The organism is Acidithiobacillus sp. IBUN Pt1247-S3 (assembly GCF_041146875.1).
GTDB lineage: Bacteria > Pseudomonadota > Gammaproteobacteria > Acidithiobacillales > Acidithiobacillaceae > Igneacidithiobacillus.
In genome coordinates this window covers 1-54,514 of record NZ_JBFRXP010000005.1, presented here as the reverse complement: position 1 = coordinate 54,514, position 54,514 = coordinate 1, and the positions used below count along the sequence as shown (strand labels likewise).

Genomic DNA, 54,514 nt, shown 5'->3' with positions numbered 1-54,514 from the left:
GGCTGGGCGGCAGAAGACGGGGGCTGGCGCCCTGCAGGGCATCGGCCCCATGGGCATTCCCGCGGCCTGGATGCCGGTGCTCTCCGAGTACGGCTTTCAAGCAGCTGATGTCCGCAAGGACGCCTGCTGGGGCATCGCGGCTGGCACCTGGATACTTGCCGTTGAAACCATAGCGCACGGGTATCGTCACACCACCTATCCCACGCATATCGGCGTCATACCGCAACAGGACGTGCGATACGCCGACCAGGCGGCGGCGGTGACCGGAGTGTCCGCGTCGATGATTCTGGCTGTGGCCGCGCAGGAAAGTGGATTTGACCCCGATGCCGTTTCGCCTGCCGGCGCGCAAGGGATGATGCAGTTCATGCCCGCCACCTGGGCGCGGTACGGCGTCCTGGCGGACGGCAAACTCGGTTCTCCGTTCGATCCCCGTCAGGCGATGCTGGCTGGCGCGATGTATCTCCGGCATCTCGCCCTGGAGTTTCACTCCTGGAAATTGGCCCTGGCCGGTTATAACGCGGGCGGGCAAGCGGTGAAAAATTGGGGATACCGGATACCGCCGTATCGGCAGACGCAAAACTATGTGCCGGCGGTGCTCGCGCATTATCAGCAGATCGTGGGGGGAGGCGGGCGATGATTAACAAGGCAGTAAAACACAACCATGAGCGCCACGTCGATTTGATTGAGTCACGCGGAGATTATGTTTTTCGCGGGTTGCGTATCCTGGTTCCCGGTGGGGTATATCACCCACACGAGGAATCCAGCACTGGCATTCTCGCGGATGCACTGCAAGGGCGGGTGGATGTGCGGTGCCGGGATGTATTGGAGGTCGGCGCGGGATCTGGCGCGATCAGCCTGTGGCTCAAAGCTTGTGATGCAAAACAGGTTGTTGCAACGGACATCTCCCCGACCGCTTGTGCTGCCATAGAGTGTAACGCGCTATTGAACGGGTTGGACATCGACGTTCGGCAGGGATCGATATTTGCGCCGGTGTATCCGGGCGAGACATTTGATTTGGTGATTTTCAACTCTCCGTTTATGGACAAGGCTATCGACAGACCCGCTGAATTGGCGTTGTGTGATCCGGGCAGCGCGGCGTTGTGTGCTTTTCTTCAGGGCTTGCACCCTGCACCCCGTCACGGGGCTGGCACCCTGCCAAGGGCTGGCACCCTGCCAAGGGCTGGCACCCTGCCAAGGGCTGGCACCCTGCCAAGGGCTGGCACCCTGCCAAGGGCTGGCATTGTTCGGAAAGGCGGATGCGCAGTTTTTACGACTTCCAGCTTGTCGGACCCTCAATGGTTGGAGGCTTGCCCTCCAGGAAGCACGGTTTTACTGCACGAGGTTCTTCGTGGGGATACGAAGATTCAGGTTTGGCGTTGGACGCCCTGGGATAACGAACTGGAGTCCTGCGAGGTGGTTTGCACTCCGCCAGGGGTTGGCACCCTGCCAGGGGTTGGCACCCTGCCAGGGGTTGGCACCCTGCCAGAGGCATTGCTGCCTGCCAAGGCATTGCCGCCTGCCGCCAAGGCTGGAGTCCTGCTAAAGAAGAGGAAATTTCATGTTGCTTCCTGACGTTTACCAAAAGGTTTTTGCATATCTGGATGACCGCATTTATGAACAATGGGGTGGAAATTTTCGGTCGAATGGCTTCTGGCGTACGGGAATGATTCCCCCGCTAGCGCCGATGGATACCGCGCGCAAGCAGGGGTTTTGGCAAGCGCGGGGTCGGATTGCGACAAATTACACTCCGAAAACTGCTGGCATTGTCGTCGCGCAGGGGCAAGTGACGGTAGCGCTGATCGGGGGGAATACCCGAATTGGCATTTTTCTGCCGGCATCAGTGACGGAGGGGACTACGAGTTGGGGGGAATCCATTGTTGATACTCTTGCCATTTCGCAGGAAAGCATTCGGGCACCGATTATTCGTCGGGTTGGCGGCGATATGTTGTTTGACTGGGTATATACGGATGCGCCCTTTTCTGCAGGATGGTTGCGAGATTGTGCGGAAGACGCGGTAAGCAGGGAAGTGCTGGAGCAGCATTTAGTGTGGCGGGTCATCAGTCTCTGGGAGTCATCTAACCGGGTGATTTTATCGAAAATCGGTCATTCCGTAGTGGAAGTTCTGGTGCATTCGCGTGCGCCGATTCCGGCAGTAGTGACAGAAACTCTGCCGATTACGATTCGGGATTCCTGGGAGATGAAAAAGGATTCCTGGGTATCGGTTTTATCCCTGGATTTACTTTCGGTAGAGGATGCGGAAACCGCGCTGCAAAAAATGTTGCCGGACCATGGGATTCGTTGTGTGAGTCCAGACGGGGAGATGGGATGAACCGATATCGCCTGGAGCCCATCGTGGACCTGCTCACCGGCGATGTCGTCGGACAGGAGTTGCTAGCGGGTGAAGCACACTGTCCGGAATGGGATGAAGCGGAATGGCGGGATTGGTACGTTTTTCTGGCGCAAGAGATTCCGCTCCTGTTGCCGGATCTGCAAGGACTACTGTTCCTGAATCTGGACGGACATCAACTGCTGGACCAATTGATCCGTGAATACGTGGAATCCTTGCAGGATTTTTCTTCGCGGATTGTCCTCGAATGGACGGAACATCAATTCCATAACGAAGATTTCGTGGATGTCTTGATAATACTAAATGATTTCAAGAGTCTAGGATTCCATGTTGCCATTGACGACATCGGCGCGGGGTCCGGCGTGGATGGCCTGGGCCGGGCCGGGGCCGTCAAGGCGGGTTTCTGCAAGATCGACGGCCCCTATTTTCAAGCCATCCGCGACAAGGGCCCGGAGTATCTGCGGGGGCTCTGCCAGCACCTGTCCCACGACGGCGCCCGCGTGGTGGTGGAGTGGGTAGAGACGGAAGCCGACTACCGGCTGGCGCTGGCTGCCGGCGCGAATTTAGGACAGGGATGGTATTGGAGCAAAGAGCCCGCGACTAAGACCGCTGGCGCTGATCAGGGAGAAAACTGATGCACGACAATTTACAGGACAACCAGCGTTTTATTGATGATGCACGGCAGCGCGGGCTGGACACGCTCGCCTACCACGATCGGAAAGGCCAGAGCTTCCTGCTGCTGGCCGGACACCCGGAGAGCATCCGCGCATTAAGCGGCATCCTGGATGATTACGAAACGATGTGGGAGATGGCGGAAGAAATTATGATAAAGGGAGTGGTGTAACATGCGTAAGGCCATACTGAAGATCGCCATTGCGGCGGCAGTGGTACCATTGATGGCGGGTTGCGCAACGTTTCATCAGGCGCATGTGCAACAAGCGCGAGTGGAACACGCCATTACCCGCTATCAGCCGCCGAAGCCGCCCCCGGTGGTAAGCACCGTTGATACCCCATTCCTCTTGGGTACGGCGGTCGACGTGCGTCATGCCGTGCCTGCGATCCTGAAGCAATCCATCACCCTGGATTCAGCCAATCCGCTGACCATCCGCGAAATTGGCGCGCGGATTAGTCAGTTAACTGGCGTTCCTGTGCATATCGACAACCAGACGCAACAATCGTCAGGGGTTGGCACCCCGCCAGGGGCCTCGTTGCCGCCATTGCCGAGCATGTCCGGCAGCCTGTCTGTCACGGGGTCGTCCTCCGGCGGCTCCGCGAACTACGCGAGAACCGGCATCCCTCTACACTGGAATGGCAGCGTGGCAGGGCTGTTGAACTATGTCACCGCCAAAGACGGGCTATGGTGGAAATACCGCGACGGTGCGGTGCATATCTACCGTACAGAAACGGAGACGTTTTCTATCCCGGCTTTATCGTGGATCACCCAGTCCAGCGGTTCCATCATCGCCGCGGCGGGCGCGAGCGGCAGCAGCTCAGGCGCGCTGGGCGGTGGCGCGCTGGGCGGTGGCGCGCTGGGCGGTGGCGCGCTGGGCGGTGCAGCCGGCGGGGTGGGTGGCTCCTCCTCGCAGGGCAACATCTCCACGGGTACCACGGACATCATCAACACTTCCAAGGTGGATGTCTGGAAAAATCTGGAGAAAACCGCGCAAACCGTGGCGGGTGGCGCGGCACAAGTGATAGCTGATAGTTCCACGGGAACCGTAACGGTGACCGGCACTCCGCCGGAAGTCGAACAGGTGCGGGCATGGGTGCATGGGCTGGACCGGCAACTGGAGCGCCAGGTCATTATTTCCGTGCATGTCTACAACGTACAGGTCAATAACCAGCAAAATTACGGACTGAACCTGTCTGGCATCTTCAATAGTCTCGGTAAACAGTATGGTGTCAGCCTGCAGGGCGTGGCGCCTCCCGTCCCTACGGGTAACGTATCGCCCATGTCGCTAGGTGCTAATGTCCTGTCCAGCGCCACCGGTGCCTTGAGCCAGACGAGTGGCAGCCAGGTCGCCGTGCAGGCGCTGGCCACCTTGGGCCATGTAACGCAGGTATTCAGCCGGTCGGCCATGAGTCTCAACGGCGAACCGGCGCCTATCCAGGTCGCGCAGCAAACGTCTTATCTTGCGGAAAACAGCACGACGAGCACCGCCAACGTGGGGTCTACCAGCGGGTTGATTCCCGGCACGGTCACGACGGGTTTCACTGCGATGTTCCTGCCGCGCATCGACAATGGCAAAGTGCTACTGGGCATGAACATGACCATCAGCAATCTGGTTGCGCTGAATACCATTACCTCGGGTTCTGAGAGTATCCAGGTGCCAACCGTAGATAGCAGTACATTTCAACAGTCGGTTAGCCTGAAGCCAGGACAGACGTTGTTGTTGACCGGATTCTCGCAAACCGGTGGCAACACGACGCGCAATGGTGTTGGCAGCCCGTATATGCCACTGCTTGGCGGTGGTGCTGATGCGAGTACGACGAAGAATGTGATTGCCATCGTCATCACCGCGAGGATCCTCTGATGGCGTTGCTCATCCAGATTCCTGGAGAAAAACGACGTTTTCTGGCTGGCATGTATTGGCGGCACGAAGATCGCTACCCCAGCCATAAAGCCTTGCTGGATGGCGCACGGGGACGCGACTTTTGGGTGGCGGTGCGACGCACCAAGATGCGGTCCATCCAGTCCGGTTTCTGTGAACCGGCCATGGACCCCGTCACGGGGATGGATAGCCGCACGAACAAACCGATTTCCGGAAAAGTATATTCGCTCGCAGGTGCTTTGGCGGAAGTCCTGGAAGAACCCTGGCTCGGCATCTTTGATCTGGGTAATGGACTCTACTGGTATATCGCCGTGCGGGAAAACTACGAGATATTGCCTGATGGCGATGTGATTGGTGATTTTGACACGGTGGATCGGGCGCGACGTGGGCATGCGTCCTACGGTGAATGGTCGAACCTGTTAGATGGCGGAATCGACGAACTGGCCGAATTGGTTCGGAAATCTCGTAAGCCACCCCTGCTCCGCGATGTGCGCCGCAAGCCCTGGGTGACGCCTGTGCTGTTTGGCGCGGGTGCTGTTGCGATAGGCAGTGCGGTAATGGGGGGGCTGTATTTCTATAACCAGCACGAAGCGCAAATCGAAGCGCAGAAGCGTATCGCGGTGGCGCACCGTATAGCTATCGAGCGTGCCATGGATGCGAAAAAGGCGGCGGCGAACGTGCCATGGCGCCGGACGCCCGTGCCGTCCGCATTGGTTTCCCACTGCTTGCAGGCTTTATCTACGGTTCCCGTTTCAAAATCCGGGTGGGTATTACATCGAGTGCAATGCGTTGCGCAACCAAGCCCCGCAGGAGCATGGCGGGAAACGGCGGCATGGGCTATCGGGCCGGGCGCTACCACACTGCACCATCCGCAGGGAATCCTCGCGAGTAGCGGGAAAGCAATCACCGAAGGAATTGTTGGGCAAGGAAAGTTGATTGTGCCCGCCACGGCTGGGGTTGCAAGTGCATCTATTGCGCAGGCGCAGTTATATGGAATCGCCCAACTGTTGGGAATCAAGGTGAGGATATTCCCCATTGTATCTCCTGCAGGGAAAGCATTGCCTGGGCAACAGAAAGCCACAGCACAAAAGGGGCGAGCGCATCATCCGTGGAATACGTTTGGAGTGATGATGCAATGCCCGCTACCGGTTCTACAGGAAGCGGCAGGGCTGTTGGATACCGTGCCAGGGTTGCGGTTGTCTACCGTCATCGTTCAGGGCTTTGGATTTGGGAATGGTAAAAATAATGCAGGTATAGGTTTGAGCACAGCAAAAATCGCGGGGAAACTCTATGTTCAATAATCGCAAGCAGTACGCACAACGTCGGGCTCTCTTGTCCGCCATTCTGATGACGTTGCTGTGCGTCCCGGCAATGTCCTTTGCGTCCCCTGGCGGGGTGCCATCCCCTGGCGGGGTGCCAACCCCTGGCGGGGCGCCATCCTTGGCAGGCAGCAATGCCTCTGGCAGGGTGCAAACCCATAATGGCATGACAGGTCAGCCTGCAGGACAGATTACAGGCACGGTTCCCGCCGGAGTTTTGGCGCAGACGGAAGGGCAAATTGCCCTGTTACGGTTGCAACTGGAAGTCGCGAAGTTGCATGCGGGGATCGCGCAGGCTCGCGCGCAAGCAAAGCATCCTGGGCGCGGCGGATCATCGCCAGTGTCTTATGGTGACACACCGGGTGGAGGATTCCTTCCGCCAAGCGGCATTCTGAGTCCAGTGTCACCGCAACCGCATGCGGCGGCTATGCGGGCGCCAAGGGTGATATCCCTGAGCGGTGCGGGTGGGCATTACCAAGCCACCTTGGCGTTCTCCAATGGCGGCGTCATGACGGTGGTGGACGGAAGCCATCTGGGACATGGCTGGCGTGTCCGCCGGGTAAACGCTGCGGGAGTGACGGTTACACACAATGGTAAGGTGATCCCGCTCAATTTCTCTGGATCTGGCAGCCAGCAAGGCGATGGCGCCCCGCCAGGGGATGGCACCCCGCCAGGGGTTGGCACCCCGCTAGGGGTTGGCACCCCGCTAGGGGCTGTACCTTACAACCCCGGCATGGCGTCACCCGCACCATTGCCTCCGCCCACCATGACGCCGCCATCGGAATTGCCAGGCGCCAATCTCCTGCATGGGTCTGACCCCGTGCCTGCGAAAGGATAATCGTGATGGCTATCAGCACATTATTCAATAAAGGCAGCCAACCCTTGGCAGGGCGCCAACCCTTGGCAGGGCGCAAACCCCTGGCGGGGCGCAAACCCCTGCAAGATCGTGATGGACAGGATAGGCCACGTCTGGGGCAGATGCTGATGGAACAAGGTTGGATTACCCGCGATCAGCTCAATGAGGCGCTGTTGGCACAACTGCAATCGCCCGCCAAGAAGCTGGGTGTAGTGCTGGTGGAGATGGGGGCGATAGATGAATCCCAGTTGCAGAGCGTTTTAGATGGGCAGGCTAACAAGGCTACTGCAGAACAGGAGAAACCGTTGCCGTCGTTGCCGGCAGATGCTGCGGAGTACGCCGTACTGGATGGCCGGACACTGTATGTGTTGTCCGGGCGGCAAACGCAGATGTCTCTGCAATCCTGGGTGGCCGAGGCCAGACGTGCCGGAGTAGATGTTGCGGTGAAAACCTGCGACATGGTGACACTGGGGGAGTTGCGGTCTACCACGGCGATAGCCAGTCACGCGACGTTACCGGCTATTCGTGCTGCCCGACGCATCATTACCCAGGCGGTGGGCGAAAAGGCCAGTGATGTGCATCTGACCTTGCGGAAAAAAGATGATGGTAGCGGCTATCTGCGAGTGCAGTTCCGGGTAAATGGCGAAGTGGAAGACCGCTTTCAACTTCCGCAAAACGAGGGGGAAACGATGATCCGCGCCATGTTCCAGGGCATGGCGGCGGTCGCAGATGCGCAGTATCAGGAAACCGAAGATCAACATGCCGTCATCGCCAATCCCGCATTGTTGCGCGATGAGGCGGGGAATGACCTGGGATTGACCGGCATCCGTCTCGCGCGGGCGCCCCTGCATGACGGGATGAACCTCGCAGCGCGCCTGCTGTATCGAATGAGCAAGAAAGACGGCGAAGGGGATGAGGTGTTGACCGGACAACTCATCCGGCGGCTGGGGTACTCGCAACGGCAGGTGGCCGTGTTGATGCGCCTGGCACAGAACACCATGGGTATCAATCCATTCACGGGGCCGACCGGGTCCGGCAAAAGCTCCAGTCTTGCGAACATGATTCTGACCATGCTACGCATCCGACATGGTGTGCGCATTATCACCATCGAAGATCCCGTGGAGTTCGTCTTCGCGTCGGATTATGTATGGCAATACCGGATCGCCAATGCCAATACCGACGAAGAAAAAAGCCGGGCGTTTTCCGGGAAGCTGAAGACTGCCCTGCGGCAAGACCCCGACATTGTGATGCTGGGGGAAATTCGTGGGCTGGAAACGGCGAGAGAGGCTATCAATGCCGCAATTACTGGCCACCAGGTGTGGACGACGCTGCACGTCTCTGACCCGTTCATGATCGTGCAGCGTCTGGTGGCGATGGGTGTCGACGGGTTCTACCTGCAAGACCCGAAGATGCTGTCTTCGCTGATCGCGCAGCGTTTGGTGAAAACCGTCTGCCCGCACTGTGCAGTGCCCGCAACTCGTGAAGCGATGGTTGATCGGGACGGAGAGATTGCCGGAGAGCATTGGGATGCGTTGATGTCCTGGGTAACCCCTAGCGGGGCGCAACCCCCTAGCGGGGCGCAACCCCCTAGCGGGGCGCAACCCCCTAGCGGGGCGCAACACCCGAAATTCTCTGCTGATGGCATTCGCATGGCATCGCATTCCGGGTGTGAACACTGTAATCATCAGGGCACAAAGGGCCGTACCGTAGTAGCACAGGTCATTCCCACGGATGAAGAGCTTCTCGTGCAGATGGTAAATGAGGGGCCGATGCGGGCGCGCAAAGCCTATATGGCAAGACCTGACGCGGAATTGAGCATGGAAGCACACGCAATATCGAAAGTGTTGGCCGGGCTGGTGGACCCACAATCTGTGGTTAGTGCGCTGGGTCCTATTGGCCATCGTCCCGCTGATTTGCGGCCATTGACGCTGGAGGATCTCTGATGGTTTTTAGCGATTGGCTGGATGCGGGTCATCTGGATGACTGGTCTACTGCGTTTACGAAAAAGTTCTGGACCGGGAAAAAGCGCATCGCCTTTTATCGGCGTTTGGCCGTGTATGTGGAAAACGGTATTTCCACACGTGAATCGCTGATTCGTCTCCGCAAACAACTGGATTTGCGCGGCGTTGGCAAGTGGGACGCGGATCGGGTGGCGTATCAAGAACTGGAGTCTCGCATTACCAATGGCGAAACCCTGGCGCAGGCGTTGGACGGCTGGGCGCCTGCTGGCGAGCGGTCCATCATTCGCGCCGGAGAACTGGCGGGTAATTTGCCCAGCGCCTTGCGCTCGGCCATCGGCAATCAGGGCATTGTCGGGAACATCATCGGCAAGATTCTGATGGAGTCCCTGGACCCGATGATCATGTTCGGTTTGGGCGCGTTTCTGGTGTACATCACCGGCACCAAGATGATTCCGCCGATCGAGCTGGTGGCGAAACCGGATACCTGGCCTATGGTGGCTCGGATGTTGCTGCCGATGGCGGCAGTTGCGGAAAGCCCTTGGACTCCCGTTTTTCTGGCACTTTCCCTGATGGGTTCGGTGGCGGCTTTTGGCACGATGCCGTACTGGTCCCGTCATGGGCGGAAATGGGTAGAGAAACTCCCGCCGTGGAGCGTGTATCGCCTATTGAGTGGCGCGCAATGGCTCATGGGCTTTGCGCGCCTCATCGAGGCGGGCGTTGGGCAACCCGAAGCCCTCGCTATTCAGGCGGAGTATGCAAAACCCTGGCTGAAAGACCGGCTGCTGGACGCCCGGACGCGCATGCAAAACGGTCGGGATTTAGGGCGCGCCTTGATCGAGGGTGGATTTGATTTCCCGGATCGCATCCTGGCCGACGATCTTTCGGCGTTTTCTAACGCGCATGATTTTCCGAATCTGGTCATGAAACTCGGAGAAGAATGGCTGCAGGAGGGAGAAAAACGCATTTTTGCGGTGATCCGCCTGCTGTCCATGGTGGCCAACATTGTGGTGAACGTCATCATTTTGTTGGTCATTTTTGGGGTGTTCGATTTGCAGAACGTCATGATGGCGTCTGCGCATGGGTAATGGGTAAGTAATTGTTGTTTTGTGTTTTTTCATAATGGAAGGAAAGGAGTCTAGGCAATGAACCCTATCGCGTTTGTATTTATGATCATCGCCATCGTGATTCTGGTGGCGGCGGCGCTGTATTTCGGTATTGGCCTGTTGACCGGCAGTAACGTTTCCGCTGCCACGCAGGATGTTATGACCATCGTCGGCAATGCACAGCAGATTTTTGGCGTCCAGGGCGATTATGCGGGGATTTCCGGCAATGCAACATCGGTTATCCCCGCGGGCATGCAGACCTCCACCCCGCTGGGTGGGACGTTTACGGTAGCATCCGGTTCCGCCGGTCTGCCCAGCAGTGAGTTCGAGGTGGAAATGAACGGACTGACCCTGAACGCCAAAGCCTGTGAAAAGCTGATCGTGCAGGTGGACGACATCGGCACAACGGTCAATGGCACGGCGGTCGGAAACGTCAACGCCGCGCCGACAGGTGCGCAAGCGGCGGCGGCGTGCAGCGGTGGTGCCACTGCTGTGGCTTTCCAGTTCGGCAACAACCAGTAATGTCCTTGTCGGACCTGGAGTTTGCGGATCTCGCGGTGGAGCAGGACCCCGCCGCGAGCCGGTATAAGCGTTTCTCCAATGATTTGCGGCTGGAGTCTGTGCCAGCCGCTTTGTGGTCTGAAGTCGCCACGCTTCGTGAGGAAATGTTGCGCGTTCAGCATCACCGTTTCCGCCTGGAGCATGACGGCATGAAGCTGCGGGTGCAGCGCCGTGACACGCCATATGGTCCGGTATTCGTCGCCCGGCGCATTGCCGCCGTATTGCGTGAACTCGGTGACCTGGGCCTGCCGGCGAATCTGTTGCCGCGCATGTGTGACCCGGAGCTGCGGGCCGGTCTGCTGTTGTTTGCTGGTGGACCAGGTGCAGGAAAAACCACTGCGGCCTGCGCGATGCTTCTGGCTCGTTTGCAGCGCATTGGCGGGTTCACCTGGACGGCGGAAAACCCGGTGGAATACGACCTGCAGGGACCGCATGGCGCCGGGCAATGTTACCAGGAAGAGATTGGAGATGATGGCGAGGTGAAGCGAGTGCTGATGGATACGGTCAGAAGCGGGGCCGACACCTTCTATATCGGGGAAATCCGCGAGGAACAGGGCGCGCGGGCGGCGAGCCTGGCGGCGGCGAGCGGCATGCTGGTGGTGAGCACCCTGCACGCTGACAACCCGCAGCAGGCCATCATGAAGATGGGGATGCTGGCGGGCTTCGATGGTCTGGCGCAATCCCTGCGCGGCATTCTGACGCTCAAGCTCGACCGGCAGATCAGCGCCGCCGCCGGCGCGCGCAAGGTGCTTAACGTGCAATCGTTCTTCGTCGAGGGTGAACCCGCGCGGCTGAAGATCCGGGAGGGGAACATGGCAGCCATCGCGGCGGAAATGGAAACCCAGAAAAACCGGTCGCTGTCCGGATTCAGCCCCGTGACGGGGCTCATGCCGGGGCAAAGGGGGTAGTTTGATGCACTGGATGTGGCTTGGGATCGGTATCGCCGTATTATTCTGGACTTCCGCAGTTCTATCGTGGAGACCAGGCGTGAACTTTTTAAGGCGCTTTCAAGCGGTATTTTTCCCCAAGCCCATAACGATACCGGCGGATATGCCGAAGGATCTGCTGCGGATGCAAAGGATGGGCAGGCGTTACTATCTGGAAACGTATGGAGTGCATCTCATGCCGTTTGTCTGGAGGCTGCTGGCCAACATCATGAGTGGATGGGCGATTCTGTTTTTTGTGGCGATGTCCTTCCTGTTTCTGATGACCGCCTTGGGACGGCTGAATGTCGCGGCCATATTCGGCTTCATGATCGGGTTGGGCTCTGTCACTTGGCTGTCGATGATCGTGTTTCTGCATTTGTTTAACAACGCCCATAGAGCATGTGTCGCGCGACGATATTCCCTGGACCGGGCCTTTCCGATCCGGCGCATGCGCCGCGCAGTTTTGGAAATCATGACGCGCGACGATGGTCCGTGGGCGTTCCTTCAGGCGGCCCGGCGGTGCGGAGATGGTGTTTATGATGCCTGGGGCTGGTTTCGCGTTGGTAGCCTGTTCAACATCCTGGGGCTTATTCCCATTCCCGCCCTGCTCCTGTCTGTGTGGCATTATCTGTCCCTTGCAGGGCGCGAACCCGTGGATTCCCACTATCTTTTGTGGGTCATGACCGCGCTGTGCGCATCGTCAGCGGCCCTCATCGCCATGACCTATCGATTCCAGTTTTCCAAATGGCATCTGGAATGTTTTTCGCCGTGTGCCTTTTATCCCTTGCGGAAAATGTGCATGGACATCGCTGAAATGTATGACATGGATTGACATTCGCATCCGGCGCGGGAAGGGCAAGGGGGCAGATGATGTGTTGGAGATGGCGGCTGTTTGATGGGATTTGTGGCGCGCTGTGCATTCTGGCGGCACTGTATTGGGGTAATCCGTTTCATGGGCAAAATGCTTATGGGGTTAGCACCCTGCCAGGGGTTAGCACCCCGCCAGGGGTTAGCACCCCGCTAGGGGTTGTGATGCCTGATTGGGTGTGGGTTTACTCCTGGTGGGTGAGTGCCGGGTTTTGCTTGTTGTCCGCCTACCTGAACAGCACGGGGCGCATGGTGGCGATGATCCGTCGCTTGGTGCCCGCACTGTTGTTGGGCACCAGTTTGCGGGTTGGCACCCCGCCAGGGAGGTGAAACGTGTTCGCCATGATCCTGCCGTTCGTATTGCTCACTTTTCTGGGGGTGCTGATCGCCACGGGTTTTGACCGGTCGCCGCAGGGGGATTTCGCGCTGCAAGAGACTGGCAGCGTGACGACTTCCCAGGAGGAGGATTTCGTAGCGACGGCACACGCAGCGCTGGCGTTTGCGGAGGCGAACCAGGGGTTTACCGGGGCTATCTCTAGCGCACAGTTGCAGCCGTACATGGGCAATTATGCCTATCCATCGCAATGGGCGGCAGCGGAACAGGGTGGACAGCTTTACGTGTGGAGTAATGCGTTACCCAACAAAGCGCTTTCAGGCATTGCGTCGGCGACGCAGACGGATTGCGCTTATGCGAGTGTTTCGCAGGGGCAGATGACCTCCGAATGCGCCAATCTGTTTCTGGGTGCCGCGCCCGCCGGAGTGCCGGATGGCGCAGTGATTTATGTGATAGAAACTCCCACTTCTTGAGGATTGCGTCATGAACCCTATTGCCTTTCTTTTTATGGTCATCGCTGCTGCGGGATTGACGCCGTTGCTGTATTACGCGATCAGTTCTCAGGGGCAGCAGGAGATGGCGACGGCTGCCGCCATGCAGATGGCGCGTGTCGACACGGCGGCGCAGGCGTATATCACCGCCAACGCGGCGGCGGTGGCGGCCGCTTCGACGGCCACCGCTCCCGCTATTATTACGGTACCCATGCTCATCAATACGGGATATCTGCCGAACGGCTTCAACAGCAACAATCCGTATGGTCAGGTCTGGCAAGTGCAGGTGCTGCAGCCCCAGCCTAACCAGTTGCAAGCGCTGGTGGTATCGATCGGTGGGCAGAATGTCGATGCGAAACAGGCGGGGCAGGCAGCGATGGCCGCCGGCGCGTCAGGCGGCGTCATCGGCGGTGGAACGGGCAAATTCGCCGTGCCCGGTTGCAATGGGGGGACCGCCTGCGGCGTGTACGCGGGCTGGCAGGTATCCACCAGCGGTTACCAGAACGTGGCACCTGGGCATCTGGCGGCGCTGATCGAGTACAGCAACGGGCAGTTGCAGAGCGATTATCTATATCGCACAGCGGTCCCCGGCCAGCCGCAACTGAATACCATGCAGACCAATCTGGACATGGGGGCGAACGATATCAACAACGCCCAGAATGTGAACGTCAATCAGGATGTGACGCTGGGCAACCCTGGGGCGGCTACTGGAGGTTCACCAGCTTCTAATCCGGGGCAACTGGGCGTCGATGAACCGGCGGGACAGGGTTTCCCCTCTGATTGGGGCGGGGGTATCCACACCTGGGATCTCTACGCCAACGGTACGCTAGCCGCTGGCGAGAACGGTAGCCAGGGCGCCTATATGAATGATGATAGTGGCGGGTTCGGGTCAGGCGGGGAATCCGTTGTCAGCAGCCCGAACGGTGCGAACTACGCCTACATGAATGCAAACAATGGTGGATCGAGCGTCGTCACCAATGGCACGGTCCAGGGGGGATACGTCAACTCCACCGGCAACGTCAATGCGCAAAATACGCTGACCGTGAACGGTGGCAACGCCTGGTGGGCCAACAATGCCGGCGATAGTTCCCAGGCCGGGAATGCCGATGTCAACGGACAGGTCCAAGCTGGTTACGATGTGACGTTGGGAACTGCTGGCGGCGACGCAAATATTGGTTGGGGGTGCGGTCAGTATGGAGCCATCGCCGCGAACGCCAACGGGAGTGGGCAGATTCTGGCGTGCCAGGGTGGGACTTGGCAGGCTATGGGGGGTAGTAATGGACAACCTTTACAAATGTACTCTCAGGATTTATTTGCTGGGCAGACCATGCCTGGTTATTGGCAGTTTTGTGCCTCGACATCTTCTTTTCTTTCTGAAACTGCTATTATGCCAAGCAGTGGACCTTATAGTAACGGTACATATATATGGAGCACATTTGCAAACAGTGGTGGACAAGTCACCTATGCCTCGATTTATACATGTTATAACTTGCCTGGCGTGTACATACCGAGCAATCCGTGACTATCTTTCTATCCTGTATCCGGCGAAAACGCGCTCAATCATAAAAGAAATATCAGGAGAGTCGGCGTGCTCAGCAGGCCTTTTCGCGCGTCGTTGCGCGATCGGCCTTGCGCTGCCAACCAGATAATAAGCCCCAGCCGTCCCGGTCACCGGCGCACCGTCACGCCCTCGTTGGGGCGCAGACGGCGCACTCGTCTCCCAAATGGCTCGACGCCAACCATGCGGCACAGCACGCGCCTGCACTCCCAGCTTACGCGGTCGCTTCGGCGGATGCAGTACACCGCGTTGGCTTCTGGGGACTACTCGCCCCCGCTTCGCTCTCCTGACTCGCAGCGGATGAATCCAATATGATTTTGCACATTTTTTCTGCAAGATGCACAGCAATTCCGGCATTTCCCTTTGGGAAATTTTTGGATAACAGGAGAGTCGGCGTGCTCAGCAAGCCTTTTCGCGCGTCGTTGCGCGATCGGCCTTGCGCTGCCGACCAGATAATAGACCCCAGCCGCCCTGGTCATCGGCGCACCGTCACGCCCTCGTTGGGGCGCCGTCGGTGCACTCGTCTCCCAAATGGCTCGACGCCAACCATGCGGCACAGCACGCGCCTGCACTCCCAGCTTACGCGGTCGCTTCGGCGGATGCAGTACACCGCGTTGGCTTCTGGGGACTACTCGCCCCCGCTTCGCTCTCCTGGCTCGCAGCGTTCGTAGTCCGCCTTTCTGCGATGATCACGTATTTGCTGCAGTATCACGCCAATGACGGTTCTCCAGTCGTTTTTTCCATGTCCTGCCAACCAGGAGATCAGTTTCTCGTGCGCATCTTTTTTCGTGTTACGGATATTTTCTGGCGCCACTTCTCGCGCGGCATGAAATGCGCCATAGTAGGCACGGGAAGCAGAAGTGCGCCAAGCCACTTCATCGGTTTGTGCGGGAAACCCCGGCGTTCAGGCCGGGGAGGGATAGCGCGGCGGCGCAAGCCGCCCCTGATCCCGCATCTCCTTGGGTGTTGGCTATCTTGGTGAACGCATATCCATAGCCGTCTGCACGCTGAACCAACGTGCAGAAGCGGTGATGAACGCCTTGAATCAGCCCTGTCGCGGACTGGATATTAAAACTGCCGCTGGCACGAACAGCGACGCGACCCAGATAGGTCCCCGTCTTCTTGCCCGTGGTAACGAAGGCTTTGACCATATCCCCGGTCTGAAACCCAAAGTGCTGCTTCTGCCGGGTCAAATAGCCGCGCGGAAAACCGTGCTTTGAGAGGCGCGTGCGCTGGTAGCTGCCACGACCGGTAGCCTTGATGGATAGCACCGGCTGTTGCCAGCCCTGTACGGCATCCAGCCGGCCCACACAAGCCGCGTCCAGGCTGTGCGCCTTGGGGATGCTAAACCGCTTGCGATTCCACTTCGTTCGAGCGCCGGTACCGACCCCCACGTTGAGGCCGGTAGCCTTCAATCCCCGCCAGAGCGCCCAGCGGGTGCTGTTCACGGCTGCGGCATCTTTCAGCGGGGCTTTTGCCTGAGCGGTAATCCGCGCCAGGCGCTGCGGATCAAGCGCCAGAAAATCCCGCACGTCCCGGTTGCTCTTAGGAAGGGGTGGCTGACGATTAGACTTTTCCAGTTCCCTTGCCAATCCTATCAAGTCATCAGGCGTGATTGACATGCTCCACCGTGTACATGATAACTGAAAAAATATCTTCCCGAATCTCTGGTTCGGAATTGAGTTTGACAATCGTGTCACAAATTGCGTCTGCGATAGTTTCCGGCCCTCCGGCCATCGTAATGCGATACGTCAGTATCGGGAGTGAAACATCATCCGGATCATCAGACGCTTCAATACTAATCAAGTCTGGCATTAGCCGAAAATTGATCAATGTTTCCAAAAACACAACGGTAGCGCATTGCAACTGCTCATCTGTGACATGAATCTTGTCGAGTTTCTTAATAACACCGTTATCAACAAGCCTCTGAACAATTGTTATGTCACGATTGTCTAATCCGGATTTTTGGGCAAGCGCAAGGTATTGTACTGCCTCTCTGATGCGCGTAAGGCGTATGGCCAGCTGCATGGCAATGAATGCTATCCCGGCGTTTTCAGGATGCTTTTTTACCTGATTCTGAATAATGGCATGAGCCTCCGCAAACGCCCCTAAATACTGAAGAGCCCCACACCACATTCCCAAAATGCTGGCTTCTCCAGAGGATGCTGATACCGCTAACTGAAAGTGGTGATGAACCCCCGCCTCGTCTTTACGCAAAGCCGATGCAAGACCCAAGGCGACCCTCGACATAATCTGGTCGATGTCCAGCAACGTCCTCGCTTCATTCTCCATTCGCCGAAGCGAAAATTCATCAATGCCAACCCGCAAAGCCTCTTGCAGATGTTCAACGATTTCGGAAGCTTTTTCTTTGGGAATCATAGGTAATCTTATAGCAAACAGCAGAGGGCAAAGCAAGAAAGCCTCGCGCTCCCACGCGGCGAGCCTGGAGATTTCCCCAGTAGGTAGCGTGGTGTACTGCATCCGCTCGCAGTGACCCCGCAAGCTGGGAGTGCAGGCGCGCGCAGTGCCGCATGGCTGCCGTCACTCACGGTAGATGTGAGTGTGCCACAGCGCCCCGTCGAGGGCGTGACGGGACGCTCCTGACCAGGACGGCTTGTGGCCTGTGAACCGGCCAGCGGCGCTTGCGCCGGTCGCGCAAGAATTAAGGACGCGCGAATCGGCTTGGCTCCGCACGGCGATTCTCCCATGCCCCACTTAGGGTATACCAGACCTCCACCGATCTATACCCGGACGCAGTGATACCTTTGCAAAGGAGTATTCTGATGAAGCTGCGCCGTTCTCTCAAGAAGTGGGTTGTGGGTGCCACCCTGGCGGCCGCCCCAGGTCTGGTATTCGCGTCTACATCCGGCGGGGTCTTTGCCCCGATCACCGGGCAGATGAATACGGTCCTGACGGGTATGCAGGACATGGGCGGTCTGGTGGCGGCGGGTGGCGTGACCTCGATGGCGTTGGCCTGGTGGCATGGCGGTGAGCACAAGAAGGCAATGATGATCGGGCTGGGCGCTACGGTCGGTGGTATTGCGATGGCGAACGCCCAAAGCCTCGCCACCAGCATCACTGGCGGCGCCACCATGGGCCATGCCAGCGTGATGGGGTTGATGGCTTCCCACGCCCTGCACGTCGTGGGGCTGTAAGCCATGGCGGCGACTTCTCGCCGCCTGCCCATTCACCAGGCATTAGTGCGGCCCATGCTGGTCGCGGGGGGTGAACGGGAAGCGACCTTTGCTTTGTGGTTCCTGTGTTTGTCTATACCCATTCTGATTTCCCTTTGGTACATCCCGGTGGGCCTGGTGGTCGGCGCGGTCGGCCAGACCTTTCTGCGGTCGCTCGCCAAAAAGGACCCGCAATCTCTGGGGGTGGTGCGCAGGCACTGGAGCCAGCAAACCTTTTATCCCGGACGGGCAAGCGCGTATGCCCCGGTACGGTATCGCGCCCCCAAAGAGCAAACCCAGAGTGCGGCAACGGGTGGCGTAATGAAGATTCTGGCAAAACTCATGGGAGGCAAGGCCAAGTGATCAATCTCAAGGAATACCGCGACAAGGCCCAGGGCCTGCCGGACCTGTTGAATATCGCCTTTCTGGTGGATAACTGGACCACGGATGTTGGCGAGATGGCGGTGGCACTGCAGAAGGACGGGTCGGTTATGGCGGGATTCTCCTATGGAGGGCCAGACCTGGAGAGCCTTTCTGCTGATGATCTCGACGCGCTTTCCGCTGCCTGGAACAACGGACTGGCCCGTTTGGGCACCGATTGGTGTGTGCATGTGACGGCCATCCGGGAGCCGGCTGAGGGATATATCCCGGAAGCGGACAACGCTTTCCGCTCTCCCGTCGCGTCGCTGATCGACCTGGAGCGACGCGCCCAGTATGGTGGCGAATCACACCATTTCACCAGTCGCTACTACTATGTGCTGACCTGGCGCATTCCCACGGACGCCGAAGCGGCCATTGGTCAGGGCCTGGTGAAAAAGAAGGCCGGGCGCCTGGAACAGGATTCAGAAAAAGACCGTTTCTCGGATCTGATGGCCCGCTTCCGGCAGCCGATGGATGTGATCCTGGGCATCTTCCGGCGCAACTACCGGGTCCGGGCTCTGGATGCGGATGGGCTGTTGACCCATGTGCATGAATGCCTGACCGGCCAGAAGCACCGAATCAACGCGCCGCGCATCCCCGCCTATCTGGATGCCCTGGTGGGCCATCACGATTTTGTGGGCGGGCTGGAGCCTTCCATCGACGGAGAAGACATCCGGGTAGTGACGGCGGTGGGGTACCCGAACGAAACCTACCCGGAAATGCTGGAGCACCTGCATTCCATGCCCTTTCCGCTGCGCTACACCATTCGGTTCTTGCCTCTGGATCAGGCGGACGCCGTGCAGGACATGAGCAAGATTCGCAGCAAGTGGTTTGGCAGTCGCACGAGCCTCAAGGCACATATAGGCGAAAAGCTCTCCGGTGAAGCGCCAAGCGAGTTGGCGGCGGACGATCACGCCACCAACCTCGCGCTGGACGCCAGGCAGGGCGTCAACGAGGCACGGGAGGGTGCGGTGAAGTTTGGCTTTTTCACGCTGACCGTGGTCTTGCGTGGGCAGGACGAAGATCTCCTCACGGAGCGGGTCAAGATCGTCAAGAACTTCTTCGATAATGCCGGGTATGTGGCCTACCTCGAAACCGTCAACACGGTGGAAGCCCTGTTGGGTAGTCTGCCCGGGCACCTGTACGAAAACATCCGCCGGCCCATCCTGCACAGCCTGAACTTTGCCGACTTCGCGCCCAAAACGGAAATCTGGGCGGGTAGTGCGCGCTGCCCCAGTCCGTTGATGCGGACGGCCGATGGTCGGGCAGCGCCACCACTCCTGTATGCGGTAAGCGTTCTCTGTGCGGCGTTCTTCCCAATCGAGATATAATTGCCAATCATGGCCTTCTCGTTGGGGAGAAAGTAGGGTCATGGAGAGTTTGTCCCTTCGGCGCCCGTGGGAGCGGATGCTGACATCTGGACTCGGTGCCGCGTGGCCTGGCTTAGTGACGCTGCTGGCTGCGATACAGGTCAGAGCGGAGGGGATGATCCGCGAAGCGCTCTTTCCAAAGTCGCGGAGTGAGCTGCGCTACGTCTTTGGCCGGGTGCCGACTGACTCGCTGCAAGACGTCCACGAGATAGTCGTAGGGATCGATCTCCTGCAGTCGGCAGGTACTGAGCAGACTCTGGATGATGCCCAGGTGCTGGGCGCCGAGTTCGGTCCAACAGAAGAGCCAGTTTTTTCTGCCCAAAGGAATGGGCCGAATCTGGCGCTCGATGTGGTTGGTGTCGATGGGGACGTCGGGCTCTTCCAGGAAGAGCTGCAGTGGTCCCTTGCGGCTGTGGACATACCCCAGGGCCTTGGTGAAGGGATTGCTGGGCAGGAAGGCGCTGTCCGTCAACTGCCTTTCTACCCAGCGGAAGAACTGGGCCACCCGGGGGCGGCTATGGGTATAGCGATACCTGCGCTTGGCCTCGCCGCCCAATCCTTGGCTGCGGATCTCCTCTTCGACGCGGTAGAACTCTCGGATCTGCTCCAGAGCCTCGGCCACCGCTTCGGGAGCATGGGCCTCGGCGCGCACGAACTCCCGCCGGCTATGAGCCCAGCACTGGGCATGGATCAGCCCCTCCGTTTCTTTCTGGAAACGGGTATAGGCGGCATAGCCATCGCTCAGCAGTACGGTACCTGCGGACAGCGGGCCCAATAGTTCCCGGATATGGATCGTGCCGCGGCTTTCGGCATAGGGAAAGCAGATCTCCTGGGCATCGCCAAAGACGGGCCAGAAGTACCCTTGGTGCATCTTGCCCTGTTCCCGGCGGCCCGCCTTGATGGGGGTCTCGTCCATGGTCAGCACGCGAGATTGGCGAATGCTCTCGAACTGGGCCTCATAGATCGGCGACAGGAGAAAGATGGCCTCCTGCACGATGCCGGTGAGCCAGGAGCGACTGACCCGCAGTCCCTCGGCGGCCATCCGCTGGTGTTGCCGATAGAGGGGCAGATGGTAAACGAACTTGTCGAGGAGCACACCGGCGATCAGGCTGACATCTGCCCGGCTCCCCTCCAGGACGCTGATGGGTGCGGGAGCCGTGTGCAGTGTCCCCGTCTCCCGCAACTTGACCACGGGGCGCTCGTACTGGAGGACGACATAGCTCCCGGGGCGCTGGGCCAAGCGATAGCTGATCTTGGTATCGATGATCTCGTAGGCGCTGGGATCGAGACCTGCGATCTCGGGAGCCGGGAGGGCGATGACTTCGACGGGAGTCCGGCTCTTGTCGAAGAAGGACAGGGATTCGGCCCGATCTTCTGGCCGCCTGGCATGGGCTCGGCTGTGGGCAGCAACGGATCGGGCGGGAGCGGGTGTTTCTTCGGTCGTTGCAAACTCCTGGCCGAGACTGAGCTGCTCTACAGGAGGCGGGGGAACCCGCCGTTCGCTTTTCTGGCCGAAAAGCTGGCGTCGGAACCAATCGAGTTGTTGCTGCAGGGCCTGGAGTTTGGTTTGGATTTCGGCATTGATCTGCACCTGAAGCTGCCAGGCGGCGAGGGCTTCGGGATAGGTTCTCGGGACTGGGATTTCTGCCATTTCCATTGCAAAATCATAGCACTATCCGGCTATTTCTGCAAGGTTTTCTGATGCTTGCCGATGATATCGGTGACGCTGCCGACCCACTTCGATACCCTCTAGCAGGAGCTTCAGTTGTGTCCAATCCAACTCCGATGCCGGTGGCGTACGCCAGTCCCAGAATCGCCCCCGTTCCAGTCGCTTGGCCCAGAGACTGTACCCCGTTCGATCCCAATACAGCACCCGCATCTGTGTAGCCCTGCGGTTAACGAAGACGAAGCAGTGGCTGGATAGAGGATCTTGCGCGAAGGTCGGGCGCACCAAGGCAGAAAGGCCATCGAAAGACTTGCGCATATCCACCGGTACCCGGCAAATAAAGACTCGAATCCGCCCCTCGGGAAAGAACATCGTTCACCCCCGCCGGATCGAAAGTACACAGCCACCTCCCAGATCCAGGCGAATTTCCAGGGGAGCCACCGGGTCTTTGGGTGGACACAGCCCGGCCAACCCCAATTCAACGAAGGCGGAGGTCAGGTCTGCGGAATCCGTCGCACCCGGTGCAGGGGTACTCTCCCGCAGACGTCGCCGCCAATAATAGAACTGCGGCAGGGACAAACCCTGCTGCTCGCAGAATTGGCGGACAGAAAGCCCGGATTCTTCCTGCGCACGCACCCGTTGCTGCCACCCCCAGGCCCGTTCTGAAACGGCAGTTTCCCTTTGGTTATCCATGATCCCAGCATCCTTGCCTCTAAAAGATGAGAGCATGGTCGAAAATCCAGCATCAAAAGGGAAGAACGTCGTTCAGCGACCGCTTACACACGCCCGGTGGGCAGATCAGGCGCATGCCTGGCGATGTTGACACGGACCATTACTAACGCTATCTTATACTCTCTATCGTTTACATAGGGTGATCGAGTTGAACTTTTCCCGCATTTCCATCGCTGTTGCCGTGTCTTCCCTTCTGACCTTTTCCGCTTGCGTCGCAGAGGCTTCTCCCCTTCCCTTTCATGGTTTCGCCGCGGGCCTTGGCGTCGGCACCGAAGGCGTTGGCATCCAGGGCAGTACGGCCATCATTCCCAAGACGCTGAACCTCAATGTGGGCTTTGACTACCTGCATCTGCACGACAGCCTCCATACCAACAATGTTCGCTACAGTGCCGGGGTCAACCTGCAGGGTGAGCCCATCACGGTGAGTTGGTTCCCCTTCCAGGGCAACTTCAACCTTACGGCGGGCCTGTTCATCAATCAGAACCGTTTCAGCGTGACGGGCACTCCGACCGGTGGCACCTATACGCTCAATGGTCACACGTATACGGCAAGCCAGGTGGGCAGTCTGACCGGCAAGACCCACTTCAACGGCGCGGCGCCTTATGTCGGTATCGGCTGGGGTGATCCCATGGACGGTGGGCGGTTGACCCTTACCGCCAATGTCGGGGCGATCTACGAGGGCGCTCCCAACGTGAGCCTCACGGCCACGGGCGCCGCCGCCAATCCGCAGTTGGCCGGCGACGTGCAGTCCGAGCAGGCCAGCCTGAACAGCAAGATCAGCGGTTATCAGTGGTGGCCGGTCATGGGCGTGGGGTTGATGTATCGGTTTGGGTGACGACTTGCAGTCGGCATGACCTGCGGTCGGCATGACGCAAACGCCGCCCAGAATTGGACTGGGCGGCACACGGCAAAAGGAAGGTGATTTATGGTTGCTAATGGCATTAAAATTGATGAAATAAAGTGCAGGACAATACTGGTGACGCCTGAGGTGGCGGGAAACCTCTTGGAATACAATGTTGATAACAGAAAAATTCGTAACACTTCTGTTAAAAACCTTTCTCGTTCCATGAGAAACGGTGAATGGATATACACACATCAAGGGATCGCTGTTGATAAGAATGGGATACTGATAGACGGCCAACACAGGTTGAAAGCCGTTTTGAAGTCTGGTGTTAGTGTTCCGATGTTACTGTTCGAGAACGTTGATCCGAGAGCGTTCAATGTAATTGATCAAGGAGAGCGCCGCAGTCCTTATGATGTGTTGAGAACATCGCCATCCGCAGCGGCCATTGTTCGTATAGCTGTACGGATGTGCGAATCCGATTCAAAGCCGTCGTTTGCACGCATGTTGCCATATTATGAGGCGTTGCGTGAAGATATTGAGTCTCTTCTTTTGAATGCGCCATCAGCCAGCAAGTATTTTACCACTGCTCCGATTCGGCTTTGTGCGATTGTCGCAATGGATATGTATCCTGAAAGCGCAGACGTTATCGCTGATATATATAGCAAGCTGTCGAGGCATGAGGTTTTCGATCTTAAACGTGTTGCTGCTGGGTGGTTTACGCAATTTAGTAATGGCACTGTTGACACCAGTTCAGCTTCTGGTCTGGGCGATTCAATCGCTCGGGCAATGTATGTTTTCAATCCAAACAATTTCAATAAGCCTGGGCCGGTTGTTACGGAGAAGATCAAAAATGAGTCAAGCGACTTGTTAAGGGATGCGATTAGGTCTTCGGTATCTGAATTCAAGGCGATGGAATCAGAAATCGAGTCTGCAAGTTAGCTCTGAAAAGTGTTATGCAGAAGAACGAAATGGTGCATTTAGCCCATGGACAATCGACGGTGATTCCAATGGGCGGTTATCGGGTGAAAGTGGCGCGGAGTTAGTCATTTTGTAAACGCATTGCCGCTCGGCCTTTAACGGGGCGGCACACTTGAGGAGAAATATTATGATTTCATCGGTTTACACAAAGAAACAGGACGCCGAAAACCTGCAGAGAATGCTTCGTTGCGACCCAGAACGCATATTGAAGCTGGAGCATGACCCGGAGAAGCACAATCGGGTGCAATCCTGTTTGTGCCGGATGTGTTACTACGGCAGCCGCATAGGTGGGCACGCCATCACCGTAGAGCCGTGCATGTGTTGCGGGGAGGAGCAAACCTATGGCAGTACGAATACCGATGCTCTCTGTCTGAATTGTGCCAAGACAACGGGGCTGTGCAAACACTGCGGCGCTGACATCGAACTGCGTGTGCGTAGGCAAAAATGGCCGAAGCCCACAATGCCCAGGGAGAAGTAATCATGCTGTCTATCGAACCGCAAGCTGGCCCCGCGCCGATCATCCAGGTCATCCAGCAAGCCCGACGTGAGGTGTCCGTCGGCGTCTATTACCTGTCTGACCGGCCCATCCTGTCGGCCTTGCGTGCCGCCCATGCGCGGGGTGTGGACGTCCGTGTCATTATCGAGGGCAAGCCCTACGGCATGAAGCCGTGGCAAGTCCAGAAGGAAGAGCGGAAGATCGAGGCGACGGGCGCCACCCTGCATCTGGCGCCTGCCCGCTTCACCAGTCACGGCGACCGGTACGCCTTTTATCATGCGAAGTACGCCTGCAACGACTACGAGTGTGAGATCGGCACCGCCAATATGGATTGGTCGGCCTTCCACAAGAACCGGGAGTACCTCTATGTCACCCAAAATCCTGCCGTGGTTGCGGCGGCAAACGCAGTATTCAATGCCGACTGGAACAACCGGAGAGCACCCGCCTCTGCTCATCGGGTTCTCGTCCTTTCTCCTGGGAGTTCAGCCGGACAGATGCTCCAGGTCATCAACCAGCCCGGACCCGTTGGTGTCGAGTCGGAAGAGCTTGGGCCGTACCGTCCGATCCTCGATGCCCTGGCGGCGAAGGGCGCGGATCTTCGGCTGATCCTGCCGGCCAGCATCAACGCGAAGGACAAACAGGACGTGGAATTTCTGCGCAGCCACGGTTGTCAAGTTCGGTTCCTGCCAAAGAAGCCGATCTACATGCACGCCAAAATGATTGTCGGCAATCAGTTGGCTTTTGTGGGCAGCGAGAACTTCACGGAAACGAGTCTGGAGTCGAATCGGGAGATGGGCCTGGTGCTAAACGGGTCTGATATTGCCACGTTGCAGGCGCAATTTGAAAAGGACTGGGCGAGAGCAGGGCAATGACAGCCATTTCTTACCTCCTCTCTCCAGAAGTGCATCTTTTCAGTGGATGCCCGTTTACAGCGAGCGCACCCAAGAGGAAAGCCGGTGTAAGCTAACGCAAAGGAATCAGAAATGTTCAGAGCACTTAAATTTACTCTGCAATTTATAGTGGCTTTGCTCGCCGCATTTTCATGCTTTATTGCAGGAACCGTCTATGAGCTCAAAGCATTGCACAATAACTGCAAATCACAGATTCACATCAGGATAAAGAGCGACATCTCACCGCCCATAAGAGAGGAAAATTGATGAAAAATCCGCCTAACACCCATGTCTGCCCTGTCGTTCTGGAGCCAGTCGCCGGAGCGCTGGACCAGTTTTTCGTGGGCGCCCTTGCGCAAGGGGATGCGGTTGGGGGGATCGAGGCGCACCGGCTCATCCGCGACGACACCTTGTGTGCCGTTTACGGCAAGAAAGGGAAAGAACTCTGCAATCTTGTTGACCAAGGTCTCAGCATCCTGTTGCTGGTCGCCAAACAGCGCGGATCCCTCCAGAATCTTCCTGTCGGCGTTCTGGGCTTGCGACCCGGGTCCACCCGCCACATTTTCGCTTCATCGTTGGATGACGCATTCAGAACCTGCGCGCTCCTGTATTCATCAGGCAATGGTTGGCGCGAATGATCCGTATCGGACACGCCATCGATCGCCTCCGCGAAATGCCGGATCATGCCGTGCATTGCGCGGTCACCAGTCCGCCGTATTACGGGCTACGCGACTACGGATTAGAGCCGGTGATCTGGGAGCCGGTGTGGTACGCGCCCATGGCCGGGATGCCGGAGATGTCCGTTCCCGCACACGCGGACCCTTTGCAGGGTGCGAGCCCGGAAGCGTACCGGGAGTGCGAGCACGATTGGGGTGACCAGAAGCACGCGCACGGCCAGTTTTGCCGAAAGTGCGGGGCATGGCGCGGGTGCCTGGGACTGGAGCCGTCGCCGGAACTCTACATCGGGCATCTGGTGCAGGTCTTCCGGGAATTGCGCCGGGTGCTGCGCCCGGATGGCATCTTATGGTTGAACCTGGGGGACAGCTACGCCGCCGGCAACCATGGGACCAGAAGAGACATCGACAAAAAACTGCTCGCCAGGCGTAGTGTGGTTTTGCGTCCCCGCGACCAGCCCGGCATCAAACCCAAAGATCTGATGGGGATTCCGTGGCGGGTTGCATTCGCCCTGCAGGCGGACGGCTGGTGGCTGCGGTCGGATATCGTGTGGATGAAGGGGAACGCCATGCCGGAATCGGTCACCGACCGCCCGACCCGTTCCCACGAGATGGTTTTCTTGCTCACGCCGTCTGCGCGGTATTTCTACGATCACCTCGCGATCCGGGAGCCGCACGCCGCGGAGTCCGTGGCCCGGATCGGGCGTGGACGCGCCGCGAAGCACAAATGGAGCGACGGACCCGGTGGACAGACAATCGCAACCGACCTGTCGCATGCCCTGCACCCGGCGGGGCGCAACAAACGCGACGTCTGGACCATTTCCACCAAACCCTACAAGGGCGCCCACTTCGCCGTCATGCCGCCGGATTTGGTGGAACCGTGCATCCGGGCGGGCACATCGGAAGCGGGCGTCTGTCCCCATTGCGGGAAGCCCTGGGTGCGCGAGGTGGTGCGGGAGTGTTGTGCTCCGGGAGAGGTGCCGGATTCCTATTGCGGGTCCACTTTTCACAAGGGCAAGTCACGCGATGCGAGGAAACATCTGTCGGAAGTCGGAGAAACGCCCAGAACCGCTGCCTTGCGTACTGTGGGGTGGAGAGCCGGATGCGGCTGCCCGTCCCATGATCCGGTTCCGGCCACGGTGCTGGACCCGTTCGGCGGATCCGGCACCGTGGCAATGGTGGCGAAGGCCCTGGGCCGGGATTGGGAGATCATCGAAGCCAATCCGGACTATGTGCCTCTGGCGGAGGCCCGCCTGCATCAGCCGGCGAAACCCCAGCGGGGCGCGAAGCAACGCCGAGGCGCAAAGTCCGGCGATGTGCGGCTTCGTGGGTTGGAACCGGATCATTTACAACCAACTCAACAAATGGAGCTTTTTTGATGGCAGTGTCGAGCCACGATATTCATGTCGGTGATCTGTTATCCATTCTGCCGACGCTGCCTGACAACCATTTCGACGCCGCGCTCTGCGACCCGCCGTATCACTTGACGCAGAACTCGCGGGGCGGGTCTGCCAGAAAGTGCTACGGACAACCGGGAGACGGTGGTACGACACCGTATGGACGGCATCGCGTGGGCACCGACAAAGGCTTCATGGGCCAGACCTGGGACGGCGGCGACGTGGCTTTCCGCCCGGAGACCTGGGAGTCCGTCCTGCGGGTGATGAAGCCCGGCGCGTATCTCATGGCGTTCGGCGGTAGCAGGACTTTTCACCGGCTGGCGGTGGCACTGGAAGACGCGGGATTCATTCTGGTGGATACACTGATGTATCTGTATGGCAGCGGCTTTCCAAAATCCACCAATGTCGCGGCACACATCGACAAGATGAAGGGCGGTTCTGGCCTGCGATGGGAGGGCTGCGGGACAGCACTGAAACCCGCCTATGAGCCTGTCTTGCTCTGTCGCAAGCCCGGCGAAAAGACGTATGCCGCGAATGCCCTGAAGTGGGGCTGCGGGGCGCTGAATATCGACGGGTGCCGGATTCAGGGTGAACCGCCGCATCACAATTACGGGCGCACGTCGGGAAATGGAGCCTGGGCGGGCAAAAGCGAAACGCCGTTCAACACCCCGGATTCCGGTCGCTGGCCCGCCAACGTGATGCTGGACGAGGCGGCGGCACGGATGCTGGACGCGCAATCGGGTATTCGCAAGAGCGGGGCGCGGGTCGCCGGAGCGCCCAGAAATGCCGGAAACCAGCACGTCTACGGCGAAGCCTCCGGCATGGCCTTATGATTTATGCGGAGATTATCCATGCAATACAGCCTCGATTTATCGTTTGGGAAAACGTCCCAGGAGTCCTCTCCACAAAAGATAATGGGTTTGGACACCTTCTTGGGTCTCTTGCGGGACACGGAGACGCCCTCCCTGTCCCTCCCGGCCATAAACGGTGGAGTAACGCGGGTGTGGTTGCCGGACCCGCGCGGACGCTCGCGTGGCGCGTTCTCGATGCGCAATATTTGGGAATTACATACTTGACTTGTGCGGTTTTGTCCTTGCACAAGCTGGCGGGGGTCGTGGAAGGCGTGCGTATGGCAGCCAGTGATGGCATGTACGAGGTTGACGACACGGAACACTGGGCCAGTGCAACGCTACACAGCATGGCGGAGATGTCCAGGCTGCTGACCATCACGGATCAGGTCATCTGTTACGGTATGAAAGCAGAATTGGAGTACATCGAAAACGGACTCCCCCATTACGGGAACGACGATCCCCGCAGGGTACTGCTGGGACGCCCGATGTCCCTGCACCAAGGCCCTGGGGAGGTGGAAGGACTGCGGCTGTTGCCGGAGTGGATGCTGCCCAATGTCACCACCGATCCGCAAAAAATGGCGCAAGGATTCACGCCTCTCGTACAGGATACGGAAGACGGAAAGAAACGTGTAGTTCTGGTGGCGGGGGCATCGTCGATGCGGCAGGAGGGGGAGCGTGTTTACCTGACCGTTCCGGACTTCGGAAAAGATTCACCTGCCCTGCCTGCCATCCTGCGGGACAGTTGGCCTTTGCAACAGGCGCCAGGGTCTGAAAGCGATTTTGACGGGTTTCTGGACGATCTGGACCAAAAGGACAGGGTGCCGGATACGGCCAGCGGACGACTGCGCCGCTTTGCCAAACACAAGGGGTTGCCGTTGCCCGAACCCGTTGAGCCTTCATCAGACGAGATGTCCGCGGATGCCGGCAACCTGTTTCTGCACTGATCCATTGCGCGGGAAACTTTCCCGAACGGCGTAAAAAAAAGGGGAATTATATACTTGACTTGCCTTGTCATCCCCCCTACGCTTCAAGCATACAAGGCGAAAGGCGGAGGGAAATGAGTCCGATGATGCCGATATGGTAACTTCCCATGCCGGCGAGAAATACCTGTAGCGCCTGTCCAACGAACCAGCCGGCAATGTCCAGCACGAAGAACGCGAAGATAAATCCTACGGTCAGGAGCAGTGGACGCATGAGGATGCCGATCACCACGGCATAGCCATACTGCGCCTGCTGCGGGGCGAAGCCCTCTCCTTCGGCATTGTCCCGCCTTCCATGCTATCCTTGCAGAGAAGCTATAAATCCGGCAGCCATTGACAGACTGCCGGTATTTGTGGTAACATGACGTTAGTTGAGGTTTCTGCAACAGGGAGGAACGAAGCATGGACATGGTCAGTTATCTGTTGGGAGAAGATGTCGGGAACCAGCGCGCGGCGAGTGCGCGGAACGTCGCCAACATCAAGCTGCGCAGCAAGGATAGCACGATCGAGACCCTGAACAGGATCATCGACGATAAGAACATCGCCCTGAAAGCCGTTGCGGCGCAGCGGGACAAGGTGACGGAACGCTTCCTCCGTGAGCGGCAAGAGCGTGAGGTCTGGCAGAAGACGGCCACACTGCGCAAGATGATGCTGGTGGATCGCGGCATGACCGAGCAAGAAGTCTATGCCGAGCAGCATAAGCGCGAAGCAGTTCAAAGTGTTGAAAAAGAGTTGAACGATTTTCTTGATCGGAAATCTGCGGAAATCGATGCGGACATGAAGACGAAAGGTTTTGTCCTGGAAAAGTAAGGTATTCCTGGGCGTAAAAAACGGAGGCAAGCGCCTCCGTTTTTCGTTGGACGTTTCTTTATTCGTCGGTAGACTCTTTTTTCTTCCCTCCCCCATTCCCCGTATCCGTCGCACGGCCCGAGTTTATCGTTTCCGTGCTCACTGTCTTCTCCCCGCCCTCTTTCTTTTCGTCCTCAGCTTTCGCCGATTTTCCGCCTTTCACCGCACCGGATCCTTCCACCGCCCCTTTATAGGTGTCCGCCATGCGGTTGCCCGCGTACATGCCATACTCCTTGACGCCGCTGCCTGCCCGGCTTGCGGTATTCTGCGCCTCATCCATCCCCAGGCTTTGCCCGGAGTGCCCACCGATCCATTGTGGCGCGTGGTCCGCCAGATGCGTGATGAGTTTCATCACGGTCTTGATGAACAGGAACATCATCGCGATGATGACGCCGATCATGGAAATGAGCCCGATGATGCCGATGTGGTAGCTGCCCATACCGGCAAGGAACACCTGTAGCGCCATGCCGACGAACCAGCCACCAATGTCCATCACGAAGAACGCGAAGATGAAGCCCACGGTCAACAGCAATGGCCGCATGAGGATGCCGATGACCACGGAATAGCCATATTGTGCCTGCTGCGGGGCGAAGCCCTCTCCTTCGGCATAGACGTGCGCAGCGGCCCAGAGAACCGATGCCACGACCATCTCCAGCACGAGGAACAGCCAGCCGATAATCGCGGTAATCATGATGATGCCGGGCATGGCCGGAAACACATATTGCAGTATCGCGCCTTCGATGATCATCATGACGGCTGCAGGTACCGCAAAAGAGCCGACGGCTTTCAGGGCGCCCATGGCGCCACCCCCAAGGCCCATGATCGGCGCGATGATTTTCGACGTCGACAACGCGCCGCCACCTTTCCCGCCCAGTATCCCGCCCGTACCGCCGCTGACGGCGCCGCTGACAGTTTTCACCGCGGCGTCGGCAAAGGCGACATCTTCCCCTGCCTGTTTGATCATCCTGCCAAAAGCGGCAACATTCGCCAACGGATCACCGGAGGCGAACAGTGGTGGCACCTGAGCCAGCATTTTCCCTGCCCAGGTTTCCCCAGAGCTTCCGGAGTTGCCGATGACCGCAGCAGCGGTAGCGTTCTTCAATGTGTCCTTCTGCGCATTCAGGTCGTGGTTATATTGCAGGATGTATCCTTCGATTGCGGCCAGATAGGGCTTGTAATAGGCGCCAACCTGTCCCGACATCGCCCCCGCGTTGGGCAGGATGACCGTTGCGTCCACACCGGTCATCTGCGCCTGCGACTGCGCGTTGATATTTTCCAGTGTCCACCAGTAAAAGGAAGAGCTGGCCCATCCCAGACTCGAAGCCTCATTTGCAAATGCGGTCAGAGCACTTTTCTGTTGCGCGGTATAATTGCTGTTGATTTCGTCATAAATTTCCTTTTCATCCGTCAGATAGTTTCCAATCACGGCATTCAGATCGGACGTGGAGGGCATCGCCCCATTGCTGCTGGCGTTGGCCTGGTTGATTTTGGACGCGATTCCGCTCAATGAGGCGGAGCTTCCCGCAAGTGGGAACAGGGCATTGCTGATGGCATTGATCTGCTGCACGCAAACGGGATTGTTTTGCGCGCTGTCGGGCGTCGCGGAACCGGTGGACAGTTGTCCGGTGGCATTGCCAATGGTGTTAAAAATCGGGTCAGCGACCTGACTCAGCAGTGAACCAATGCCGAGATTCGGAAAATTCGGACTTCCCGGAGCCGTCATGCCGGAAGAGCAGTGAACGGCAATGGTGCCGAACTGCCCCTGAATCCCTCCCGCGGTCTGATTGCCGGACGGCACCATCCCCCAGACCTGTTCCCCGGAGCTGTTGCCCCCGGTCCAGTAGGTTCCCAGTTTGTAGGCTCCATGGGAGTGCTCTATCAGATAGTCCCATGCGGTCGCTGTAATCAGCGCTTGCTCCATGAATGCGATTTTCTTTTGCGTTTCCCCCTGATACGGAATCAGCGTCCCCGCATACTTCGGCACATCCTGCACGAAGGCGCTCCACACGTCATCGGCGACCCCGATGCCCCAGTAGGTCGCCGTGAGCAGGATCACCTGGATCATCGCGAAGCCCTTGGCCCAGGGCAGCGGGAAGAGCAGAAACCAGGCGGCGGGGCCACGGATGACGGACCAGATGCTATGATAGCGCTTGCCCAGCGGCACGCCTTCATGCGCGGTCTGCATCCCGCCGATGATCTGGGTATAGACGATGACCGCCGAGACGTACATCAGCAGGGCAATGTCGATGATCTGGAACAGTTGCGCGATGATCGAGCCCGGACCGGATGGCGCCGTGCTTCCCGAGACGAATGTCCACCAGCCATTGCCAAGCAACTGACTGAGAAGATGGACCGAGATGTCGTTGCTTTGCGGGATCAGGGAAATATCGAAGCTCATCAGGAAAGTCCTTTTCTGTCACTCTGGCTGCAATGCGGCCAGTTGTTGTTGCTCCTGCATCTCCCGCACCCGTTCGGCGATCTCCGGGGTGACCGGATAGTCCTGGATGGCCTGGTACTGCTGTTGCCACATATCGTAGAAACCACTGCAATCGATAGCCTGTTTCGCCCGTGTCACGGCCACATAGAGCAACTTGTAGTTCTCCTGATTGACCCGGAAGGCGCGCTGCATGTCGCCGTGGTCATCCAGATAATCGCAAGGGACGTGCAAATGGGATTTCTCCCAGTCCGGGCCAAGCTGCACATGGTCCCATTCCAGGCCCTTGGCCTTGTGCGCGGTGCTGATGGTGATATCCGCATCGGCGCGGTTCTGGGCGGTATCATTCCGCAGCGAATCGATGGCGCCTTCCAGCGTGCCTTCCGCCAGCATCTTTTTGGTGATGGTCACGAAGGGTTTGTAACTTCCCCCTTCATTGGATTCCGCGAACTCTTCCAGATCCGCCCAGCTGTCGAACAGGGAGACTTCCGGGTGAAAGATCTTGCGCCGGTCACCATTCCGGGAGTAATACAGGTCGCGCAAGGCCATCAACAGTTTCGCCGCCTCGTCCGCGCCGCCTTCCACATAAGGTTTGTTGCCATCTTCGATCTGGGTCAGCGCCGCGGTGATGACGCCGGCATTGGATCGGCACAGAATGGCATCCGGGAAATGTCGTTCGGCTTCCGGCGTCAGGGGGCCATCCAGGAAAATGCCGGGATTCGGGTTGCGCCCGACGAGGCGGTTGCTTTCTCCGCCCGCGTCCAGGAACAGTTGCGCGTGGTCCGCGATGTTCTGCCCGAAGCGAAAGGATTCCGTGAGGTACGCCTGTGCGAAATGGGGGAACTCGCCCATGGCGTCCACCGCGCCCCGCCAGCCATAGATGCTCTGGTGGGTGTCGCCGACCAGCAGGATCTGCGCGCCCGCCTGTTCCATTTTCTTCAGCGCGCTGATCATCACCGCATTGGCGTCCTGCGCCTCGTCGAACAGCACCAGGTCGAAGTTGCGGAAATCTCCCCGCAGCGCCCAGATCTTCAGGTAGGTGTCGTGCGTGACTGGAAAATCCGATTGCAGGTTGGCCTGCCGTTCCCAGATCTGTTTCGCCACATGATGCACATACCCGACGTATTGCCGGGCCACGTCGATGCCCTGGGTGACTTTCAGGATGTCCCGGCGTTCCCTGGGCACATGCCGCATCTCCACGGTTTCGGCATCTGAATAACAGAAGTTCCGAACCGTTCCCAGGGCGTCGGAGACGGCATGATATTCCGTCAACCCCAGATTGCGGATGGCGCCGATGCCTTTGGGAAAACTTTTTTGCACCGCATCCCGCAGTTCCTTTCCGGTGAGCAGCCTGGATTTGAGTGTCCGGCCCAGTGGCTTGCCGTTCACGCTCGACCGGTAGGCCAGCGCATGCGCGGTGGATATCCGCACTGCCGCCGGGAATTTTTCTTCCGCCTCTCGCGCCATGGCCTTGTTGAAGGCGAAGTATTGAATTCCGCGACGGGGATTTTCCTGCAGGACCGATTCGGCTGCCGCCTTGAGTGTCGAGGTCTTCCCCGCTCCCGCGAAGGCGCGGATGGCGACCGACTCTCTCCGGTTGACCCGGTCGATGACGTTCTCCTGCTCCGGCGTCGGGCGAAAGGCTGGTTTTTCCGGATCCTGCCCGGCGCTCTCCGCCGCTGACCCCCATTGTTGCGCCATGGTATATCTCCTTAATTCAGGATGTTGTTCAGGGTGCTGTTTCCCGTATTGATGCTGGGAAGGTTCGCGCCGGTGCTGTTCGTCGAAGTGCTGACCGTGCCGGAATTGTTGGTCCCCACGTTGACACTGCCCAGGCCATCCGGGAGTTGCCCATTGCTGTTGATGGCGTTCTCCGCCTGGCTGACGGGCCACTGCAGGGCATTCTGCGCCGCCTGGCACGCCTGGTTTTCCAGCTGGTTGATGATGGTCGACGGGTTCAGGAAGGAAAGCCCGATGTTGCTCCCCATGTTCAGGATGTTGGAGAAACAGGTGGACGATTGCAGATTCGCGGGCTGCGGCACCATGCTCTGGATGGTGCTCTGTGCGTTTTGCGCAATCTCGTTGGCGATCTGCTGCTCGGCGGACGCCGAAGGGCAGCCATCTCCGGAACTGCTTCCATTGCTGGACGTTGCCGCCGACGCCGCCAGGGGGGATGTCGCCGCCAGCGCGCAACAAAGAACGACGATTTTTTTCACAGGAAACCTCCATCCTTGCGTTCCAGCAAGGCAACGGCCTTGCCCAGAACCCGGCTGCTTTCCGGGTCAAACAGTTTCTGCAGCAGCGCGCCGCGTGCCAGGATGCCCAGCAGCCGCTGCAACCGGTTGCGGAAAGCCGGGTCGATGTCCGGGTTCTCCAGCCAGCGGGTGATGGTGTTTTCTTCCCGCTGGTCCAGCCAGTCGAGGATGCGCAGCATGCGTCCCGCCTGCAGATAGTTCAGTACCATGGCGGTTTCTTCCGGTTCACGGTCCACGGGAGGACGGGCCTGCATGCGTTCGTTCAACCCGCGGATCAGAATGCCTTCGATGGGAGTGCCACGGCTGTCCAGAATCCAGTCTTCCTGTTCTTCCAGACAGGCAATCAGAAATGGCAGGGCGCCATCGCGCTCCCGGTAAAACCGTTCCAGTGCCGCTTTCCCCAGAATGTCCCCGGAAGCTTCTGTTTCGTTTGTCGTGGACATTGCGTTATCATCTCCCTAACTGATTACGTCATAGGATATAGAATACCGTGTTTTCCGCCTTTCCCAAAATCTCGCCACGGGCCGCCTGGAAACTGCGGGGCTCCGCGTCATCGGCATTTCTTTTGCTGGCGTTGTCCGGGGTATCGGGGAGCGCCGCGGCGATCGGGCTGGGTGGGAACAGTTTCACTTCCACGTTGCCGCCCGGTTCATTCGTGGTCGGAGGCGGTTGCGGTTCCTGTACCGATATCGCCGCCCCATTCGCCACCACACAAGACCTGTCCATGGTGCAAAACAGCGTGGTGCAGGCATTGCTGCAGGACGGTAAGGCATGGAATACCGGGCAGATGCAACAGATGACCGCGCAGGTACAGGAAGAGAGCCAGGCGCTGCGCGAGCAGGTGCAGTCCATGCAGCAGTTGACTCTGACGAAGGAAGCCGTGCAGGCACAGGAGCAATCCGGGGTCAATCTGACCACGACCACGACGCTGCCCAACGGGCAACAGGTGAGCATCAGTGCCAACAATCCTTCCGCCAGTTGCGCTGACCAGATGCAGCGGCGGCAGGCATGGGCGGGAGGAATCGCGGCCAACCAGCAGATGGCGGGCGGACTGTCCAGCGCCCTGGCGTCGTATAACGTGTCCAACACCGATGGTCCCAAAACCATCCGTAACCTGGCACAGGAGGGCGGCGCGGATTTCAGCGCTTCCAGTATCTTTGCGTCTGGCGGCGACGGGGCGCCGATGCCGACCTCGCAACAGTCCGCCCAGGCCATCGCCAACCTGACCAATCCCTTGCCGCCGGTACAGTTGACGTCCGGACAGAAGGGCACGGCGGGTGGACGGCAGTGGAGCGCGGAGCAGAACGCGGTCAACAGCCGGCTCAGTATGGCGCAGAATGCCCTGGCGCAGATCGCCGCGTGGCACCAGCCGACGATTGACGGGCAGGCATTCGTGCAGCAGTGGCAGGAGATGCTGCAGGAGGCCCAGACGAACACGGCCAACTCCGGTGGGTCCGGGCTTCCCCCTCCTCCGGGCAGTGACGGGAACCATATCAGCCCGGATGGCGCGCTGGATCTCGCGATTCAGGCCCGCTACGCAAGCCCGAAGTGGTATGTCCAGCTACAGGCGCAGACGCCTTCCGGGGTGTTGAAGGATTTGTTCCAGATGGGCGGTATCGGCTTGCGGGTACACTATCAGGAGATGGTGATGGCGGAGTATCTGGCAGGATTGTCTGCCGTGCAGTATGCGAACCGGGATGTTGATCCTCTGGTCCGGCAGGTGCAGGCATCCGCCAGTGGCGCGATGCAACAGCAGGCGAACGGGGGTTCCTGATGCGCGCCGGAAAAGCTGAAATCCTTCTGTTGGGTGCGTTGCTGTCGATGGGGGTGGCGCCAGTCGGTTTCGCGCTTTCCCTCCCTGGCGGATCTTCTTCCAACCTGATCCCCCTGGGACCAGGTGGGCAGGTGAACGGGGTGTGCAATACCACGCAGCCCATCATCACGGAATCACAGTTGCAGAATTTCGAGTCCAACCTGAACAGCACGGTGGAACAGGTGGGCAAGGCGATTAACACCGGGCAGATGCAACAGATGTCCAGCGAGATGCAGACGCTGAACCAGAAGATGCAGGAGCTGGTGAAAAGCAAGCAAGAACTGTTGAAATTCCAGGCCAGACAAAAGTACATCGATCAGGTGAGCGGGAAGAACGTTTCTGCTTCCGCATGTACGCAGGCGAGCGGTGCCGGGGATACCCTGAACGGACTGGTTTCGGCACAGAGTTCGGCGGCGCAGATCACCGCCAGCGCCCTGTCTGCGGAACAGCCGGTAACCGACCCCTTGCAGGTGGTCCGGTCCCTGGCGCAGGCGTCCGCCCCGACCCTTTCCGCCTCCTCCCTGATTCCGGTGGGGGACACTGCGGCGACGGCTTCGGCGATTTCCGCGTACATCCAGCATGTCGTGATGCCGGTGGTGCCACAGAAGATTACGGCGGCGGCGGAAAGCACGGCAGCGGGGAGCCAGTATCGCGCGCTGAAACATCTGATGGATGCGCGGTCCTCCCTGTCTACCGTGACGCTGGGTGCGATCGCGAAGGAAAACCTGCCAGAGACGGATGACACCCTGGCGAAGCTGTACTGGCAGAAAGCGGGGTTGTCCGGCGCCCTGCCCGGAGACCGGAACGGGAAGATCAGCCAGAACGGGTTGCTGAATGCGATGAGTTACCGGTATCTGCTGGGCTCCTATGCGACGGGTGGCGCCGGCACGGCCAATCATGGGGACGCCTGGATGTTGCGGCAATATGCCATCGAGATGTCCGGGCAACTACATGCGGAACTGGAAGAAGAGCAGTTTCTGGAGCACGCGGTTGCCCTGCAGGCAGCCATGCTGGGCGCCCAGGTCCAGAAGGGCTACGGGAAGATGAACGATCTTCGGGCAGCGGCCATGCAGCAGGCGGCGAATCAGCCCGCCGCCGGGAATTGACGTGTTGCGGCGAACCCGGGTGGCAGCCGCCTGTGCGCTGGCCTTGTGGGGGGTTTCCCCGGATGTCAGCGCGGGTATCCTGTCCGGAGCTTCGGGGCTGTTGCAGAGTGCGGGACAGTCGGTTTCCAGCGCGGCACAAAGCGTTGGCAGCGCGATCAGCGGTGCGCTGGGCAGCCTTGCCGGTGATCTGGGGGTTTCCGGCATCCTGCAGACCGGAAAGGCGGTCAATACCGGACAGACGCAACAGATGGCGGCGCAGGTCCAGCAAAAAAATCAGATCTTGCAGGAAAGCGTGATGGCAGACAAAAAGCTGCTGGCTTCCCGGTTCGTGCAACAGTATCTGAACGACACCGCAGCTTCTCCCCTGGGGTGTGGCGGTGCGCAGATGGGGGCGGCCAACCTGCAGTCCGTGCAGGCGCAATCCGCACAGGCAGCCGGAAACACTTTTGTCGGCGCCCATGGCTGGGTGCCGGGGAATGCAGTGACGGACGAGCCGTCGCAGCAGTTGTCCGGGCCTGCATCGGTCGATCAGCTTGCGGAGTACACCCAGGAACAGAACAACGCCAGCGCGCTGTTCAACGCCAGCGCCAGCCTGCATCAGGCAACGGTGGAACAGGATCTGCTGAACCCTCTGCCGCCGCAGCCGTTGACGCGGGCACAGGGAGACACCGCCGCTGGGCAGCGGTACCAGGCACAGTGGAACATCGATGCGGGCGCCCTGTCGGTTGCCGCGGCGGGATTGGGGACGGTGGCCTCGATGCACACGTTCACGGTCCCCGGTTCTGCTGTGCAGAATGCCGCGACGGTGGCCGGTGTTCCCGAGAACGTGGCGACGGCGGCGGTGACGAAACCGGCGCCGTCCCTGTCGGGCACCGTGCAGACTCCCCCTCCGGCGCCACTACCGCCGCCGTCATCCTCTTCTGGCGGAAAGCCTGCCTGGGCGGGAATCACGCCGATCTACTGGCAACAGATTGCCCGTGCAGCGGCGGCGCACAACCTGCCGCCAGCGATGATGGCCGCGCAGGTAGGCAACGAAGACGGGACGGAAGACCTGAAGGCGCTGGCGATTGCCGGCAGCATCGATGCACCAGGAGTGGTCTGGCGGGATTTCAATGGATATTCAACTGCCTGTTATCCGACCACCTATCAGGGTGGGTCGGTCTGCGACTCGGCCAAGAGCCTCTTTCAGATGATCAATACCACGGCGTCCTCCTACGGGCTGACCAATCCCATGTGGGGAACCACGAACGCGCAGCAGGAGATCAACGCCGCGGCCAATGGCTATACGGGTTTCTACAGCTCCTGTAACGGCAATCTGGCGTGCGTGTGGTCGGCCTGGGCGGTAGGACACGCGCAGGCGACGGTGCCTGCCACCTGGATGTCCTACGTGCAGAAGGCGTATGCCAACTATCGCGCGCATGGGGGCACCTGGACCTGGACCGGGCATCCCGCGACCGTCAGCGGGTATGTGGGCGGCAATTCCCTGTATGACACCGGAAGCGGGAACGGCTCTTCCTGGGCGGGGACGGGAAACGGGGCCTCGGCTGCCGGGCTGTTGCGGATGACTTCCTACGGCAGTTATGCCAATCCGCAGTGGATTGACCAGTTGAATGCCCTGCCGATGTCCGGGGTCTGGAAGGTGGTGGCCTATCTGCAGGAGATGCAGAACGTGGTGGAGAACGATAACCGCAAACTGCTGGAGCACTATGTCGCCATTGTGGCGGAACGCAATGCCCTGTTGTCGCAAAAGACGGAGGGCAGGATGAATACGCTGCGTGCTACGGCGATGCGGCAATATGCCAGCGAGCCGGTGCTGGAGAAGCTGGCGAACGATTTTTGACGAGCAAGGAAAGGAGGGGAATATGGCAGCGGAATATACGATAGAGGCAAAGAAATTCGATGATGCGGAGAAGCGGTATATCGTCGACGCCGTCGGTCTGGAAGATACGGAATTTTACAGCGTCTATCTCAAAGGAGATGAAGACCTCAAAGGATCTGAAGATCGGTATCTCCGGGATTTTTCACAGGAGCATTCCGCACGGGAGTTTGTCGCCTGGCTGGAAGGTAACCAGGAAAAACTGGCGGCGCTTCATGCGGATCAGCCCGTGGAGGTTCTGGGCAACACGTATGTTTTCCAGCATGCCGACACCACCGGCAGAAAAACTTATGGTGTCCAGACTCCCGAAGGCGTATCGGGGGAGCCGGGCGTGAACGCCCTGCAGATTCAGGAATATCTGACGACGGGACACCTGACGCGGGATTTGTTTTCACAGGCCATGGGAAATCCTCGTGGACTGGAAAAGCTCTCTGTCGCTGAACGTCAGTCCCTCTTTTCTTTTGCGCGGGAAACGGGAGAAGAGATCGGGATGCCGTTCGATGCCGATGGTGAGGTTTCCGCGGGATTTCAGGCGTTTCTGTCGGATCCAGAAAAATTCTTGGGGTTGCGGTCAAAAGAAGATCTTTCTATCGGGGAAATGCGTCTGCCTCGCAACGATTTGCCGGTGATCCGGGAAGATGCTTTACCCGCCCCGCTGGAGGCTTCCGATGTTCCGGGCACGGAAATCGACTTCCCCGCGGAGCCGGAGTTCCATGATGCGGAGATCGTCGAAGAAGCGGAAGATCCGGACGAGGACCAGGATACGGATTTCGAGATTTTGAGCACCCATGCGGTTTCCAGTCAGGGGTTGTATCGGCATCTGCGGCAGGCTGCCCTGTTGTTGCATCAGGATGCCAAGGATCCCGTACAGGGTTCCGGCGGTTCCGGCTTTCCGTCCATCCGGATGCCGTTTCGCGCGAAGGTGGCGGAAAGCCGTGCCGATCACCTGGCGCAGGCGGCAAAATACCTGCAGCGGTTCGACGCCATGGTGGAAAGCGGCAGCCTGCCAGGGCAGAGTTTCGAGGAACATGGGAAAGATCTGAAAGAAACCGCCCGGCAGTTCCTGGACCACCTGCATCATGGGACGGACGCGGCGGCGCTGCGGGAACTGTCCCGGCGCAAGGCGGATCCGGAATTTCTGCATGAGATGCAGGAGAGGCTGGAAAAATGGCGGATGGACAATGAGTCCTTTCTGAAAAATTCCGGATTGCGGGATCGCGTGGAAAACATCGGACAGCAAATCGCGGAGTTCCTGAAATCCGTTGCCCAGCGAGTGATGGGGGCCGCTCCGGGTTGACTTTTTTAACGCCATATTGTATCGTATTGCAATAGACGCGAGCGAAAAGGGATTCTGGTGGCATGTGTAAAGGAAGTCGTGCCGGACAGCAGGACGTTGTCGATTGCCGGCTGGGTGGCCAGCATCATCACCATCGCCTGCGCGCTGGTGCTTTCCCTCGATGGGAATCCGCCCATGCGCTGGATGTTCGTGGCCTGGACGATCAGCAATGTGCTGTGGGTCTGGTACGGGGCGGGCATCAAGTCCGGGCAGGTGCTGGCGAGCCAGGCGGTGTTCGTCCTGATCGATGTCATCGGACTGGTGCATTACTGGCTGTATTGAGGGGTCGGGCGGAACGCTTCTGGGAAACTTCGGGGAAGCCGGTTTTGCTGACGATGCTGCTGGTTTCGTTTTCTGGCAGTGGACTGTTTTCCCGGCACCCGGTCCCGGACGCTCCCGGAGGGTCGCCGGCGATGTCCGTCAGGGTTCCCGCTTCCGCGAAGCCGGTACGCCGGAAAGGTTCCCTGCGTTTGCTGGCGGGACCGTATGCGCACTGGATTCGCTCCGCCGCAAGGAATGCGGGAATTCCTCCGGCACTTCTGGCGGCGGTAGCCTATGAGGAGAACGGCGGAAACTTTCAGGGGTCAGCGCATCGGGTGTCGGGCGCGGGCGCCATCGGGGTGATGCAGCTGATGCCCGGTACCGCGTGGAAGGTTCTGCGGGTCAATCCGTGGAACCCCCGGCAGAACATACAGGGTGCGGCGAGGTATCTGGCGCGGATGATTTCCCGGTTTCACGGGAATCTTCGGGAAGCGTTGATGGCCTATAACGCGGGGCCGACTGCCGTGCGGGAACATCTGGCTCCCGTGTCCTCGCGAACCTATGCGGAGCGGGTATTGCAACTGGAGGAGAGGGTCTGATGGGTGCGCAACCTGGTTTTTTACCCCTGGAAGAACGACAGAAATACTGGCGTGGGTTATTGATGCGGGCGGGGGAAGCGGTGCGGATGGACGAGTCCATGCAAGCGGGTCTGGTCACCGGTGGACTGGTTCTGGAGTTACGTTCCGCGTTACGGGACGCGAAAGAACTGGTGGATGCCCTTGCCAACGAGCGCGGGCGGTAGGATGCACATGCAGATTCATCAGGTCGAACCCGGATGGGCGAAACGCTGGACGCTGGTCTCCTGGGATTTGTTCTCCCGTAATCCCTCCTGGTTTCTCCTGTTGGGAGGGGGTTCCTTTCTCCTGTTTTTGTTGTCCTTCTCGTTTCCCGGATTACCGTACCCGGAATCGGCATCGATCGACGTGCTGTTGTTTCTCTCCGCCCGTGCGGCGGACATCGCCGACGGGAAAGGGTTTTTCGCGGTTCTGGCGTCTCTCTGGAAAGATGTCTGGCGGGACACCCTGTATCTCTTGCGCGATCTGTTCCTGATTCTGTTTCTGGCGGGCATTTTTTTCGCGCTGTTCTTCTACCTGATCCATTCCGCCCTGCAGAGCCTGGGGGTGTCTGGCCTGATAGGTCATCACGCAGCGCCGGGCATCTCGCCCGTTCTGCTTTCCGCCCTGCAACAGTCGGTCACTTTGATGACCATCAGTTGGGCGATTCCCGGAGGCATCGCCCTGGTCTGGCTCACCCTGTCGAGCGGGTACAACCTGTTGTTGAATTTTTATCTGGGAATTCTGGTGGCTTCGATGAATAGGGGGCCAACGATATTTTTTCTTTCCCTGATGATCCTGTTTTCCGGAGTGCAGGCGGCTGTGAGTTCCCTGTCTGAAAATCTGTATGGTGTTCTGGCGCTGGTTTTCCTGAGTCTGTTGAATGTATTTCTGGGGCTGTTTGCCTACGCCTATTGCCGGGAGGTTTTCGATGGGGAAAAGAGGAACCGCCCGGTGAGAAAGGAATCACGAGTGACGAACCTGGCGACGGGCGGTGCCGCTTGAAAAATCTTCCACGAGAAAAGATCGAAAAACGGGTGCCGATTTCCGTTGCCGCCCGCTTTCTGGGTGTCAGCGTCGATACCTTGCGACGATGGGATGCCAGCGGCAAATATCCCGCTGATTTCCGCACGCCAGGGAACGATCGCCGATACGACATGGGGCGCCTGCGGGAGTTTCTGCAATCCCTGAAAAAAAGGGTGCCGTAAGATGTACCGGTTTCCGGTTCGGCAAGAGCCTCTTTTGTGGGGAGAGATTTCCGCAGTCCTGTTCTTTTTTTCTTTTGGCGGGCTGTTTTCCGTCCTGTATTGGCCTATTGCGCACGTGGAGGAAGTCATCCTTGTTTCCGCTCTGCTGTTTTGTCTCTCTGTCATCCTATGGATACCGATAGTCATTTACGAGGATCAGAAAATCCCCGGTTCTACTCTCTCGGTTTTGCACAACGAAGCCGAAAGGTTTCCCCTGGTTCTGGAAGTCTGGAAACAGGTATGTGCGGGGAAGCATCCTTCCTGGATGGAACTGGACATCATCGAATTCTGGGTGCGGAAGGGAGCCCCCCCCCGTTGAGCACTGATCAGGAGCCCAGGTTATTGTACGTTGCCGATATCGCCAGGATGTTCGGCGTGTCGCGGGACACCGTGAAATCCTGGGCGAAATCCGGGAAAGTCCCGGAAGCCGGCAGGACGAAACAGGGTTGGCGATATTATCTTTTCACGGATATCGAGAAGATCCTTCGCGACACTTGCGGAAATCATCGCTGATGTTTTCGGTGAAACGGTTTTTTGCATAGGTTTGCATATCATTAACCCAATTTTTTGTCACTGACTCTTTTGGGAAAATGTTTTGGTAGTTCCCGTTTCCCGAAAGGAGTACCAAAATGATTCGGAAGTGTCAGCATCTGTTGGACCAGCGGTTGCGTGCCCGCCTCTCTGCGGTGGAAAAGCGCAAGGAAAAGGAGTCTGGTTTCACCCTCATTGAGTTGATGATCGTCATTGCGATCATTGGCATTCTGGCGGCCATCGCCATCCCGCAATACGAAAATTACGTCAAGTCGGCGGAAGCCCAGGCGGTTGCCCAGACGTTCCACCAGATGGTGGAGACCGGCGCGGCTGCACAGGCGCAAGCGGTATCGGGTGTCATTACCACGTTGAGTGCTCCGGTGCCTGCGCATGGTGCGACTTTCACGTATTCGCCGACGGCCACCACCGCCTCGCCGCAGAGTCTCACGATTACCGCGAGCCTCGCCGGCATGAGCGGCGCGACCCTGCAGGGGGATACCGTGAATGCGATCAACGCCGAATTGACCGCCAGCGGTGTCAGCTCCGCGTGTTCCGGCACGACCTGCACCGTCACCATCAGCGCCAACGGCACCATCTCGTAAGACGTTGCCTGGTCTCCCGGCGCCTCGCGCGCCGGGTTTCCCCTGTCTCCTGAAAAGGGCGCAGCGGAAACCCGGAAAGGAACCCAGGAAACCCGATGCCATCCGAAAAAGGTTTCACCCTCATCGAGTTGATGATCGTCATTGCGATCATTGGCATCCTTGCGGCCATCGCCATCCCGCAATATGCGGCGTACCTCACCGGATCTTCCGCGAGTGCCATCACGGAGGATTTCCACGAGATGGTCCAGCAGGTATCCGTTGCAGAGGCGCAGGCGGTGGCGGGGGTGCCGACCGTTTTGCCGTCCGCGATGTCCGCGCCACGAGGATACCGGATCGGGGTTGCCCCGGCGGATATCGTGCCGGGTGGCGCGGCGGTACAGGTTTCCCTGTTCCCGCCTGCCGGAGTCGATCCACAGCTGACGGCGGATATCCGTGAACAGCTTGCGGCAACCTACGGACCACAGGCCCAGGGGAACGATGCGGCGTTGGCGGTGCGTGCATTCTCCTGCAGTGCTGCGGGGACGTGTGTCGTCACACTGTCACAGAACGGGAATCCAGCATGACTGGGACTTCCTTTTTCGCCTTCCTGCACCTGGAATGGTTGCGCCTGCTGGCGACTCCCGCGGTCGTGTACCTGGACGGCCCGGCACGGATCAGTTTTCTGGTTCCGCTTCTCGTCTGCCTGCTGATTTTCCGCCTGACGCCACTTCCGAAGGTTTCTTCGGCAGCGGATGGGGTATGGTTTTCCGGGCTTTTCCTTTTGGGGTGCGCGATCTCTTTTCTGACCGCGTACTGGGGGAACGCTGGTCTGCATTTCCTTGCCAGTGGAGAAATTCTCTGGCCGGTGGTCGTCTGGATTCAGGGTCCGCGGAAATTCTCTCCCTGGTGGGCGTATGTCGCCACCTTCTGGGGAACCCTGCTCCCCGATGTCCTGCTGGCCGGACAGTATTTTCACTGGGAGACGGGATTCTGGATGGGAGTGGGTGGTGCCGGATTGCGGGATGCGCTTTTTCTCTCCCCGATGGTATCCCTGCTCTGCGCACTGATCCTGGCGCAGGCACGGTTATGGGCTGACCAGAAAGGAGGGATTCCGGCATGGCGGTAAATGCACCGAAAAAATCCAGTGCCTTTTCTTTTTTCCGTCGCAAGGAAAAAGATGCGGCATCTATGGAGAAGCATCGTTTTCAATGGGTGCTGAAAGAGCGCGGGAGCGCCACGCAAACCGGGGAAATCGACGCGGTTTCCCTGAATGTCGCGAAAGTGTTGCTGCGCAAGCAGGGGAAGAACTTTACCTACGTCAAAAAGATCAAGGTCAGGAAGGCACGAGTCAAGGAAGATCATATCGTGATTTTCCTGCGACAGTGGTCGGCGGTACAGTCCGCCGGCGTGCCGACGGTTGACGGCATCAAGATGATCGCCGACACGACGGATAACGAGGGATTGCGACAGATCCTGTTGAATGTCCATGATTCCCTGACGGCTGGGGACAGTATTTCGACCGCTTTTGGGGCGTATCCGAAATGGTTCGATGCCGTTTCCATCGCGCTGTTGCGTGCCGCGCAGGAAGCCGGAATTCTGGATTCCGTGCTCTTCCGCATGGCCGTGGCGCGGGAGAAACGGCGCATTCTCGCCAAGAAAACCAAATCCGCCATGATGTACCCCGGCATTACGCTGGTCGTGATGTTTATCGTGGTCGCCATTCTGATGATCAAGGTCATCCCGGTATTTTCCCAGTTGTTCTCCAGCTTTGGTGGCAAGCTGCCCTGGCTGACCCGCGAGGTCGTGGGGCTTTCCGACTGGATGCGCGCTCATGTTCTGGTGTTGATTCTGGCGCCGGCACTGTTTGTCCTGCTGTTTCGGTACGCCTATCGGCGAAGCCGGAAATTCCGCTGGGTAGTCGATCGGATTTTTCTGCGTTTGCCGGTATTCGGACCCCTGCTCATCAAATCGGCGGTAACGCGCTTCTGCCAGATTTTCGCGGAAATGCAGGGGGCTGGGGTGCCGATCATGATCACGATGGACACTCTCTCACACGTTTCCGGGAACATGGTGCTGGATGCGGGAGTCGCGAATGCGCGCAAGGAAGTTTTTCAGGGAGGGAAGATCGCGGTGGGTCTGCAGGACTCCGTGTTCCCGCCGCTTGCGGTGCAGATGATCAAGGTCGGCGAGGAAACCGGCTCGCTGGAAAAGATGATGAACAAAACCGCTGACTTCTATGAAACCGAGGTCAACGAGATGGTCAACCGGATGTCCACGTTGCTGGAACCGATGATCATGATTCTTCTGGGGCTCATTGTTGGCACGCTGGTCATCGCGATGTATCTGCCGATGCTGGACATGGGCAAGGTGATCCTGCATGGCACCGGGGTGCAGGGAGGGTGAGGTGTTGCTGAATATCGCATGGTTTTCCGGGCTGCCCGGAAGTGTGGCTCTCTGGAGTCTTGCCGGCTTCCTGTTCTGGGTGCTGTCGCGCTTTCCCGCGCAGGACAGTCTGGAATTCGTATTGCTGGACGCATTGACGTTGATCAGTGCGCTGGTGGCCGTTTTTAGCGTCCCGTTCGCGATTCTGGCTGGACACCTGGCCCCTGTCCAGAAGTCTTTCATGGACGAGCCTTTGCTGTTGTTTTTCGGCGCCGTTTCCCTGCTGCTGACGACGGATTCCTTTTATCGGATGCGTCGTTTTTTCCTGGATTGAGCCAAGCGTGCTGAACTGTGCAACCTGCCATCACCAGAACCGGGGTTTCCGCGACAGGCAGGGCGGCTTCACCTTTCTGGAGATGATGGTGATCCTCGCCATTCTGGGTATCGTTGCCGCGATTGCCGTTCCTGATTGGTCCAGCGCGCTGTCCGGCTCGCAACTTCTGCAGATGGTGCAGTCCGTGCGGCAGGCGGCGGGAGAGGCGAGGGATGCGGCCATGGTGACGAACACGCCGGTCGCCATCACCGCTTCTGGATGTCAGGTGTCCTTTGCCTATGTGGGGACGCCACCCGCCGGCGCGGCACCGTTGCCGGCGACGATTTCCGGAAATGGCGGCTGGTGTCAACCGGATTTCTCGTTGCAGTACACCCCGGAAGGCATGCTGGTCAACGCCCAGCAGACGCCGACTTCGGTAACCTGGCATCTGTCGCCGGTCATGGGGGTAGGCATCAGCTCTACCCTGGTGCTGGACGATGGGGGAGGCATCGATGTCCCCGGCGCGTAATCTTCGGGATCGGGAAGCGTCACAATCCGGCGCCGCCCTGCTGGAGGTGATGATTGCCTTTGTGCTGCTGACCCTGGCCTCCCTTGCTTCCGTGGCCATCACGGATCGACAGGCTGCGACGGTCATCCGGCAGTCCCAGGCGAACCAGGCGTTTTCGGTCTTCGCCGCAGGAGACGCCGTATTGCGAAACACGGCCAACGTACAAACACTGGATGGCTCCACCATCACGGCATCGGCAGCGCCGTCAGAGCTTCCCTCCGCATCCGTGGCGCCCCTGCAATCCGCCCTGGCGATCCTGCCCAACGCGGAACTTGTATGGTCGATACAGCCATTGGGTGGCGGGAACGTCTGTCCCTGTACGGCGCAACAGACGCTTTCCTTTGGTAATGACCCGGCAAAGCGGTTGCAGATGACCACGCAGACCGTGGTGGGATACTGAAGATGGCAGGCGTGTTTCCGGTGTTTCCGCCTCGCTGTGACGTTGCCGCGGCTCCCGGGGAGCGTGGCGCCGGACTGGTGGAGATTCTGGTGGCGATGGCCCTGACGGGGATTCTCCTCGCGCTGGGCGCGTCCTTTTTCGCCTCGGCGCAAAAGACATCGGGAACGGAGCAGGCGGTACTTTCCCTGCAGCGGCAGGCGGATCGGATTCACAACTTTCTGAACACCGAGATCTCGGATGCCGGATTCGGGTTTCCGGAATCCTGCGGATCTTCCGCCATATTATCCGACTGGCCGGGGATGACCGGCCCCGGTGGCGGCAACCAATGGTACACCATTGCCGGAACGGCTGCGGGTGGGCTGTCCTGGATCACCAGTTCCAATTCTTCCGGGAACATCGCGGTGACCCGGATTACGGACATGCCCTCCATGAACTCCGACAGTTTTCAGGTAGCCAACGTGGAAAACCTGCAAATCGGAGAAGGGCTTGCGGCGGAGGTGCCCGGACTTGCCTGTTTTGTTTCATCGATCCATTCCATGTCGACCAGTTCCCAGCAGGAAGTCACCTACGTGAAGCTGCCGCAAGGCTCCTGGGGGGATCTGGCGCAACAGGCCGGGGTTTCCGTCAGCGCGGGGCAAATGGTCAACGCACGGATCTACGGGCTGGGAAACATCGTTGCCGCCACCCTGTCCCTGAATGGCACCGATCTGCAGGAAACCCTGTCCGGGCAGGATACCGGATGGACGCCCCAGACCGTCACGATTTCCAGCCGGATACTGGGCTGGCAGGTCCGGGTGGCAACGGGGTCGCCGCTGGTCTGGGAGTCTTCGCAAGCCTGGCAGGCGGCTGCCAGCCAGGGCAGCGCTGCCCCGATATTGGCGGTACAGCTGGGGATGGTCATCGCGTCGCAAAATGCGTATCCCGGTGCGCAAACGCCGCCGGCACAGGTATCCCTGATGGGCCAGCAGGTTGCCATTCCCGCCGCCTGGTCCGGGCACCTGCTGAAATCTTTCGTCTGGTCCTTTCCGGTGCGCAACGCGATCTGGGAGTCTGGCAATGGCTGATTCCAGGATGTCCCGCGAGGCGGGCATGGCGCTGCTGCCAACCCTTTTGCTGACGGTGGTTCTTGCGGTGTTTCTGCTGATCTTTCTGGGGCAACAGTACGGTGCTTCCCAATCGATCGACCATCATGCCGTGCATCAACTGGAGATTCTGGCGCTGGACCAGGGCGGAGAGAACGCGGCGAATACCCTGAATGGGTACAGCGACTGGCCGGAGATTCTTGCGGCGTCGAACCCAACGGCTCTGGCGCCTGCCTATCAACCGCTGCCCGCCGGTCAGTTCCCCGTCATGCCTTCCACGGATTTCTGGCAGACCTGCGCCGCACAACAGCAATGCGCAACCTATACGGTGACCGAAAACGGAATCCCGTTTTCCGGGTATTACGTGATGTACCCCGGAAATGGGTTGGCGGAGAAACTTTCCGGGTATGAAGACCAGCAGGATCAGGTTGGGCCGACCAGTCGTCAGTATGTGGCGTTCGTCGCTGTGACGAACCCGGAAAACTCCTCGATGGTGGTGAAGGAATTTGTCTTGCGAAAGAGCCTCCTATGAAAAGATTTCCCTGGATTTTCTGTTTCTGGTCATCGCTTTGCTGGGCTCTCCCCCCCGGCTCCGGGCAGGCGCTGGAAGGTGTCCTGCCCGCGGTTCAGCCTTCACATGCCGCGGTCACGTTGCCCCCGCGAGGGCATCCCCGGCATGCCCATGGCGATCCGCTGCATCCTGACTGTTCCCGCCAAAAGCCCGTTTCCTTGCCATGGGAGGTGCATCATGCGCCCTTTTCTGCCCGCCGCTGATTTTCTGGAGCATCGTCCCCGGATTCCGGTGCGCCGGATTCCGGGGATACTGTTCCCTGCCCTGCTGGCCTTCTCCCCGGTTGCCCCGGTCTGGGCCAGTTCCGGGCAAAGCATCGAAGCCTCACAGGTAGAGAGCCAGCCGAACCTGATGATCCTGTTGTCCAACTCGGCATCGATGGACGAGAACATGGCGGGTACCCAGCTTGCGACCGGGGCGGACGGCGTGCCGTTACAGAACTCCTGCGCGGCCAATTACGCCTCCAGTTCCGATTATGTCGCGGTTCCTGCTTTTGATGACGGTTCCGACAACGCCTGTGGTGGCGCCGGTACCCCATACCCCTGGGGCAGCTACGGCAACCAGGCGGATTCCCGTTTTTATATCGCCAAACAGACACTGTACGATCTCCTGCGCGAGGGATATGCCAACGACATCAATCTGGGATTTGCCACCTATCGCCAGGCGTTCGGGTTGGAAACCGCGGCGGTTGCGCAATCGTCCAACGCGGTGTACCCGAATATCTATCTGCCGAATCAGCAGCCCGGAGAGTCCTCCACTTTCCCCAGTCCCGAGAGTGGCTATACCTATACGCAACTCAATACTGTCGGCAACAATCCACTGAATTTCTCTTTTGTATCGTGGTGGCCGGTCTACAACTCCATCAGCCCCTACAGTGACGGCAATGCCTTCATCGGCAATGGGCTGGATGGAACCTTCAAATCGGGCGGACTGTTTGGTTCCCTGAGCTTTCTGAAAAACAACCAGGGTAAAGGCGGACTACCCTACACGGTGTCCTATCCGCAGGGTACCCTGCAGAACAGCAATGTGGCAAGCGGCACCTGGCAGTATTCCTATTATGGTCCCGGAGGACTGACCGTTGCGCAAAAAAACAGTGGCGCCGCGGAGCCGGTATTGCAGCTGTGCGAAACCTACTACAACAGCCAGAGCAACCAGTTCCAGGCCATTTATACGCAAAATGACAGTAATGGCGCCCCGCTTCCTTTTCAGCAGACCTTTCCCGGGACCTATTCCGGCAACACGCTGTACTACATCAGTCCGGATTCCCCCTTGCCGCAGAGTGGGCAGATCAACAGCGGGGAGTGGGAGCAGTCCTGCAATGTGAGCAACACGCCTTCTGGCGCCAGTGCGCCGACGGAACAGTTGGTGGCGCAGGGAGAGCAGGTGGAGTCCGCGCAATGGGCGAGTGGTGGCACTGCGTATTTTTCGGAAGTCCCGAACGTGAACACAGGCACTGCCGGCAATGGGGGAACCCTGTCGCTGTTGCCCGGTGAGGCGACAGGCTGGTCCGGCGCCACGTCGGAAACGCAGAATGCCGATGGTTCGGTTTCGGTTTCCTCGACCTATCCGGCGACCCCGCAACCGGAGTCCATTCTGGGGAGTTACGACCAGTCCGGTGCGCAGTATATGGGGGTGTTCGTCAACCTGCCCTCCTTGCAGAACCCCGTCAGTCATGTGCAGACCATCGAGGGATTGCTGAATCCCGCGTATCCGATGGAAAATGCCGGTGGAACGGAGTACAGCTACCCGCAGCAGAGCATTACCGCCGCGGATGGCAGCCCCCGATCCATCGCCAACTCCAGTGAAGCGGGTGAGTACAACGGCCATCAGGAGCCGCTGTACAACAGCCTGGTGGACGCCTATGCCTACTGGCAGGCATTCGAGCAGAACAATACCATAGCGCAGTGCCAGAACAACAACATGCTGGTGATTTTCGATGGCATCAGCGACGGCGATCCCAACCTGACCGCCAGTCAGGAGGAATCCGCGCTGCTGCAGGAAGCCGCCGCGTTGTACAACCAGTTGCACGTCCGGATCTTCGTCGTCATCATCTCGGCCAACGCTGGGGACATCGCGGAGGCGAATGCCCTGGCGCAGGCTGGAGGGACAGGGAAAGCCTATACCGCATCGAGTTCCGGCAGTCTGTACGATGACCTGCAGGCCACGCTGGTCAACATCTCCCGGGAGAGTCTGTCCACCCGATTTTCCACCACGCCTTCCATCAGTGACGGTGCCTATGAATTTGCCCTGTCCTCGGTATCCCAGGCTACCGGACAGGGGGATCTCATTGCCTATCAGGTCTCCGGCAACGGGAGCCTGAATTCTCCCACGCAGTTGCAGCCGTCCTGGGACGCCAACAGCCTCATGACGAGCAGCAACCGCGCGTCGGACATTGTGTCGACGGACAACGCAGCGTCCGGGGGCTTTTCCTCCGGCACGGAAAGCACCCTGGCAAGCCTCGCGCAGAATGATCCCGGATGGTTTGCGGTCGCCTCCGGTTCGCCATCGGCGACGACCATCGCGCAATATACCGCTGATCCTTCCTATGACAGCGGAGCTTACCTGGGTGGCAGGCAATCTGGCTGGTTCATCGGTCTTCCCGCTGGTTCCTCGCCGGTGGTGGTATCGCCGCCAGACAACGGCAACCTGTTGAGCGATCCCGGTTATGGAACCTGGGCGGGAAACCACAGTACCCGGGAAAATGCGGTGCTGTTCGCCGCCAATGATGGGTTGTTGTATGCGGTAGGGTATCAAAATGCCAGCAATCCGCAGCCATCCCTGCTCTGGGCATGGATGCCACAGGGGCTGATTCCCGATTTGCAGAACTACAGCACGTTCTGGCAGGCCAGCGAAATGCAAGGTGGCCTGGTTGAGGTGGACTCGGCCAGCAGCAATGGCGTCTGGCATTCGTATGTCGCCGGTAGCGCGCAGTCCGGCGGCATCCTGTATTCCCTGCAACTGACCGGAACGACGCAGCCGGATCTGGCGCAGACCGTTGCCGAGTATGACCTGACAGCATTGACCGGCGATACCTGGGAATCTCCGGTACAGGGGCAGCCCGGTGTCGAGGCCGTGAATCAGGGGACTACCGGGCTTGGGGAGACCGCGGCGCTCTGGAGCGAGACGGAAACCTCTTCCAGTGGAACGCAGCAATCAGGGCTGCTGATTCTCAACGTGGTGACCGGCGCCCTCACTTTTGTGCCGGCGCCCTCGGCGTTGACCTCACAGCCGGTCATTGGCCCGCAGGGCACGGTGTATGTCGCGGCGGGGAGCGATGTCCTGACCCTGTCCGGGGCCACCGTGCAAGGGATCATCAATGCCCCGCCCGCCGCTGCCGGGACGATGGGAACGGACAGCGCCAGTTACACCAGCCTGGGTAGTTTCACTACGGGATATCCGTCCGGGGTATCGACGCAGATCACCCGCCTGCAGATCGCCAATCAGCAAGGGGCTCCCTGGCTCGTGACAGAAACCAGCCAGGGGATTACCGCGGCCCGGCAAGAGAATGGTGTCTGGTCGCCGTACTGGGCCAGCACGACTCTGGGGTCCGGGGTGTACCAGAACGGGAAGCTGACGGCGCAGTCTTCCTCGACCCCGCTCAGTCAGCAGATTGCAGCGTTGCCTGCCGGTGCTGAGGTCAGTGACAGCGCGCTGATTGCCGATGGAGCGGTGATCCTGCCGCTGTCGGTGGCACCCGCGGCTGGCACCTGTGGTCTGCCCACGGCGGAATATCAACTGTTCAACCTGGACAGCGGCACTTTCCCTTCCGGGGACTTCACGAATACCAGCGGACAGGCAATCAGTGGCCCGATCGACGTGGGGTATGGAGTTGCCTACACCCCAAGCCTTACGGCATTCGGTGGGCGCCCGCTCATCCAGTCTTCCGCCAGCAACACCAACAGCAGCAAGGTTTTTCAGGCGGCCATCACCAACGGTCTGCCGTTGGGCGGGCCGCAACAGGCCAGATTTGTATGGTAACCATCATTCAGGAGGGAAAACCGGTGGAAGAACAGACACGCTCCATTCGCATTGCGGAACTGCAGGCACGAAGACGGGCGTTATTGTCCGGCAAGGCAAAAGGAAGGGTTACGGAACTCGCGGAGGTTCGGGAAATGCTGCTGGTGTTGTATGGGCAGAAGTTTGGCTCCAGACACGCAGGATCCGGGACAGGTCAAGCAACCGAATGAGCAATGAAGTATTGGCTGACGTAATCATCCAGGAGGAAGCCGCATGCAATTTTTGACTTCATCGGAAAGAAATGTGCTGCTGGATTTGCTGCAGCAGAGAGACGGCGAGATCGATGTCCGGGGTCAGGAGTGCGATTGTCATCTGGTTTTCGAGGCATTGCATCTGCTGGCCGATGGCATGCCGGAGCGACTGTATGCCATCATCCACCATCAGGGCCGGCGTGACCACCTGCAGGCCAACGCCGGCAACACCTTCCTGATGGTGCAGAAGATCGCGGAATCCGGAGCTATGGCCTGCGGCTAGGCTGCCGGGATTCCCGCCATCCAGGCGGGTTTCCCTATGGTTTGCGGGTTCTTTTTCTCGGCGGGCGCAGGGTCGGAAACGGAATGATGAGTGCGGAACTCCGGGAGAGCTCCTCCTCCCACACGCCTTCTTCTATTTGCATGGTCAACCGTTCCAGGTCATATTCATCCCAATAGAACCAGCCGTCTTCCTCTTCCCTCCCGTTTTGCGGGGTTTCCTGCCGTCCGACGATCATGAGGTGCGCTCCTGCAAGAATTTGGCATCAGGATACCGCATGCAACGGGAAAATCAAATCGAATCATTATGTTACTATGGTATATCTGATTGCGTTACCAACAAACGTAATCAACAATGCCATTGCGGACTTCCGGAGCGTCGTTGCTACCGGAAGGCCACCGGAAAACAACCCGTTCCGCTCGATTCAATGGGTTAAAAAGAGGGGGCGTCCAATCCATCAT

The 54,514-nt window shown here is 58.9% G+C and carries 62 protein-coding genes and 1 pseudogene (1 of these 63 cut by a window edge); 49 read left to right on the top strand and 14 right to left on the bottom strand.

What is annotated here, in order from left to right:
• The 16 genes in view from AB4090_RS05000 to pilV are tightly spaced (at most 57 nt apart) and all read left to right on the top strand, a layout consistent with a single transcriptional unit that may run on beyond the window.
• A protein-coding gene (locus tag AB4090_RS05000) for a transglycosylase SLT domain-containing protein (RefSeq protein WP_369572767.1) crosses the window boundary here: on the top strand, positions 1-637 show its 3' portion. It extends 74 nt beyond the left edge of the window; the window shows 637 of its 711 coding nt (coding positions 75-711); its start codon lies off the left edge, out of view; the stop codon is at positions 635-637.
• Positions 634-1,572 (top strand): methyltransferase, encoded by a 939-nt coding sequence (locus AB4090_RS04995; RefSeq protein ID WP_369572766.1) that lies wholly within the window; start codon positions 634-636, stop codon positions 1,570-1,572. Before AB4090_RS05000 ends, AB4090_RS04995 begins: the two co-directional genes overlap by 4 nt.
• Positions 1,559-2,329, top strand: a complete 771-nt coding sequence (locus AB4090_RS04990; RefSeq protein WP_369572765.1) for a hypothetical protein — start codon at positions 1,559-1,561, stop codon at positions 2,327-2,329. The genes AB4090_RS04995 and AB4090_RS04990 overlap by 14 nt, the downstream gene beginning before the upstream one ends.
• Positions 2,326-2,982 carry an EAL domain-containing protein gene (locus AB4090_RS04985; RefSeq protein ID WP_369572764.1) on the top strand — a complete coding sequence of 219 codons (657 nt, stop codon included), beginning with the start codon at positions 2,326-2,328 and terminating at the stop codon, positions 2,980-2,982. The genes AB4090_RS04990 and AB4090_RS04985 overlap by 4 nt, the downstream gene beginning before the upstream one ends.
• Positions 2,982-3,191: a hypothetical protein gene (locus AB4090_RS04980; protein ID WP_369572763.1), complete on the top strand. Its 210-nt coding sequence runs from the start codon at positions 2,982-2,984 to the stop codon at positions 3,189-3,191. The genes AB4090_RS04985 and AB4090_RS04980 overlap by 1 nt, the downstream gene beginning before the upstream one ends.
• Position 3,192: 1 nt before the next feature.
• A complete protein-coding gene (locus AB4090_RS04975; RefSeq protein WP_369572762.1) occupies positions 3,193-4,881 on the top strand; it encodes a secretin N-terminal domain-containing protein in 1,689 nt (562 codons plus the stop codon).
• Complete coding sequence (pilO2, locus tag AB4090_RS04970; RefSeq protein ID WP_369572761.1) at positions 4,881-6,200, top strand: type 4b pilus protein PilO2; 1,320 nt, start codon at positions 4,881-4,883, stop codon at positions 6,198-6,200. Before AB4090_RS04975 ends, pilO2 begins: the two co-directional genes overlap by 1 nt.
• Positions 6,190-7,056, top strand: coding sequence for a type IV pilus biogenesis protein PilP (pilP, locus tag AB4090_RS04965; protein WP_369572760.1), 867 nt, complete (start codon positions 6,190-6,192; stop codon positions 7,054-7,056). Before pilO2 ends, pilP begins: the two co-directional genes overlap by 11 nt.
• A 5-nt stretch (positions 7,057-7,061) precedes the next feature.
• The gene (locus AB4090_RS04960) at positions 7,062-9,017 is read left to right on the top strand and encodes a GspE/PulE family protein (protein ID WP_369572759.1); all 1,956 of its coding nucleotides are present in this window, start codon (positions 7,062-7,064) and stop codon (positions 9,015-9,017) included.
• The gene (locus AB4090_RS04955; protein WP_369572758.1) at positions 9,017-10,120 is read left to right on the top strand and encodes a type II secretion system F family protein; all 1,104 of its coding nucleotides are present in this window, start codon (positions 9,017-9,019) and stop codon (positions 10,118-10,120) included. The genes AB4090_RS04960 and AB4090_RS04955 overlap by 1 nt, the downstream gene beginning before the upstream one ends.
• 57 nt (positions 10,121-10,177) lie before the next feature.
• Positions 10,178-10,660, top strand: a complete 483-nt coding sequence (locus AB4090_RS04950; protein WP_369572757.1) for a type 4 pilus major pilin — start codon at positions 10,178-10,180, stop codon at positions 10,658-10,660.
• Positions 10,660-11,607, top strand: a complete 948-nt coding sequence (locus tag AB4090_RS04945) for an ATPase, T2SS/T4P/T4SS family (RefSeq protein ID WP_369572756.1) — start codon at positions 10,660-10,662, stop codon at positions 11,605-11,607. The genes AB4090_RS04950 and AB4090_RS04945 overlap by 1 nt, the downstream gene beginning before the upstream one ends.
• A gap of 4 nt (positions 11,608-11,611) precedes the next feature.
• Positions 11,612-12,457 (top strand): hypothetical protein, encoded by an 846-nt coding sequence (locus AB4090_RS04940; RefSeq protein ID WP_369572755.1) that lies wholly within the window; start codon positions 11,612-11,614, stop codon positions 12,455-12,457.
• A gap of 35 nt (positions 12,458-12,492) precedes the next feature.
• Positions 12,493-12,822, top strand: coding sequence for a hypothetical protein (locus AB4090_RS04935; RefSeq protein ID WP_369572754.1), 330 nt, complete (start codon positions 12,493-12,495; stop codon positions 12,820-12,822).
• 12 nt (positions 12,823-12,834) lie between these two features.
• The gene (gene pilM / locus AB4090_RS04930; RefSeq protein WP_369572869.1) at positions 12,835-13,299 is read left to right on the top strand and encodes a type IV pilus biogenesis protein PilM; all 465 of its coding nucleotides are present in this window, start codon (positions 12,835-12,837) and stop codon (positions 13,297-13,299) included.
• 10 nt (positions 13,300-13,309) lie between these two features.
• Positions 13,310-14,839 carry a shufflon system plasmid conjugative transfer pilus tip adhesin PilV gene (gene pilV / locus AB4090_RS04925; protein WP_369572753.1) on the top strand — a complete coding sequence of 510 codons (1,530 nt, stop codon included), beginning with the start codon at positions 13,310-13,312 and terminating at the stop codon, positions 14,837-14,839.
• A 664-nt stretch (positions 14,840-15,503) separates the two neighbouring features.
• On the opposite strand, the gene AB4090_RS04920 is transcribed toward pilV, so the two are convergent.
• From AB4090_RS04920 to AB4090_RS04910, 3 genes are read right to left on the bottom strand one after another with little or no spacing between them, the layout of a single operon-like run.
• Complete coding sequence (locus AB4090_RS04920) at positions 15,504-15,749, bottom strand: hypothetical protein (protein WP_369572752.1); 246 nt, start codon at positions 15,747-15,749, stop codon at positions 15,504-15,506.
• Position 15,750: 1 nt separating this feature from the next.
• On the bottom strand, positions 15,751-16,497 hold the full coding sequence (locus AB4090_RS04915; RefSeq protein WP_369572751.1) for a hypothetical protein: 747 nt from the start codon (positions 16,495-16,497) through the stop codon (positions 15,751-15,753).
• Entirely contained in the window at positions 16,481-17,254 is a 774-nt protein-coding gene (locus tag AB4090_RS04910) for a hypothetical protein (RefSeq protein ID WP_369572750.1), read from the bottom strand. The genes AB4090_RS04915 and AB4090_RS04910 overlap by 17 nt, the downstream gene beginning before the upstream one ends.
• Before the next feature lie 404 nt (positions 17,255-17,658).
• On the opposite strand from AB4090_RS04910, the gene AB4090_RS04905 reads away from it, so the two are divergent.
• From AB4090_RS04905 to AB4090_RS04895, 3 genes are read left to right on the top strand one after another with little or no spacing between them, the layout of a single operon-like run.
• The gene (locus AB4090_RS04905) at positions 17,659-18,030 is read left to right on the top strand and encodes a conjugal transfer protein TrbC (RefSeq protein WP_369572749.1); all 372 of its coding nucleotides are present in this window, start codon (positions 17,659-17,661) and stop codon (positions 18,028-18,030) included.
• Between the two features lie 3 nt (positions 18,031-18,033).
• A complete protein-coding gene (locus AB4090_RS04900; RefSeq protein WP_369572748.1) occupies positions 18,034-18,411 on the top strand; it encodes a VirB3 family type IV secretion system protein in 378 nt (125 codons plus the stop codon).
• Positions 18,408-19,799 carry a hypothetical protein gene (locus tag AB4090_RS04895; protein ID WP_369572747.1) on the top strand — a complete coding sequence of 464 codons (1,392 nt, stop codon included), beginning with the start codon at positions 18,408-18,410 and terminating at the stop codon, positions 19,797-19,799. Before AB4090_RS04900 ends, AB4090_RS04895 begins: the two co-directional genes overlap by 4 nt.
• 112 nt (positions 19,800-19,911) lie before the next feature.
• Here the strand turns inward: AB4090_RS04895 and AB4090_RS04890 are convergent, their stop codons facing one another.
• The 3 genes from AB4090_RS04890 to AB4090_RS04880 are packed head-to-tail and all read right to left on the bottom strand — an operon-like array spanning position 19,912 to position 22,197.
• Positions 19,912-21,489: an IS66 family transposase gene (locus AB4090_RS04890; RefSeq protein WP_369572746.1), complete on the bottom strand. Its 1,578-nt coding sequence runs from the start codon at positions 21,487-21,489 to the stop codon at positions 19,912-19,914.
• A gap of 21 nt (positions 21,490-21,510) precedes the next feature.
• Entirely contained in the window at positions 21,511-21,876 is a 366-nt protein-coding gene (gene tnpB / locus AB4090_RS04885; RefSeq protein WP_369572745.1) for an IS66 family insertion sequence element accessory protein TnpB, read from the bottom strand.
• 3 nt (positions 21,877-21,879) lie between these two features.
• Positions 21,880-22,197 carry a hypothetical protein gene (locus AB4090_RS04880; RefSeq protein WP_369572744.1) on the bottom strand — a complete coding sequence of 106 codons (318 nt, stop codon included), beginning with the start codon at positions 22,195-22,197 and terminating at the stop codon, positions 21,880-21,882.
• 220 nt (positions 22,198-22,417) lie between these two features.
• Between AB4090_RS04880 and AB4090_RS04875 the strand changes: the two genes are divergently transcribed.
• The 3 genes from AB4090_RS04875 (at position 22,418) to AB4090_RS04865 (ending at position 25,426) form a co-directional block, all read left to right on the top strand.
• Positions 22,418-23,071 (top strand): hypothetical protein, encoded by a 654-nt coding sequence (locus AB4090_RS04875; RefSeq protein ID WP_369572743.1) that lies wholly within the window; start codon positions 22,418-22,420, stop codon positions 23,069-23,071.
• A gap of 90 nt (positions 23,072-23,161) precedes the next feature.
• Positions 23,162-24,019 carry a hypothetical protein gene (locus AB4090_RS04870; protein ID WP_369572742.1) on the top strand — a complete coding sequence of 286 codons (858 nt, stop codon included), beginning with the start codon at positions 23,162-23,164 and terminating at the stop codon, positions 24,017-24,019.
• Positions 24,020-24,538: 519 nt separating this feature from the next.
• A complete protein-coding gene (locus AB4090_RS04865; RefSeq protein ID WP_369572741.1) occupies positions 24,539-25,426 on the top strand; it encodes a phospholipase D-like domain-containing protein in 888 nt (295 codons plus the stop codon).
• A gap of 233 nt (positions 25,427-25,659) precedes the next feature.
• Here AB4090_RS04865 and AB4090_RS04860 read toward each other — a convergent pair whose 3' ends face one another.
• Positions 25,660-26,004, bottom strand: a complete 345-nt coding sequence (locus tag AB4090_RS04860) for a hypothetical protein (protein WP_369572740.1) — start codon at positions 26,002-26,004, stop codon at positions 25,660-25,662.
• 74 nt (positions 26,005-26,078) lie between these two features.
• On the opposite strand from AB4090_RS04860, the pseudogene AB4090_RS04855 reads away from it, so the two are divergent.
• From AB4090_RS04855 to AB4090_RS04840, 4 genes and pseudogenes are all read left to right on the top strand, one after another.
• A pseudogene (locus AB4090_RS04855) lies at positions 26,079-27,020 on the top strand (site-specific DNA-methyltransferase); the annotation flags it as partial.
• A gap of 36 nt (positions 27,021-27,056) precedes the next feature.
• On the top strand, positions 27,057-27,497 hold the full coding sequence (locus AB4090_RS04850; protein WP_369572868.1) for a DNA methyltransferase: 441 nt from the start codon (positions 27,057-27,059) through the stop codon (positions 27,495-27,497).
• Complete coding sequence (locus AB4090_RS04845; protein WP_369572739.1) at positions 27,497-28,348, top strand: hypothetical protein; 852 nt, start codon at positions 27,497-27,499, stop codon at positions 28,346-28,348. Before AB4090_RS04850 ends, AB4090_RS04845 begins: the two co-directional genes overlap by 1 nt.
• 239 nt (positions 28,349-28,587) lie before the next feature.
• Positions 28,588-29,310, top strand: coding sequence for a hypothetical protein (locus AB4090_RS04840; protein ID WP_369572738.1), 723 nt, complete (start codon positions 28,588-28,590; stop codon positions 29,308-29,310).
• Positions 29,311-29,386: 76 nt separating this feature from the next.
• Here the strand turns inward: AB4090_RS04840 and AB4090_RS04835 are convergent, their stop codons facing one another.
• On the bottom strand, positions 29,387-29,560 hold the full coding sequence (locus AB4090_RS04835; RefSeq protein WP_369572737.1) for a hypothetical protein: 174 nt from the start codon (positions 29,558-29,560) through the stop codon (positions 29,387-29,389).
• A 188-nt stretch (positions 29,561-29,748) separates the two neighbouring features.
• On the opposite strand from AB4090_RS04835, the gene AB4090_RS04830 reads away from it, so the two are divergent.
• Positions 29,749-30,156 (top strand): hypothetical protein, encoded by a 408-nt coding sequence (locus tag AB4090_RS04830; RefSeq protein ID WP_369572736.1) that lies wholly within the window; start codon positions 29,749-29,751, stop codon positions 30,154-30,156.
• Between the two features lie 58 nt (positions 30,157-30,214).
• Here AB4090_RS04830 and AB4090_RS04825 read toward each other — a convergent pair whose 3' ends face one another.
• From AB4090_RS04825 to AB4090_RS04805, 5 genes are read right to left on the bottom strand one after another with little or no spacing between them, the layout of a single operon-like run.
• Positions 30,215-32,593 carry a DotA/TraY family protein gene (locus tag AB4090_RS04825; RefSeq protein ID WP_369572735.1) on the bottom strand — a complete coding sequence of 793 codons (2,379 nt, stop codon included), beginning with the start codon at positions 32,591-32,593 and terminating at the stop codon, positions 30,215-30,217.
• Positions 32,594-32,611: 18 nt separating this feature from the next.
• Positions 32,612-34,330: a UvrD-helicase domain-containing protein gene (locus tag AB4090_RS04820; protein WP_369572734.1), complete on the bottom strand. Its 1,719-nt coding sequence runs from the start codon at positions 34,328-34,330 to the stop codon at positions 32,612-32,614.
• 11 nt (positions 34,331-34,341) lie between these two features.
• Positions 34,342-34,845: a hypothetical protein gene (locus AB4090_RS04815; protein WP_369572733.1), complete on the bottom strand. Its 504-nt coding sequence runs from the start codon at positions 34,843-34,845 to the stop codon at positions 34,342-34,344.
• Complete coding sequence (locus AB4090_RS04810) at positions 34,842-35,327, bottom strand: hypothetical protein (protein WP_369572732.1); 486 nt, start codon at positions 35,325-35,327, stop codon at positions 34,842-34,844. The genes AB4090_RS04815 and AB4090_RS04810 overlap by 4 nt, the downstream gene beginning before the upstream one ends.
• Before the next feature lie 28 nt (positions 35,328-35,355).
• Entirely contained in the window at positions 35,356-35,610 is a 255-nt protein-coding gene (locus tag AB4090_RS04805; protein ID WP_369572731.1) for a hypothetical protein, read from the bottom strand.
• Between AB4090_RS04805 and AB4090_RS04800 the strand changes: the two genes are divergently transcribed.
• The 22 genes from AB4090_RS04800 to AB4090_RS04695 all read left to right on the top strand — a co-directional run bounded on the left by AB4090_RS04800 (position 35,609) and on the right by AB4090_RS04695 (position 54,056).
• Positions 35,609-36,658 carry a hypothetical protein gene (locus tag AB4090_RS04800; RefSeq protein WP_369572730.1) on the top strand — a complete coding sequence of 350 codons (1,050 nt, stop codon included), beginning with the start codon at positions 35,609-35,611 and terminating at the stop codon, positions 36,656-36,658. The two genes, AB4090_RS04805 and AB4090_RS04800, sit on opposite strands and share 2 nt — an antisense overlap.
• Positions 36,658-37,803 carry a hypothetical protein gene (locus AB4090_RS04795; protein WP_369572729.1) on the top strand — a complete coding sequence of 382 codons (1,146 nt, stop codon included), beginning with the start codon at positions 36,658-36,660 and terminating at the stop codon, positions 37,801-37,803. The genes AB4090_RS04800 and AB4090_RS04795 overlap by 1 nt, the downstream gene beginning before the upstream one ends.
• 1 nt (position 37,804) lies before the next feature.
• Positions 37,805-39,643 (top strand): hypothetical protein, encoded by a 1,839-nt coding sequence (locus AB4090_RS04790; RefSeq protein WP_369572728.1) that lies wholly within the window; start codon positions 37,805-37,807, stop codon positions 39,641-39,643.
• A 22-nt stretch (positions 39,644-39,665) separates the two neighbouring features.
• Complete coding sequence (locus AB4090_RS04785) at positions 39,666-40,976, top strand: hypothetical protein (protein WP_369572727.1); 1,311 nt, start codon at positions 39,666-39,668, stop codon at positions 40,974-40,976.
• 78 nt (positions 40,977-41,054) lie between these two features.
• On the top strand, positions 41,055-41,297 hold the full coding sequence (locus AB4090_RS04780; protein WP_369572726.1) for a hypothetical protein: 243 nt from the start codon (positions 41,055-41,057) through the stop codon (positions 41,295-41,297).
• A 131-nt stretch (positions 41,298-41,428) separates the two neighbouring features.
• Positions 41,429-41,875, top strand: a complete 447-nt coding sequence (locus AB4090_RS04775; protein WP_369572725.1) for a lytic transglycosylase domain-containing protein — start codon at positions 41,429-41,431, stop codon at positions 41,873-41,875.
• A complete protein-coding gene (locus tag AB4090_RS04770; protein ID WP_369572724.1) occupies positions 41,875-42,078 on the top strand; it encodes a hypothetical protein in 204 nt (67 codons plus the stop codon). Before AB4090_RS04775 ends, AB4090_RS04770 begins: the two co-directional genes overlap by 1 nt.
• A gap of 1 nt (position 42,079) precedes the next feature.
• A complete protein-coding gene (locus AB4090_RS04765) occupies positions 42,080-42,895 on the top strand; it encodes a hypothetical protein (protein ID WP_369572723.1) in 816 nt (271 codons plus the stop codon).
• The gene (locus AB4090_RS04760) at positions 42,892-43,098 is read left to right on the top strand and encodes a MerR family DNA-binding transcriptional regulator (RefSeq protein ID WP_369572722.1); all 207 of its coding nucleotides are present in this window, start codon (positions 42,892-42,894) and stop codon (positions 43,096-43,098) included. Before AB4090_RS04765 ends, AB4090_RS04760 begins: the two co-directional genes overlap by 4 nt.
• 168 nt (positions 43,099-43,266) lie before the next feature.
• Positions 43,267-43,650 (top strand): MerR family DNA-binding transcriptional regulator, encoded by a 384-nt coding sequence (locus AB4090_RS04755; protein ID WP_369572721.1) that lies wholly within the window; start codon positions 43,267-43,269, stop codon positions 43,648-43,650.
• Positions 43,651-43,766: 116 nt separating this feature from the next.
• Positions 43,767-44,270, top strand: coding sequence for a prepilin-type N-terminal cleavage/methylation domain-containing protein (locus AB4090_RS04750; protein WP_369572720.1), 504 nt, complete (start codon positions 43,767-43,769; stop codon positions 44,268-44,270).
• A gap of 95 nt (positions 44,271-44,365) precedes the next feature.
• The gene (locus AB4090_RS04745) at positions 44,366-44,833 is read left to right on the top strand and encodes a prepilin-type N-terminal cleavage/methylation domain-containing protein (RefSeq protein ID WP_369572719.1); all 468 of its coding nucleotides are present in this window, start codon (positions 44,366-44,368) and stop codon (positions 44,831-44,833) included.
• The gene (locus AB4090_RS04740) at positions 44,830-45,375 is read left to right on the top strand and encodes a hypothetical protein (RefSeq protein ID WP_369572718.1); all 546 of its coding nucleotides are present in this window, start codon (positions 44,830-44,832) and stop codon (positions 45,373-45,375) included. The genes AB4090_RS04745 and AB4090_RS04740 overlap by 4 nt, the downstream gene beginning before the upstream one ends.
• Positions 45,366-46,652, top strand: coding sequence for a type II secretion system F family protein (locus tag AB4090_RS04735; RefSeq protein ID WP_369572717.1), 1,287 nt, complete (start codon positions 45,366-45,368; stop codon positions 46,650-46,652). The genes AB4090_RS04740 and AB4090_RS04735 overlap by 10 nt, the downstream gene beginning before the upstream one ends.
• Position 46,653: 1 nt before the next feature.
• Positions 46,654-46,965, top strand: coding sequence for a hypothetical protein (locus tag AB4090_RS04730; RefSeq protein ID WP_369572716.1), 312 nt, complete (start codon positions 46,654-46,656; stop codon positions 46,963-46,965).
• Between the two features lie 7 nt (positions 46,966-46,972).
• The gene (locus AB4090_RS04725; protein ID WP_369572715.1) at positions 46,973-47,473 is read left to right on the top strand and encodes a Tfp pilus assembly protein FimT/FimU; all 501 of its coding nucleotides are present in this window, start codon (positions 46,973-46,975) and stop codon (positions 47,471-47,473) included.
• Positions 47,457-47,912 carry a hypothetical protein gene (locus tag AB4090_RS04720; protein ID WP_369572714.1) on the top strand — a complete coding sequence of 152 codons (456 nt, stop codon included), beginning with the start codon at positions 47,457-47,459 and terminating at the stop codon, positions 47,910-47,912. The genes AB4090_RS04725 and AB4090_RS04720 overlap by 17 nt, the downstream gene beginning before the upstream one ends.
• 2 nt (positions 47,913-47,914) lie before the next feature.
• Positions 47,915-48,976: a PilW family protein gene (locus AB4090_RS04715; protein WP_369572713.1), complete on the top strand. Its 1,062-nt coding sequence runs from the start codon at positions 47,915-47,917 to the stop codon at positions 48,974-48,976.
• Positions 48,969-49,526: a hypothetical protein gene (locus AB4090_RS04710; RefSeq protein ID WP_369572712.1), complete on the top strand. Its 558-nt coding sequence runs from the start codon at positions 48,969-48,971 to the stop codon at positions 49,524-49,526. The genes AB4090_RS04715 and AB4090_RS04710 overlap by 8 nt, the downstream gene beginning before the upstream one ends.
• Before the next feature lie 216 nt (positions 49,527-49,742).
• Positions 49,743-53,543 (top strand): hypothetical protein, encoded by a 3,801-nt coding sequence (locus tag AB4090_RS04705; protein WP_369572711.1) that lies wholly within the window; start codon positions 49,743-49,745, stop codon positions 53,541-53,543.
• A 23-nt stretch (positions 53,544-53,566) separates the two neighbouring features.
• On the top strand, positions 53,567-53,752 hold the full coding sequence (locus AB4090_RS04700; RefSeq protein ID WP_369572710.1) for a hypothetical protein: 186 nt from the start codon (positions 53,567-53,569) through the stop codon (positions 53,750-53,752).
• 43 nt (positions 53,753-53,795) lie between these two features.
• Positions 53,796-54,056 carry a hypothetical protein gene (locus AB4090_RS04695; RefSeq protein WP_369572709.1) on the top strand — a complete coding sequence of 87 codons (261 nt, stop codon included), beginning with the start codon at positions 53,796-53,798 and terminating at the stop codon, positions 54,054-54,056.
• A gap of 34 nt (positions 54,057-54,090) precedes the next feature.
• Here the strand turns inward: AB4090_RS04695 and AB4090_RS04690 are convergent, their stop codons facing one another.
• Positions 54,091-54,291 carry a hypothetical protein gene (locus AB4090_RS04690; RefSeq protein ID WP_369572708.1) on the bottom strand — a complete coding sequence of 67 codons (201 nt, stop codon included), beginning with the start codon at positions 54,289-54,291 and terminating at the stop codon, positions 54,091-54,093.
• Positions 54,292-54,514: the final 223 nt, after the last annotated feature.

What these genes read in the sequence shown, in the direction of transcription:
- AB4090_RS04995 (WP_369572766.1), top strand. Translation starts at nt 634, where the DNA reads ATGATTAACAAGGCAGTAAAACACAACCATGAGCGCCACGTCGATTTG.
- AB4090_RS04990 (WP_369572765.1), top strand. Translation starts at nt 1,559, where the DNA reads ATGTTGCTTCCTGACGTTTACCAAAAGGTTTTTGCATATCTGGATGAC.
- AB4090_RS04985 (WP_369572764.1), top strand. Translation starts at nt 2,326, where the DNA reads ATGAACCGATATCGCCTGGAGCCCATCGTGGACCTGCTCACCGGCGAT.
- AB4090_RS04980 (WP_369572763.1), top strand. Translation starts at nt 2,982, where the DNA reads ATGCACGACAATTTACAGGACAACCAGCGTTTTATTGATGATGCACGG.
- AB4090_RS04975 (WP_369572762.1), top strand. Translation starts at nt 3,193, where the DNA reads ATGCGTAAGGCCATACTGAAGATCGCCATTGCGGCGGCAGTGGTACCA.
- pilO2 (WP_369572761.1), top strand. Translation starts at nt 4,881, where the DNA reads ATGGCGTTGCTCATCCAGATTCCTGGAGAAAAACGACGTTTTCTGGCT.
- pilP (WP_369572760.1), top strand. Translation starts at nt 6,190, where the DNA reads ATGTTCAATAATCGCAAGCAGTACGCACAACGTCGGGCTCTCTTGTCC.
- AB4090_RS04960 (WP_369572759.1), top strand. Translation starts at nt 7,062, where the DNA reads ATGGCTATCAGCACATTATTCAATAAAGGCAGCCAACCCTTGGCAGGG.
- AB4090_RS04955 (WP_369572758.1), top strand. Translation starts at nt 9,017, where the DNA reads ATGGTTTTTAGCGATTGGCTGGATGCGGGTCATCTGGATGACTGGTCT.
- AB4090_RS04950 (WP_369572757.1), top strand. Translation starts at nt 10,178, where the DNA reads ATGAACCCTATCGCGTTTGTATTTATGATCATCGCCATCGTGATTCTG.
- AB4090_RS04945 (WP_369572756.1), top strand. Translation starts at nt 10,660, where the DNA reads ATGTCCTTGTCGGACCTGGAGTTTGCGGATCTCGCGGTGGAGCAGGAC.
- AB4090_RS04940 (WP_369572755.1), top strand. Translation starts at nt 11,612, where the DNA reads ATGCACTGGATGTGGCTTGGGATCGGTATCGCCGTATTATTCTGGACT.
- AB4090_RS04935 (WP_369572754.1), top strand. Translation starts at nt 12,493, where the DNA reads ATGATGTGTTGGAGATGGCGGCTGTTTGATGGGATTTGTGGCGCGCTG.
- pilM (WP_369572869.1), top strand. Translation starts at nt 12,835, where the DNA reads ATGATCCTGCCGTTCGTATTGCTCACTTTTCTGGGGGTGCTGATCGCC.
- pilV (WP_369572753.1), top strand. Translation starts at nt 13,310, where the DNA reads ATGAACCCTATTGCCTTTCTTTTTATGGTCATCGCTGCTGCGGGATTG.
- AB4090_RS04915 (WP_369572751.1), bottom strand. Translation starts at nt 16,497, where the DNA reads ATGTCAATCACGCCTGATGACTTGATAGGATTGGCAAGGGAACTGGAA.
- AB4090_RS04910 (WP_369572750.1), bottom strand. Translation starts at nt 17,254, where the DNA reads ATGATTCCCAAAGAAAAAGCTTCCGAAATCGTTGAACATCTGCAAGAG.
- AB4090_RS04905 (WP_369572749.1), top strand. Translation starts at nt 17,659, where the DNA reads ATGAAGCTGCGCCGTTCTCTCAAGAAGTGGGTTGTGGGTGCCACCCTG.
- AB4090_RS04900 (WP_369572748.1), top strand. Translation starts at nt 18,034, where the DNA reads ATGGCGGCGACTTCTCGCCGCCTGCCCATTCACCAGGCATTAGTGCGG.
- AB4090_RS04890 (WP_369572746.1), bottom strand. Translation starts at nt 21,489, where the DNA reads ATGGCAGAAATCCCAGTCCCGAGAACCTATCCCGAAGCCCTCGCCGCC.
- tnpB (WP_369572745.1), bottom strand. Translation starts at nt 21,876, where the DNA reads ATGTTCTTTCCCGAGGGGCGGATTCGAGTCTTTATTTGCCGGGTACCG.
- AB4090_RS04880 (WP_369572744.1), bottom strand. Translation starts at nt 22,197, where the DNA reads ATGGATAACCAAAGGGAAACTGCCGTTTCAGAACGGGCCTGGGGGTGG.
- AB4090_RS04870 (WP_369572742.1), top strand. Translation starts at nt 23,162, where the DNA reads ATGGTTGCTAATGGCATTAAAATTGATGAAATAAAGTGCAGGACAATA.
- AB4090_RS04865 (WP_369572741.1), top strand. Translation starts at nt 24,539, where the DNA reads ATGCTGTCTATCGAACCGCAAGCTGGCCCCGCGCCGATCATCCAGGTC.
- AB4090_RS04845 (WP_369572739.1), top strand. Translation starts at nt 27,497, where the DNA reads ATGGCAGTGTCGAGCCACGATATTCATGTCGGTGATCTGTTATCCATT.
- AB4090_RS04835 (WP_369572737.1), bottom strand. Translation starts at nt 29,560, where the DNA reads ATGCGTCCACTGCTCCTGACCGTAGGATTTATCTTCGCGTTCTTCGTG.
- AB4090_RS04830 (WP_369572736.1), top strand. Translation starts at nt 29,749, where the DNA reads ATGGACATGGTCAGTTATCTGTTGGGAGAAGATGTCGGGAACCAGCGC.
- AB4090_RS04825 (WP_369572735.1), bottom strand. Translation starts at nt 32,593, where the DNA reads ATGAGCTTCGATATTTCCCTGATCCCGCAAAGCAACGACATCTCGGTC.
- AB4090_RS04820 (WP_369572734.1), bottom strand. Translation starts at nt 34,330, where the DNA reads ATGGCGCAACAATGGGGGTCAGCGGCGGAGAGCGCCGGGCAGGATCCG.
- AB4090_RS04810 (WP_369572732.1), bottom strand. Translation starts at nt 35,327, where the DNA reads ATGTCCACGACAAACGAAACAGAAGCTTCCGGGGACATTCTGGGGAAA.
- AB4090_RS04800 (WP_369572730.1), top strand. Translation starts at nt 35,609, where the DNA reads ATGGTGCAAAACAGCGTGGTGCAGGCATTGCTGCAGGACGGTAAGGCA.
- AB4090_RS04805 (WP_369572731.1), bottom strand. Translation starts at nt 35,610, where the DNA reads ATGGACAGGTCTTGTGTGGTGGCGAATGGGGCGGCGATATCGGTACAG.
- AB4090_RS04795 (WP_369572729.1), top strand. Translation starts at nt 36,658, where the DNA reads ATGCGCGCCGGAAAAGCTGAAATCCTTCTGTTGGGTGCGTTGCTGTCG.
- AB4090_RS04785 (WP_369572727.1), top strand. Translation starts at nt 39,666, where the DNA reads ATGGCAGCGGAATATACGATAGAGGCAAAGAAATTCGATGATGCGGAG.
- AB4090_RS04775 (WP_369572725.1), top strand. Translation starts at nt 41,429, where the DNA reads ATGTCCGTCAGGGTTCCCGCTTCCGCGAAGCCGGTACGCCGGAAAGGT.
- AB4090_RS04770 (WP_369572724.1), top strand. Translation starts at nt 41,875, where the DNA reads ATGGGTGCGCAACCTGGTTTTTTACCCCTGGAAGAACGACAGAAATAC.
- AB4090_RS04765 (WP_369572723.1), top strand. Translation starts at nt 42,080, where the DNA reads ATGCACATGCAGATTCATCAGGTCGAACCCGGATGGGCGAAACGCTGG.
- AB4090_RS04755 (WP_369572721.1), top strand. Translation starts at nt 43,267, where the DNA reads ATGGATACCGATAGTCATTTACGAGGATCAGAAAATCCCCGGTTCTAC.
- AB4090_RS04750 (WP_369572720.1), top strand. Translation starts at nt 43,767, where the DNA reads ATGATTCGGAAGTGTCAGCATCTGTTGGACCAGCGGTTGCGTGCCCGC.
- AB4090_RS04745 (WP_369572719.1), top strand. Translation starts at nt 44,366, where the DNA reads ATGCCATCCGAAAAAGGTTTCACCCTCATCGAGTTGATGATCGTCATT.
- AB4090_RS04740 (WP_369572718.1), top strand. Translation starts at nt 44,830, where the DNA reads ATGACTGGGACTTCCTTTTTCGCCTTCCTGCACCTGGAATGGTTGCGC.
- AB4090_RS04735 (WP_369572717.1), top strand. Translation starts at nt 45,366, where the DNA reads ATGGCGGTAAATGCACCGAAAAAATCCAGTGCCTTTTCTTTTTTCCGT.
- AB4090_RS04720 (WP_369572714.1), top strand. Translation starts at nt 47,457, where the DNA reads ATGTCCCCGGCGCGTAATCTTCGGGATCGGGAAGCGTCACAATCCGGC.
- AB4090_RS04715 (WP_369572713.1), top strand. Translation starts at nt 47,915, where the DNA reads ATGGCAGGCGTGTTTCCGGTGTTTCCGCCTCGCTGTGACGTTGCCGCG.
- AB4090_RS04710 (WP_369572712.1), top strand. Translation starts at nt 48,969, where the DNA reads ATGGCTGATTCCAGGATGTCCCGCGAGGCGGGCATGGCGCTGCTGCCA.
- AB4090_RS04705 (WP_369572711.1), top strand. Translation starts at nt 49,743, where the DNA reads ATGCGCCCTTTTCTGCCCGCCGCTGATTTTCTGGAGCATCGTCCCCGG.
- AB4090_RS04695 (WP_369572709.1), top strand. Translation starts at nt 53,796, where the DNA reads ATGCAATTTTTGACTTCATCGGAAAGAAATGTGCTGCTGGATTTGCTG.
- AB4090_RS04690 (WP_369572708.1), bottom strand. Translation starts at nt 54,291, where the DNA reads ATGATCGTCGGACGGCAGGAAACCCCGCAAAACGGGAGGGAAGAGGAA.